Raw genomic sequence first — 57671 nt, forward strand, 5'->3', positions numbered from 1 at the left:
ATATAGCATTGACGAATTTTTTCAAAACAAAAAATGATTTATATCAATACGCCAATGACCATAATGTTTAAATGGTTATTGTCAACTTTACCCATGCAGATAATCCTTTTAAAATAATTAAGGATATTATCAATATCAAAAAAGCCATTCCAACAGTTAAAGTATTTGTGTACACCGGAGAGAAAAACTCAATATTAATCAAGCTATTATTTGATATAGGTGTCAATGCAATAGTTTCACGCAATGAGTCAGCGTCTCAGCTAGCTGATTTTGTTCATGACGCGATGCAAGGTGAATTTGTCTACAGTCATCTTTACATTGTTAGTCTCATTAGGGATAACTTAAAGATGCTGACAGATCGTGAGTTAGATGTTTTGATAGAACTCTATAATGGATTAAGTTTGACCTTAATATCTAAAATGTTCCATAAAAGTATCAAAACAATCAGTAATAACAAACGCAGTGCAATGAAAAAATTAGGGGTAAGTGGTGCACTTGAGTTGGCATTCATATAATAATTATTAGCATCGACAAACTAAATAAAGTTAAATTTCTAAAATTTTTTTTAATTAATCTTCGACATAAAGTCTATTCTTATACTGTGGTAATACGAATTGCTCATGTATTTATTTTAAATTTTTAGCGATAAATCTGAATTATTACTTCGGAATAATCTGAAATGGCTAACCGTCATTAACCATTTTAGAGGGCGGGTTGCAAATAATCAGGCGAGGTAATTTTACGCAGAGGGAAACACCCAATTTTGCTGCGGCTTTGGTAAAACTACGTTCTCTGGCAACCATTAGAAATGAAAATAAATCGTTAAAATTCTCTTTTAGCATCTTGGTTCCCGCAGGTTAGCACTCAAGTTTTCAAGTTTAGCTCAATTTATGAATTGAATTCATATACTCATGCACATTTCCCCCTCTAATACTCTGTATAAGCATTTGCTACCTTTTCTGTAATCGGCATTCACATTGCTGAATGTCTTGTGGTGGTAAACAACGGCGGACAGGAGCAAAGACAATGCAAAAGCGCACACTCGGTCGCAGTAACCTTGAAGTGTCAGCAATGGGCTTAGGTTGCATGGGAATGAGCTTCGGTTATGGCCCGGCAACCGATAAACAGGAAATGATTTCATTACTGCGCAAAGCCGTGGATCTTGGCGTGACATTCTTCGATACCGCAGAAGTCTATGGGCCATACACCAATGAAGAATTGTTGGGTGAGGCGCTGGGCCCTTTGCGCGATAAAGTGGTGATTGCCACCAAATTTGGTTTTCAGGCCGATCCTAATGGTGGGCCAAGATGGGTGGGTTTAAACAGCCGACCTGAACATATCAAAAAGGTCGCGGAGGCCTCTCTCAAGCGCCTGAAAACAGATGTTATCGATCTGTTTTATCAACATCGTGTCGATCCCAATGTGCCCATCGAAGATGTGGCTGGCGCAGTACAAGATTTAATTAAAGAAGGGAAAGTTAAGCACTTTGGTTTGTCTGAGGCGGGAGCGGCAACCATTCGTCGAGCCCATGCAGTTCAGCCAGTCACCGCGCTACAGAGTGAATATTCTTTGTGGTGGCGGAAACCGGAGCAGGAAATTATCCCTACACTAGAGGAGCTGGGGATTGGTTTGGTGCCCTATAGCCCGCTGGGTAAAGGTTATCTGACGGGTAAAATGACGGAATCAACCGAGTTTGCCAGTGATGATTTTCGTCGCACTTTGCCGCGTTTCACACCGGAGGCATTAAAGGCCAATCAGGGGCTGATTACGTTGATTCAGGATGTGGCACAGCAAAAAGGCGCGACACCGGCACAAATCGCGCTGGCCTGGTTATTGGCGAAAAAACCGTGGATTGTGCCGATCCCAGGGACACGTAAGTTAAATCGGCTGGAAGAGAATATTGGCGCTGCCAACCTGGAGTTGACTGCCGCGGATCTTCAGCAAATTGACAGTGCTGCTGCGAAAGTCACATTGGTCGGCGAGCGCTATCCTGAGGCGCTGGAAAAACTCACCGGACTTTGATCTGTCACCTGAACACTATCAGGAATAACGGTGAAATTGCTCGTAGCGTCTACAGTTATGTAGTCCATGTTAAGTCCGGCAGCTTTCGCCGGCGTGGATGGAAAAAGTCAGCGACGAGCAATATCAGAAATAACTTCGGAGGAAATATGGCTCAAGGTATTGAAAATAAAGTTGTGGTTATCGCTGGGGCCAGCAGCGGCCTGGGCGAGGCTTTGGCTCGTCGCCTGACAAAAGATGGCGCAAAAGTGGTGCTGGGTGCGCGCCGCATTGAGCGGCTGGAAAAATTGGCCGACGATCTATCATTGAATAAAGCTGCCGTAGTCAAAACGGATGTGACGCATCCGGATCAAGTTCAGGCGCTGGTGGACACTGCGGTCAGGCTTTATGGCCGCATAGATGTGATGGTGAATAATGCCGGGCTAATGCCACATTCACTGTTGGAACGGCGCAAGATTGATGATTGGAATGCAATGATTGATGTGAATCTGAAAGGGGTTCTTTACGGCATCGCAGCAGTGCTTCCTTATATGAAAGAGCAGAAAAGTGGGCATATCATCAATACTTCCTCAGTGGCGGGCCATAAAGTGAGGCCGGGCAGTGCTGTGTATGCGGCGACCAAAACCGCTGTTCGCGTGATTTCCGAAGGGCTACGTCAGGAAGTGAAGCCGTACAATATTCGGACGACCATTATTTCTCCCGGTGCGGTGAGTAGTGAGTTGGTGGACAGCATCACTGAAGCTGATGTCGCGGCAGGTATTAAGCAATTTTATGACGAAGTTGCTATCTCCGCTGATGCATTCGCCAGTGTTGTGGCCTTTGCTATCGGCCAGCCGGAGGATGTGGATATTAACGAAGTGTTATTCCGCCCGACGAAACAAGAGCTTTGATAAATACTTCGCATCTCTTTTCAACGCTCATAATCCCGGAGATACACCATGACAATGAAAGTACTCGGTTATGCTGCTACATCAGCAAAAGTTCCGCTGGCCCCCTTTGAGTTTACCCGTCGCGCTCCTCGCCCAGATGATGTGGTGATGGAGGTGCTCTATTGCGGTGTTTGTCATTCTGACCTGCATCAGGCGCGTAATGACTGGGGATTCAGCACCTATCCTATTGTGCCCGGTCATGAAGTGGTGGGGCGCGTTACGGCGGTCGGCAAGGATGTCACGAAGTTTAAAGTGGGCGATTTTGCCGGTATTGGTTGCATGGTGGATTCCTGTCGCCACTGCAACCCGTGTCAGCAGGGATTAGAGCAATATTGTGAAGAAGGAAATGTGCAAACCTACAATGGTATTGACCGTCATGATCATCAGCCAACCTACGGCGGTTACTCGCAAGCTATTGTCGCATCACAAGATTTTGTATTGAAAATGCCCGCCGGTCTGGACTTGAAAGCTGCTGCGCCGCTGCTGTGTGCGGGTATTACCACCTGGTCACCACTGCGCCATTGGAAAGTCGGAAAGGGTAGCAAAGTGGCTGTTGTGGGGCTGGGTGGATTGGGCCATATGGCACTGAAATTGGCTAATGCGCTCGGCGCTGAAGTGACACTCTTTACCCGCTCCCCCAATAAAGAGGCGGATGCCCGCCGCTTAGGTGCGCATCACATTGTTTTATCTACCGATGATGCACAAATGGCCGCGGCCAAAGGGCAGTTTGATTTGATCATTGATACTGTGCCTTATGTGCATGATATCAATGCATACATGCCGACGCTGAATGTCGATGGTACATTAGTGTTTGTCGGTTTCCTCGGGGATATCAGCCCGATGGTGAGCACCTTACCGATGATTTTGGGGCGGCGTTCGGTAGCGGGTTCCTGCATCGGCGGTATTGCGGAAACCCAGGAAATGTTGGATTTCTGTGCTAAACACGGTATTGCTTCAGATATAGAAATGATTAATATTCAGGATATTAACCACGCCTACGAGCGTATGCTGAAAAGTGATGTGAAATACCGCTTTGTGATTGATATGGCGTCATTGAAGCCGTAAGAAGCTAAAATTGACCGGGTGAATACCCGGTCATTCAGGTAAATCAATCAGCAATGCCCGCAGGACGGTTTCTGCTTTAATCACTAAATGCTGTTCTTCTTGTACAAAAGCCCCGTCACCGCAGGTCAAGCGCTGAGCTTCGCTCACTTGTGGGCCTTTCACTTCGACCGTCCCGTGAATAGATTGCAGATATGCCCTCGGACCGTGCAAATCAATTGTATATTGCTCACCGGCTGCTAAATCTAAATGATGAATCCACACTTGCTGGCGCAGCTTCAGGCTACCTTGCTCCCCATCGGGAGAGGCCAATAACCGCAATGACTGAGAGCATAAAGACATGCCCTGAGCGGGGTGGCTTTCTTGTTCCGGGCAAGCATTGAGCCATAACTGAATGCGGGTTAATGGCTTGTCTACACTCAAGTTATGCTCGCTATAGCTAACACCCGGTTGGGTAGAAAATAGCAAAACATCGCCGGTTTTGCCGCGCACATGGTTGCCCAGACTATCGCGATATTCGGCTTCACCTTGTAAAATCAGGTTGAGAATATCAACTCGTGGATAGGTTCGCGGCTGGAATGATGCCCCCGGCGCTAACACTTCCTGATTCAACACCCGCAGTGAAGCATAGCCGAGTAATTTCGGGTCAAAATAGTGGCCGAATGAAAAGGTATAGCGCGCTTGAAGCCAACCAAAGTCAGCTTGCCCGCACTGTTTTGCTGTTCTGCATGTGATCATGATTGCTCCCATACCCGTCATCTTTCAAGTTGCAGATGTGTTGGCTGCATTCGCTTACCCGAATCACTTACAGGAGTAAGCTCATCGGGGTTATCTCGCTTGCCGCCTTCCTGCACCTGGAAATCTATAGGGTATAATTTTTCGACATTAATCTGTAAACAAATGGTAAGCGTCTGGACGGCAGATTGTTAGCCAGTTAATCTGGTCGCTATATTCAAATTTCCTGATTGAGAAAATGATGGCCAAAGATCGGGCGCTAACGTTAGAAGCATTGAGAGTGATGGATGCCATTGATCGCCGTGGTAGTTTTGCCGCCGCAGCCGATGAATTGGGGCGAGTACCCTCTGCGCTGAGCTACACCATGCAGAAGCTTGAAGAAGAGCTTGATGTGGTGCTGTTCGACCGTTCAGGGCACCGCACCAAGTTTACCAATGTCGGGCGCATGCTACTGGATCGCGGGCGAGTATTGCTGGAAGCGGCAGATAAGCTGACGACCGATGCCGAAGCATTGGCACGCGGCTGGGAAACCCATATCACCATCGTCAGCGAGGCATTGTCTCCGGCGTGGAAACTGTTCCCGCTTATCGACAAACTGGCACTCAAAGCCAACACTCAGGTTTCTATTTTTACCGAGGTATTAGCCGGAGCATGGGAACGGCTGGAGCAGGGGCGGGCTGATATTGTTATCGCGCCGGATATGCATTTTCGCGCATCCTCGGAGATTAACAGCCGCAAGCTGTACAAAGTGACCAGCGTTTATGTGGCCAGCCCGGATCACCCTATTCATTTGGAACCGGAGCCGCTCTCAGAGCTAACTCGGGTGAAATATCGTGCCGTTGCCGTGGCAGATACCGCCCGCGAGCGGCCGGTTATCACTGTGCAATTGTTGGATAAACAGCAACGGCTGACGGTCAGCACCATTGAAGATAAACGGCGGGCACTATTAGCTGGCTTAGGGGTGGCGACCATGCCTTATGATATGGTGGAAAAAGATATCGAAGCCGGGCGCTTGCGGGTTGTCGGGCCGGAATACAGCCGTGAGGCGGATATCATTATGGCATGGCGGCGCGACAGTATGGGCGAGGCTAAGTCGTGGTGTTTGCGCGAGATCCCTAGGCTGTTTGCTAATAAATAAACGGCTACTGCGCGTGTGTATTTTGGGCTTGGGCTGTGCTCGCCATCCTCACGTACTCGGTTTTATAAAGTCAAGTGTACGTTCCGGTGGTTGTGCGCAGGCCGCACCCAAACTACTTTCGCTCGCAACGCTTTCGCAAAGTTAACAGCTACCGCGTGTTAACCTGTTAACTAAGCGAAACGCGTATCTCGTCCATGTGGCTCCAGCAGGTTTTGCTGTGGGCCGATGGAGATAATTCCGTAAGGATTTATGGTGCCGTGGCTGCGGTAATAGTGATGGCGGATATGGTCAAAATCCACTGTTTCGGCAATACCCGGCATCTGATAAATATCGCGTAAAAAGCCGTATAAGTTGAGATAATCGCTAATACGGCGCTTATCGCACTTGAAATGCGTGACATACACCGGGTCAAAACGTACCAATGTGGTCCATAAGCGTAAATCTGCTTCCGTCAGCTGGTTACCGGTCAAATAGCGGTGTTTCCCCAGAATGTGTTCCAGCTTATCCAATGCATCAAACAAGGTGCTGACGGCTTCATCATAGGCTTGTTGTGTGGTGGCAAAGCCCGCTTTATACACGCCATTATTGACCTGATCGTAAATCCACTCATTGATATCGTCAATCTTGCCGTGTAATGCGGGAGGGTAATAATCGCCCGCTTTCGCGCCAACCCCATCAAAAGCACTATTGAACATATGAATGATATCGGCTGACTCATTGCTAACAACAGTTTGTTGCTGCTTATCCCATAACACCGGGACGGTCACGCGCCCGCTATAATGGGGATCGGCACGGAGATAGAGTTGATAAAGATAATCGAGATGATAAAGCTTATCGCCAGTGGTGGCAGGGAAATCATGACCGAACGTCCAGCCGTTTTCCAGCATCAGCGGATGCACCACAGAAACTGAAATCACTGATTCCAGACCTTTCAAGGTGCGCATCAGCAAGGTACGGTGCGCCCACGGGCAGGCGAGAGAAACATACAAATGGTAACGATGTGCTTCGGCTTTAAAGCCAGCCTTACCCTGCGGGCCAGCTTGACCATCAGTCGTCACCCAATTGCGGAACTGTGAGTTACTGCGTTTGAAATGGCCCCCGCTAGATTTGGTGTCATACCAAACGTCTTGCCAGATACCCTCTACAAGCTGTCCCATTTTATGTTCCTCTATAAAAAATACGCCCTATCTAATGATAGGGCGTTATTCATTAAAATCGCATATTCATTTCCGCGACTGCGCTTACCACTTCTTACCCAACAGGCGGTCGATACTGAAACCACCTGGGCCAGCTACAGCCAGTACGATGAAACCGCCAGCGATGGTCAGGTTTTTCATAAACATCAGTTGGTTAACGCCTTCCGCAAAGTTAGTGTGGAAGATCAATGCAGTCAAAATAGTGAAACCGGCAGTAAACAGTGCAGTGGTGCGGGTCAGGAAACCAAACAGAATGGCCAGACCACCACCAAACTCCAACAGAATCGTCAGTGGCAGGAAGAAACCAGGGACGCCCATTGCTTGCATATATTGCTGAGTACCGGCATAGGCATCACCCATTTTGCCGTAACCGGCCACAATAAACAGAATTGGCATCAGAATGCGTGCTACCAACAGGCCAGTATTTTGTAATTTGTTCATCGACGACTTCTCCAAAAGTGTTTTGTATTAATGCCTGGCATCTGCTGGCGTTAATTTTTATACCCGTCATACTTCAAGCTGCATGTGTGTTGGCTGCTTTCGTTCACCCGAATCACTTACCTGAGTAAGCTCATCGGGATTCACTCAGTTGCCGCCTTCCTACAACTTGAATTATTTAGGGTATATATGATTGTTTGCCGGTGTATTTATGCAAACGCCCTGAGTTGATGAGAGAATGTTAGTGGAGAAGTTGATAAGTTGTTAGCAAGTAAAACTGTCGGTTTTTATCAAAAAAACTGAAGAGGTAGAAAATAAAAGCCGAAAAATAACCGACTTAGAGGCAGTGATCGGGGAAAGTAAGTAACAACTGATGAGAGGATAGAGAATGCCGCAAAGAGAGTTTGCGGCGGGTTAGCGTAAGAAAAAAGTATTGCGGAACAATTGGACAGTACCCCATGCACTGACAGCTCTGCGCGACCAGCGGATAAATTTGCTGGGGTGGCGGATACCGTAAAGTGCGACCAGACTTGACCCCACCATCAGATATTTCCGCATACTGACGATTTTTACCCAGCCCCGGTCATAAGGTGCAGTGACTTCAATCCAATGCGCAGCGCTGTTAGCGAGATCCAGACGTTGCTGCTGGATCTCCCGTAACAATGCGGCCTTTTCCTGTGCTAATTGACGTCGGCTCAACGCTCTTTCTCCAATAATTCGCGGTCCGTTTCCAGTTGCTTACGGGTTGAACCCAGCAGTGTGGAGCGGCGCGCTTTGGTGAGTGTCCAGATAACACCGATGATTGCCAGCGCTAATAGCACGGCGGTTGTCGACCCCAGCGCAACTAAACGATAAGCAGGATCAATCGCCCATATCACTAACACCAGCAGACTCATCAAACCGAAAGCGGTCAATAGCAGAGTAATCCCCGCCATCATCAACAACTGAATCAGTGTTGCCTTTTCTTCTTCCAGTTCAATCGCCGCTAGCCGGACACGGGTTTCAACCATACCTACCACAATAGTGGCGATGCGGTGGACAGTATCGAGGACCCCTTTTCCGGGGCCCTGAGTTTTAGGGAGTTCAGCCATAATCAGCGGCGAGACAACAGCACGCCTAACACCACGCCGACAGCAGCACCGATGCCTACGCCAGCCCAAGGGTTGTCATGGACATAGTTATCAGCTTTATCAGCAATTTCTTTGGTTTGGGCTGCAATTTTATCGCCAGTTTCGCTTAGGCGCTCACGTGTATCTTTCAACGCGCTTTCCGCTTTAGCCCGCAGCTTATCTAACTCAGCTTTTGGCTTATCGGTCGAAGATTGCAGCACTTCTTCCAAAGTATCTGCAAGTGACTTAAGTTCAGCGCGCAAATGTTCAGAGGTTTTATCTTGTGGCATGTAATAGCTCCTTAACATAACTGAGGTGAATATCTAATCTAGTGAATTTGTTGGAAAGTTGATAGGTTAATAATCCTAATAATTCACTGTGTTTGTATTTAAACCCGGAGTCGCTATTTCTGTGCCTGAGCGTGCTTTAACTCAGCTTGCGCCTCCGCTAACTTCTTCTGTTTATTGGCAATTTTCCCAGCATCACCTTTTTGCTGAGCCTCTTTGAGTTCTTGCTTACGTTCAGCGACTTTGTGCTGCTTTTCTTTAATTTTTTTCTGCCGTTCAGCTTTTAGACTCTCAACAGTACAATTATTTTTAACTTCTTTCAGCGCTGTTTCAAGACCTGCGGCGCGGCGAGTATTGCCATGCTGTTTGGCATAATCAATCTGCTGTTGGATCTCTTTGGCTTTGGTGTCGCATTCATTAGTTTGGGCGACGCTGTGAAATGCAATCATCGGTAATACCAACAAGAGAAAAACCCGTAGTGAAAAAACGGGACCTAACAGCACAGTACGTAACAACATGGTATTGCTTCCTTTTACAGCAAGAATCGGGGGTAAAATAGGTTGCCGTGAATGACTAAGCATAGCGCTGAATGATGCGATACCCAAGTTTACTACGGAATTTTTATAGATTAATCATGAATCAGCGGAATAAATAGGGAATAACGATGAGCTGGTGACGGGGAGATAACTCCCCGTAGTGCAGATTACCCTACGTTTTGTAGGTTATTTCTGAAGGCAGGCAATAAACGCTGACGTTTCTTTGATTCACTGGTCACAATGACATAACCGCTGGGCAGGATATCCTGCAAAACTTCGATAGCTTCTTGTTGCTGTTCTGGCGACTCAAGGCTCACCACCAGGCTGTCATTCTCCGGAGTGATGCTTTTAATGCGAATCCCCCGCTGATCTAAGTGTTGATACAGATAAAAGCCATCGGGTAACGACAGCCCTTGCTGGTTAGGCCGAATTTTCAAGGCACTTTCTGTGCGCAAAATCATGGGCGTAAACAACAATGCTGCTAATAATAACACTGCCACGGGCAGGACAAGATAGAGCCAAACCGGGCGGCTAAAACGGCCCCTAAGGGTAATCACTCTGGCTTACCTTTGTCATTGCTATTATTGGCGGGAGGAGCACTTTTCTTGCGCCAAAGCACATATAAAGAACCAAATAAGCCAATCACCAAGAGTGCCAGAGGCAACAACATCAGGAAGAACATGACTTCATCTTCGTATTTCAGGAATACCGGTGTTTTGCCAAAAGCAAAGCCCATGGTGGTTAGGATAAGCACCCACAGCAACCCACTCATCCAGTTAAAGAATTGAAAGCGGGTATTGCTCAGGCCGGAAAGGCCCGCAATTGTTGGCAATAAGGTGCGCACGAATGCCAGGAAACGCCCGACCAATAGTGCGGATAAGCCATGGCGGTGGAACAGGTTATGTGCGCGCTGATGGTAATGGGCGGGTAGGTGGGATAGCCACCCTTGCACCACTTTTGTATTCCCCAGCCATCGGCCCTGAATATAACTGACCCAGCAACCCAAGCTGGCTGCGGTGGTCAATACCACAATGGTCACCGGGAAACTCATGGCCCCTTTTGCAATCAAGACGCCCACCAGAATCAGCAAGCTATCGCCCGGTAAAAAGGCGGCTGGAAGTAAGCCATTTTCCAGAAAAAGTATCACAAATAGCAGGATGTAGATGGCCCAGACCAAAGATGGGTTCGCCAATGTCTCGTAGTCTTGTGCCCATAAAGCATGTAAAAGTTCTTTAATGATATCCATCTGGTATTCCTAAAACGTCATTGTTTGTTGTATGCATCGTTATGGATATAAACACGATCATAAAAATATCTGATGGCTTTTCGTGTTTTAGCGATGGTTTTGATAAATGAACCAGAGCAAACCAATTCGCTGATATCTAAAGATAAATTGACTTCTTATTTTGATGCCCACGTATTACGACAACAGAGAAAGCATCACGCCATAAGGTGGTAGGTAAGCATCCCGCTATATTGAATATTACTCTCTTTCCAGCCACCCACACGATTTTGCTGTGTCGATGCATAGAATATCCAATTGGAATAGTTCAGTAGGGGCAGTGATTGCCGCAGTTGTTTATAGATATCATCCGCCCGGCTAGTGCGAGATATAGCCAGATGTGTGCCATGCAAAATGTTATTGGCGAATGAAGGATTAACAGAGCCGGTAAGTTTAGCCGCACCCAACCGATTTTTTATGGCGGTTTTTTTAGCGGGCATACCCATCAGACGCAATTGAGAGTAAAAGGCTTTCTTTTGCAGGTGCAGGTATGACGAAAATACATTTACGGATGAGGAGGTGCCGCTGACGGAGGGACAGTCAAGCGCGGGTAACACTATACCTGGTGAGGGATGCGTGGACGATAGCAGGCTGCCGGAAGCCGAACCGACCCAGCCAGCCACTGCAATAAACAGAGCAAACAACCAGCGCATATATTTGCGTTTCGCTCCCCAAGCATCCGAATAAAAAAGTGCTGTCACTTTAGCAAAATAGCGGGATATGAAACAGGGAAATATGGATGCTAATTGAGTGCGATTTAAGCAATAGTTAAAAAACAGGCCTAATACTGACATTTGCTGACAGAACTCGACATTTACTGACTACAATGCAGCAAGAAGAGTGCCCCTCGTACTTGAAGTTGGCAGTATCTGTTCGTCGGCCCATCCTTGGGCATTGCCGCTATCAGCCATGGTCAAATCGACTTTTGGCGAACTTATCACTCTAATAACTTATTTAAGTGATTCGCTTGCTTGCGGCTTATCTGTAACGCTCAAACCAAGCTCTTTGGGGATATCGAGATGAACAACCGGGTTTTCGGTGAATAAGTAGCGGTCTACATTAAACTCGAAATCATCCGTCGTGGCCCGGAACAGCATTTGTTTGGTATTTTCCAAATGTTGCCACATGGCGAGCTTACTGGCGTAAGGATCTTTGCGCATCAGGGCCTCGAGGATCCGGTCGTGATCTTCGCACCAACTCTCGATCGACTTATCATCAATATGCTCGTGCAGTTTGATCCAGTAAGGGTTATGTACCCGTTGGCTCCACATTTTTTCGACAATGGTTGCCATAGCGGTGTTCTGCGTCGCCAGCGCCACTTGCACATGGAATTTCAAATCCCATTGCGAGTCACGAAAACGATCTTCTTGCCGCGCATGTTTTTGGATCTCGATTAATTGCACGATATCCTGACGAGTCACTTGTGTGGCCGCAAATTCAGCAATGTTACTTTCGATCAATTGACGCGCCTGTAACAGCTCAAAAGGGCCTGCGGTGGCAAATTCAATACCCTGGTTCGGCATGACCAAGTGCTTTTGCTGATTCGACATCACATGGATGCCGGAGCCTTTGCGCACTTCTACATAGCCCTCCACTTCCAACATGATAATCGCTTCACGGACCACAGTTCGGCTGACATTCATTTCTTCGGAAATGTAGCGTTCTGCGGGCAATTTATCGCCCACCTGATAAACACCGGCTTCGATGCGCTGCTTTAACTCTGCGGCTAACTGCTGGTACAACCGTCTGGTTTCTGTGAATTCCATGATTAAGGCTCTTGGGATCTAGGATCAATTGAGGCAGCAAATTTTGCGGCTCATTTTGTCTGGAAGGCATGATATCCCGTAGGAGATACAATTGGACTTGTTATACCACTTATCCCTATTGGGTTCTAGTTATTGCTATCACAGTTATGATGGAAAATGTGCAGAAAAGGAGGGCGGGTCGGGGAGAAAAAGCCCGGCAAATATCGCCGGGCTGGTGGTGTCTGGAGCTTAAAATCTTGGATTAGTTCTGTCCGGCTGGCGTTTGTTGTACCGGATCGATAGCGGGTTCGACAGCCGAGCGGTTTTGCAGCACCGTCCAGATAACCACGACTGCCAACACGTCAAATACGGCGAGTGCGGCAAACAGTGGGCTGAAGCCCATAGTATCAGCCAAAGCACCCACCACCAGGGCAAACATGGTACTGGCAGTCCAGGCTGCCATCCCCGTCAAGCCGTTGGCGGTGGCCACTTCGTTACGCCCGAAGACATCCGAAGATAGCGTAATCAGCGCGCCAGACAGTGATTGGTGAGCAAATCCCCCGACACACAGCAGGGCGATAGCCGCGTAAGGGCTGGTGAACAGGCCAATCATCCCCGGCCCAATCATTAACAAACCGCCCATTGTGACCACTAACTTACGGGAAACAATCAGGTTAACTTTGAGGTATTTCTGGAACAATGGGGGCAGATAGCCCCCCAGAATGCAGCCCAGGTCGGCAAACAGCATTGGCATCCAGGCAAACATGGCGATTTCTTTCAAGTTAAAGCCGTAAGCTTTAAACATGAACAGTGGGATCCACGCGTTGAATGTGCCCCAAGCGGGTTCTGCCAAGAAACGTGGGATTGCAATCCCCCAGAACTGGCGATTACGGATAATCTGCATTGCAGACATCTTTTTGGAGTTAGCAGTAGAGTGCTGCGCTTCTTGGCCACTCAAGATGTACTCACGCTCTTCATCAGACAGTTTTTTCTGATCTTTCGGGTGTTTGTACAGGATTAACCAAGCAATGGCCCAAATCAGGCTAAGCACACCGGTAATGATAAATGCCATCTGCCAGCTGTGCATCACGATAGCCCACACCACTAATGGTGGTGCAATCATGCCGCCGATAGAAGAACCTACGTTGAAGTAACCCACGGCAATGGAACGTTCTTTTGCGGGGAACCACTCACTGGTTGCTTTCAAACCCGCAGGGATCATCGCGGCTTCTGCTGCACCCACAGCACCACGAGCGATCGCTAAACCACCCCAGCTGCTGGCTAATGCGGTACTCATACAGAATATGGCCCACATGACGGCAAACATGGCATAACCGACTTTCGTCCCCATCACATCCAGAATATAACCGGCAACCGGCTGCATCAGGGTGTAAGCGGCTGAATAAGCGGCGATAATATAAGAATATTGCTGTGTCGTGATATGTAACTGCTCTTGCAACGTTGGTGCGGCAACGGCAATAGCGTTACGTGTTAGGTAACCTAATATAGTGCCAACGGTAACCAAAGCGATCATGTACCAGCGTAAGCCTTTAATTTTACGCATCATTTGTAACTTTCTCCCAGTATTAGATTACTGCCATGAAACGCCGCCTGTCGTGACGTTTCATGGCGCAATGTGGCCCAATCCGACATTGCAGTGCATGCGGTGGTGCCTGGTCTTTCTTATTCATGAGTTGAGGCTGGCGTGCTGGCGGTCGCTTCAACTATTTTAGGTTTCCCTTCCTATTCGAGGCCGCAGTGCTGGTACGGCGCTCATTTTTTGTATACCTATACCCATTTGAGTCAAATCAATGCATTTACTTGAACATGGCTAATGAGATGACTGATGGCGACGCAACAATAACTTGTCATACAGATTTAAAAGTTGAGTGATATCACAAAAACCACTTTTCAATTAGGGAATAATAGAACCCAGCAGACTTAGTGCCGAAAGGGACTAAATAGACTATAAATGTTGAGTATTTGTTCTTTTTGTTAGGTTTTTGCGATCTTTATCTATAAAAAATGCTGGACGATAGATGAAATTGGTGTGATAACTTCGCGATAACAGAAAGCAGAACTCTAAGATGTTTCAAGTGAGGAACCTAATATGTCGCAGTTTTTGACCGAAGACTTTTTGCTCGACACTGAATTTGCCCGCCGTCTGTATCATGACTACGCAAAAGATCAGCCGATATATGATTATCACTGTCATTTACCCCCAGAACAGATCGCAGAAAACACCCGCTTTAAGAATATGTATGACATCTGGTTGAAAGGTGACCACTACAAATGGCGAGCTATGCGCACTAATGGTGTCGCGGAGCGTTTCTGTACCGGTGATGCCAGCGACCGTGAGAAGTTTGATGCTTGGGCTGCAACGGTTCCTCATACTATTGGTAACCCTTTGTATCACTGGACGCATCTTGAATTACGCCGTCCATTTGGTATTACAGGTAAGTTATTGTCCCCTGCTACATCAGACGAAATCTGGCAGCGCGGTAACGAATTACTGGCTCAGGACAGCTTCTCTGCACGCGGTATCATGCAACAGATGAATGTTAAAATGGTCGGTACTACTGATGACCCGATTGATGACTTGCGCCACCATAAAGCTATTGCGGCTGACGGCAGCTTCAATATCAAAGTGTTACCAAGCTGGCGTCCAGACAAAGCTTTCAATATTGAAGCCGCAGGTTTCAACGATTATATGCAACGCCTGGAAGCTGTCGCTGACACTTCGATTAACCGCTTTGCCGATTTGTGTTCCGCGCTGAACAAACGTATGGATCATTTTGCCGCCCACGGTTGTAAAGTTTCTGACCACGCGCTGGATGTGGTGGTTTACGGTGAAGCCGATGAAGCGACTTTAGACGGCATTCTCGCCCGTCGTTTGGCCGGTAATCAGCCAGGCACCGAAGAAATTGCTCAGTTTAAAACCGCGGTCTTATTATTCCTGTCTGGCGAGTATCATCGTCGTGAATGGGTGCAGCAGTATCACATCGGCGCATTGCGTAATAACAACAGCCGCATGTTCAATCTGGTCGGGCCGGATATCGGCTTTGACTCCATCAATGACCAACCCTTAGCGCAGCCTTTATCTCGCTTATTGGATGCACAGGGCCTGCGTAATACGCTGCCAAAAACCATCCTTTACTGCTTGAATCCACGGGATAACGAAGTGATCGGCACCATGGTAGGCAACTTCCAGGGCGAGGGTACTGCCGGGAAAATGCAGTTTGGTTCTGGCTGGTGGTTCAATGACCAAAAAGATGGCATGCAACGCCAAATGACCCAATTGGCCCAGCTTGGTTTGTTAAGCCGCTTTGTTGGGATGCTAACTGATAGCCGCAGCTTCCTGTCTTATACCCGCCATGAATACTTCCGTCGCATTCTGTGCCAGATGATTGGGCGCTGGGTCGAAGAGGGTGAGGCTCCGGCAGATATTGAGCTGCTGGGTTCCATGGTGAAAAACATCTGCTTTGATAACGCCAGGCAATATTTCGCCATCGAGCTGTAATCACCAAACTGTTTTAGTGATGAATATCCGATAACAATCACGGGGCTGAATGCCTGCCCCGTTGTATGCCCTATGAGGTGAATCCTGATGCAAACTTTGAACCGTCGTGACTTTCCTGGCCGTAGCCACCCTGACAAAATCATTCAATTCGGTGAAGGTAACTTCCTGCGAGCCTTTGTTGACTGGCAGATTGATTTACTGAATGAGCACACCGATCTGAATGCCGGGATCGTGGTGATCCGCCCGATCGACACCGATTTTCCTCCTTCACTCAGCACGCAGGATGGTTTGTACACTGCGGTGATCCGCGGTCTGAACGAGCAAGGCGAAACGGTGCGTGAATCCCGTCTGATCCGCTCGGTTAACCGCGAAATCAATATTTATCGTCAGTTTGATGAATATCTGGCGCTAGCCCGTGACCCTAATATCCGCTTTATGTTTTCGAATACCACTGAAGCCGGCATTGCCTGGAACGAAGCGGATCAATTCAGCGATGCGCCGCCAAGCTCTTTCCCCGCGAAATTGACGCGTTTGTTATTCGAACGTTTTGAGCATTTTGCGGGTGCAGCGGATAAAGGCTGGGTGCTACTGCCTTGCGAACTGATTGATTATAATGGTGAAGCTCTACGTGAGTTGGTGCTGCGCTATGCCAGCCATTGGCAATTACCAGCAGCATTTACTCAATGGTTGACGGAAAACAACACTTTCTGCTCAACATTGGTTGACCGCATTGTGACCGGTTATCCGCGCGATGAAGTGGCTGCACTGCAAGCAGAACTGAACTATCAGGACAGCTTCCTGGACACGGCTGAATACTTCTATCTGTTTGTTATCCAAGGGCCAAAAGAACTGGCGCAGGAACTTCGCCTTGATAAATTAGATCTGAATGTTCTTATCGTTGATGACATCAAGCCCTATAAAGAACGCAAAGTGGCGATTCTGAACGGCGCGCACACTGCACTGGTGCCGGTCGCTTATCTGTCTGGGTTGGATACTGTCGGCCAAACCATGGATGACGCGCAAATCAGCCATTTTGTCGAAAAAACGATGACTGAAGAGATTGTTCCAGTACTGGATTTACCGAAAGATGAGTTGCTGTCATTCTCTCAGGCGGTACTGAGCCGCTTCCGCAACCCGTTCATTCAGCATCAATTATTGTCTATTGCCTTGAATGGCATGACAAAATTCCGTACCCGTATTTTGCCTCAATTGCTGACTTATCAACAACAGCAAGGCAAATTGCCGCCGCGCCTGACCTTTGCTCTGGCCGCTTTGATCGCCTTTTACCGTGGTGAACGCGATGGTCAAACTTATCCACTACAGGATGATGCTCACTGGCTGGAACGTTATTCCACCCTGTGGAATGGGGTCAAAAACGGCGATATCGCGCTGGCAGAGTTAGTTAACGGCGTGTTGTCTGATGCTACCCACTGGGGTCAGGATCTGACGGCTGTCCCACAGCTGGCAAAGCAGGTGACAGAACAACTGCAAACCATTATTGACAGTGGTATGAGAGTTGCTGTCACGGCTTATATCTAAGGGTCTAATTATGCAAAGTATTATAAAAATTCACCCGCTAGATAATGTCGCCGTCGCACTGCAAGATTTAGCCACTGATGAGGTTCTCGAAATCGGAGAATTCAGTGTTAAGTTGGCTCAACCAGTCGCTCGTGGGCATAAATTTGCCCTGACAGCCATCGAGCCGGGACAAATGATCGTTAAGTATGGTTTGCCGATCGGCCATGCATTAATGCTGATCCAACCGGGCGAACATATTCATTCGCAAAATGCCAAAACCAACCTCAGTGATCTGGACGAGTATCAATATCAGCCAGAATTCAGTGAGTTACCACCACAAATGGCGGATCGCGAAGTACAAATCTATCGCCGGGATAATGGCGATGTGGGTGTGCGTAACGAACTGTGGATCATCCCAACTGTGGGTTGCGTGAATGGGATTGCCCGCCAGATCCAGCAACGCTTCTTGAAAGAAACACAAGATGCGGAAGGTATTGATGGCGTCTATCTGTTCAGCCACCCATTTGGCTGTTCACAGCTGGGTCAGGATCACGAAAACACCCGCACTATGCTGCAAAATATGGTGCGCCACCCCAATGCTGGCGCAGTGCTGGTGATTGGTTTGGGCTGTGAAAACAATCAGGTAGACGTTTTCCAGACCACGCTGGGGCCGGTTGATGAAGAACGCGTGCGCTTTATGGTTTGTCAGCAGCAGGATGATGAAGTTGAAGCCGGTCTGGAGCATTTGCATGCTTTGTATCAGGTGATGCGCCATGACCAACGGGTGCCGGGTCAGTTGAGTGAGCTGAAATTTGGTCTGGAATGTGGCGGTTCTGATGGCTTATCAGGCATTACCGCTAACCCATTACTGGGCCGCTTTTCTGACTATGTGATTGCCAATGGCGGGACATCCGTCCTGACAGAAGTGCCGGAAATGTTTGGGGCAGAGCGGATTTTGATGAGCCGTTGCCGTGATGAAGCAACATTTGAAAAGACCGTTAGCATGGTCAATGACTTCAAACAGTACTTTATCGCGCATAACCAGCCGATTTATGAAAACCCATCCCCGGGCAATAAAGCGGGCGGCATCACCACGCTGGAAGAGAAATCACTGGGTTGCACCCAAAAAGCCGGCCAGAGCAAAGTGGTCGATGTGCTGAAATATGGTGAGCGCCTACAGCGCCCAGGGCTGAATTTACTCAGCGCCCCGGGTAATGATGCCGTCGCCACCAGTGCATTAGCGGGCGCAGGTTGCCATATGGTGTTATTCAGTACCGGCCGTGGCACACCTTACGGCGGTTTTGTGCCGACAGTTAAGCTGGCAACTAACAGTGAACTGGCCGCCAAAAAGCCCCATTGGATTGATTTCGATGCCGGTAAACTGATTCACGGCACGCCAATGGATACATTATTGACAGAGTTTATTGATTTGATAGTCGCCATTGCCAATGGTCAACCAGCACGCAATGAAGTCAATGATTTCCGCGAACTGGCAATCTTTAAAAGTGGCGTCACCTTGTAAAAGCTATATATTTTGATTAATATGAAACGGTGTTTTATTATTTTTAATGAAATGCCGTTTGCTTATTAATTGGTACGGTCACCGTACACCAGGACACTCCCCCATGACTTTCTATTGGTTTGCTCAAGCCGTTGGCGTGCTGGCATTTTTTGTCGGTATCACCATGTTCTTCAATCGTGATGAACGGCGTTTTAGACTGCAACTTTCCGCCTACAGTGCCATTATTGGCTGCCATTTCTTCCTGATGGGGGCCAGTGCTGCCGGCAGTAGCGCCATGCTGAATGCGCTGCGAAATCTGGTCGCGGCTAAAACCCGCAGCAATATTGCCATGTTAGTGTTTATCAGTCTGACATTAGCTTTTGGTATCTGGCGTATGCAGCATGCGGTCGAGATATTGCCGATTTTCGGCACCGTTATCAGCACTTGGGCGATATTTCGCACTACTGGCCTGACAACTCGCTGTGTGATGTGGGTATCCACCGTATGCTGGGTTATCCACAATGTTTGGTTGGGATCTATTGGCGGTTCATTGATTGAAGGCAGTTTCTTGCTACTTAACGGCTTTAATATCATTCGTTTCTATCGTCTGCAACAGCAAGGGATAGACCCTTTTCTGGTAGAGAAGAAAGTGGCAAAAGAAGAAACGGGAGCCAGATAGCTCCCGCTATTTTATCAGGTTACAATTTAAACGCTTTTACGGTTTGCCAGCGGATCAGGATCCGCCAGTCTGGCATCGTCGGCTTGACATGCTGCGGCGGTAAACAGGACGTCAGTTGAGGAGTTCAGCGCGGTTTCAGCTGAATCCTGCAATACGCCAATGATGAAACCAACCGCGACCACTTGCATGGCGATTTCATTTGGAATGCCAAACATGCCGCATGCCAGCGGGATCAACAGCAGCGAGCCGCCCGCCACACCCGATGCGCCACAGGCACAGACCGCAGCAACCACACTTAACAGCAGAGCAGTGGGTAAATCAACGGGAATACCTAAGGTATGAACTGCCGCCAATGTCAGCACGGTGATGGTGATCGCCGCACCTGCCATATTGATGGTAGCGCCCAATGGAATGGATACCGAATAGGTATCTTCATTCAAATTCATCTTTTTGCACATTTCCATATTCACGGGAATGTTCGCGGCTGAACTGCGGGTAAAGAAAGCGGTAACGCCACTTTCGCGCAAGCAGGCAAACACCAATGGATAAGGATTGCGGCGGATTTTCCAGTAAACAATCAGTGGGTTGACCACCAATGCGACCAGTAACATACAGCCAATCAACACCACCAACAGTTGTGCGTAGCCCAGTAACACGCCAAAGCCGGTTTCTGCCATGGTGGAGGAAACCAGACCAAAGATACCCAGCGGTGCAAAGCGAATAACCACCCGTACCACTTTGGTTACCGCGTCAGACATATCATTAATCAATGCTTTGGTGGTATCAGCGGCATGACGCAAAGCAATACCTAAGCCCACAGCCCAAGCCAGAATGCCGATATAATTGGCATTAAGCAGCGCATGGATTGGGTTAGCAATGATGCTGCTCAACAAGCCTTTCAACACTTCGGTAATCCCACTCGGTGGGGTGATATCCGCAGTATGAGTGGCCAGGATCAGGGTTGAGGGGAAAATAAAACTCACCACCACGGCAATCAGTGCGGCAGAGAATGTACCCAATAGATACAAAAACAGAATAGGGCGGATACTGGTTTTTTGGCCTTGCTTATGATTAGCAATTGAGGCCATGACCAGCATCAAAACCAGAACTGGGGCGACCGCTTTTAATGCACCCACAAACAAAGTCCCCAGCAAACCCACAGCCAGTGCGGCTTGAGTGGAGACTAGCGCTAAAATAATCCCGGCAATCAAGCCGACCAAAATCTGTTTAACCAAACTGCCGCGGATAATAAATCCGATAAAGCCAGACTGTGTCTTTTCCATAGTTTCCAGTGATACCTCTTCCCAAGTTAAACTTGTTTTATTTTTTTGCCTATTTAACACTCAGCCGGAACGGGGCTTAGTGTTAAGTTTGCACACCTGTAACTTAGTATTATTTGTAACTGGGTGTGTTTGCTTTGACAGTATAAGGGAATCTATTGAGCAGGAAAGAAACAATCAGCAAAATCCAATGTGGATCAAATTTGCATAACATTTTGTTTACATTTGTGTGATGGCAATAACATTTGGCTGTTGACGAAATAAGCGAGATAAATACGGGGCCATGACTGCCCCGTATAATATATTGTATCGCGATATTGACTATTTATGAGCAGTCTTATCTGCTGCTAAACGCTTATCTGCACGATGATTTGCCCACGCATTAATTAACAATGTTAGGGCCAAAATGCTGGCTACCACACCTAATGAAATGCCAATAGGGATATGGAACAGATCGATAATCATCATTTTGACGCCGATAAAGACCAAAATTACCGATAAGCCGTATTTCAACATTGAGAATCGCTCAGCCACGCTTGCTAACAAGAAATACATGGCGCGCAGGCCTAGAATAGCAAATAGGTTAGAGGTCAAAACAATAAAAGGATCTGTGGTGACGGCGAAGATAGCCGGGATACTATCAACGGCAAAAATTACATCGCTCAGTTCAACCAGAATCAATACCAGCACCAGCGGCGTAGCGTAAAGCAGGCCGTTTTTGCGCACGGTAAAGCGGTCGCCATGTAATTCGTCAGTCATGCGCAGATGATTGCGAATCCACCGCACCAGTGGCTTTTCGCCGATCGGCGTATTGTCTTCTTTCGCCAATGCCATTTTGATGCCGGTAAACAAGAGGAAAGCACCAAACAGGTACAAAACCCAACTGAATTGCGACACCAACCAACTTCCGGCGAAGATCATGATAGTACGCAGCACGATCGCACCTAATACACCGTAAATCAGCACGCGGCGCTGCAAATTGGCAGGAACAGCAAAATAGCTAAACAGCATCAGCCAGACGAAGACGTTATCGACGGCGAGTGCTTTTTCAATCAGATAGCCGGTCAGGAAAGCCAGCGCTTGCTTGTCGGCGATTTCACGGCCCATGGTCTCGGTCAGATACCACCAGAAACCGGCATTAAACAGCAAAGACAAACCTACCCACACCAGCGACCAACAGGCGGCCTGACGTAGAGTCATGGTTTGTGAGCCACGACGCCCCTGCAACAATAAGTCGATGGCGAGCATAATTGTCACAACAACGGCAAAACAACCCCACAGTAAGGGAGTACCCACGGTATTCATCATTAAGGAACCTCATAAAACAAAAACGGCCAACGTCGGAAGACGCCAGCCGCTATGTCTGAGCTGCAAGCAAACCTCGCCTTCCGGCAAGGTCTCACTTACAACTCAACTAATGTATACCCGTCATCCTTCAACTCGAATTATTTCGGGTATGGAAGCATCTAAACAGATGCTCGAACATTAATGAGGTGCCCGGTAACCGGGTGCTTTCGCACCGTAATGACGGCAGACCGGCAATGAAGTTACTCCCCTTTGCCGCGCAAAAATAATTCAAAATAGCCCGCAGGTCAATCATTGAAACAAAAAATCATTTCACCGCGGGTGGTTGGGAGTCCGCCGGGAAGATAACGCCGGTTTGGCGGCGGATCTCCGTCTGGATTCGTGACGTCAGCAATGACAACTGTAAACCATCGTGCTCTACCTGATGAGTTTCAATCAGATTGGCAAAAACCTCGGCTTCATACAGCATAGTATTAATATGCTGAGGCTGCGTCAGGTCTTGTGAGTGACTACCTCGAGGAGTAAAGGCTACGGACAGACATTCAGAAATGCTTTCGATAACCAATGAGCCATCTTCGCCCTGAATTTCACTGGGAATATCCGATTGGCTCACTTTTGAGTGAATAATAACCACATCGAAATCACCATAATTTAGACAAACAGTGCCGTGGGCATCAACACCACTCGGTAATAAGCTTGCGCTCGCGAGCACGGATTTAGGCGCTCCCCATAAAGCCAAAGCACTTGCCAGGCAGTAGTAACCGATATCCATAATCGAACCATTCGAAAATGCAGGATTAAAGGTATTCGGGTTTTCACCATTCAGATAGCGCTGATAACGTGATGAATATTGGCAGTAATTGATAAAGGCTTTACGCAACTTCCCCACTCGCGGTAGAGATTGTTTTAATTGAGCAAAATTAGGTAGGTAGGCCGTTTTAAAGGCCTCGAATAGCACCACTTTATGTTCGCGGGCACAGGCAACTAAAGCTTCAACTTCTGCAAAATTAGAAGCCAATGATTTTTCACAAATGACGTGTTTTTTATGACTGAGGAACAGTTTAGCTTGAGGGTAATGCAAAGAATTTGGGCTGGCGATATACACAGCATCAATCTGATCACTTGTTGCCATTGCTTCAAGATCATCAAAGCATTCAGTAGCGTTATAATCATCGCCAAACTTTTTGGCTTGCTCCCATTTACGGGAGTAAACAGCAACCAGTTTCATTTTGCCACTTTCGTGTGCGGCATCAACAAAACGCGCGGTGATCCAATTGGTGCCAATAACAGCGAAACGAATCATAGTGAACTCCATTCCTACAGAAGAAAAACACATTGAACCGCCCCGCTATTAACGGATTGGTTTTTATAGCGAAATAGGCAAATTAAAGTCTAGTAAATTGTGCCAAACAGATCCAAATGTGTCAGATAGAGGCGTGTATCAAACTCTAACTGATGATATTGCGGCTCCATATGGCAGCATAAACTGTAGAACGCTTTGTTGTGATCTTTCTCTTTCAAATGTGCTAATTCATGAACCACAATCATTTTCAGAAAGGCTTCAGGGGCATTTTTAAACACCGTCGCCACTCTGATTTCCGCTTTGGCCTTTAATTTGCCGCCTTGCACTCTGGAGATAGCGGTGTGCAGGCCTAGTGCATGTTTCATGACTTGAATTTTACTGTCATAAGCCACTTTGCTTAACGGCTGAGCATTGCGTAGATATTGGTTTTTTAAATCAATCGTATATTGATACAGCATTTTGTCTGTATTGTAATCATGAGGTTGGGGGTAACGCTGGCGCAATACATTGCCCAACCGCTGTTCATTAATGAGTTGGTGTACCTGAGACTGTAAATGTTCGGGGTAACCGTGCAGATAGGTGAGTTCCTGCATATGTATTTGCTCTGGTTGCCAATGGCTCTGTGTATATTGACGCTGATAATAGCGTTTTTCAGAGGGTTAGACAAAAGGCGATTATTTGAACAAAAATAATTAGCTTAAATAGAAATTGGCGGCTTATATAAAATCCCGCAGTCTAAACGGAAAGTTACCCATATCGGCATCACTGTGACTACATTTTGCCGATATGGATATTTTCAATTTAATAGGGAAAACGAGTTAAATATTGCCAGCTTAGAAACGATAATTCATCCCCACAGTGGCTTGAGTATCGCTATAGTTGTGCCCGCCGAATTGATGGCCTAAATAAGTCCACAACCGTAGGTTACGGTCAATGTTAGCTTCAATACCTAGCTTAAGGTCAGCAATATTATTATTTCCTTGCGGAGAAACATTGACACTCGCTAACTCTATTTCGTCCTGTACCCGCCGCGGGTTGGTATAGGCTCGCGATAATTGAACCCCTTGATTGACACGGCTATGGATCCAATGAGCTTCAAAGGAGGGGCTAATTTGCAGATTTTTGACCGATGATAAGGTATCAATATCGAACTCAAGTACCGTGCGCATCCCTAATTTAGTGGTCACCGCATTGTCTTCTTCGACGTTAATGAGTATTGCATTAGGCTCTTTATGCAGTAACCCACTAGTACGTTGCCACATGACTTTTGCTCTAGGCTGTATCGAAAGCTTGGTATCGGCTGTTTCGAGCAGTTGAATTTTGTAGCCGGTTTCCAGTGCGCTAGTAAACAGGTAAGATTTGTAATTCGCAGCAGTCGTGACATTTGGCGCTTTAACTTGATTATTAAACCAACCGTATTGCGTCAGGAGGTCAATGTAAGGCCCAAGCCGGGTCTGGTTATCAGCGTACCAGATACTGTATAAACCGAGATTATAACCATCAACAGAACCCTGAGCCTGGTGGTGAGAGGATGTAGAATGGCTGTGGTTGGTTGATTTACCAAAACCTGCGGTTATCCCTAAAATCCCTTGGTCATCTCCACCGCTGCTCCATTTGTTTACGGTTCCCCCAAGTTGGATAGCGTAGCGGTTACTTTTCGTCCGTAATTGGTCATTGCCAGAGTTAAAGCGGTTTTTGGCGCCTGAAGTGTTGAGCCACAGACTACTGACTTTTTCCTCGCCTGTTACTGGGTCAATGTATCGAGTTTCTCCCTGACGATATTGTAAGTCATCGGTAATAAACATCTGTTGAGCCGCTATTTGGTTAGCAATATAGCTACCGACTTGCGGATTGTGACCAATGATGGGCGCGGGTTTAGGGACAACTGGTTTCACTGCCGCTGCTTTTGCTGCTGCTTTTGCTGCTGCTTTTGCTGCTGCTTTTGCTGCTGCTTTTTCTGCCGCTGCTTTTGCTGCTGCTTTTTCTGCCGCTACTTTTGCTTCTGCTGCCTTGATTGTTGCGTTACCAAATACGGATTCTATTTCCTGATAGACGTCGTTCACCACAGCAGTGGGCAAGATATTATTTAATGGTTCAGTTATTTTCCGTACTAGTGTTTTTTCCTTTTCTATCTCTCCGTCATGGAATTTATCTAGCACTTGCATAATTATTCTGTTTTTGTGTGCGGTCAGTCCTATTTCTTTGTTCTGCCGCGCCAGTGCTTTTCTTATCTCTCCATACGCCTGTTTTACTTCTTGGTCCCAAGATAGTGGGTTTTTGCCTGTTTCCAGTTGTTCCCATTCATTTCTCTTTCTCAGTTTTTTTATCTCTTTCCGTGTTGTTATTATCAGAGGTTTATTGCCTGATGCGCGTGCCTGCTGTAATTCTTGTAACAGTGTTGCAAGTTTCGAAAGCTTTGGTTGTTTTGGTGGCTCCAGTTTAACTAATCCTATCAGCCTTAGTTCGTTGGCTAATGAGTCTGAAAGTAATTGGGTAATTGTTGAGTGTTGAGCAGCTGATGCAATTATTTTGGAAGGTAAGCGTGTTTCAGCATATCTTCCATTCTCTATTATTGCCCTTGCTAGTTCTCGATTGGCGGCGATTTCGTCCTTGTTAAAGTTAAATTCACTAATAGCTTCTGGTAGGGCGGTACCCGCTTCTAACATATTATTTATGTAACTAATAAATATAGGAATATTTGTGTGTGGATTGTGGTTATCAGGGCGGTGTGGCTCATCACCCCAAATGAGTATATCTGAGGATCTTTCTCGTTGCTGAGGAATACCCTGGCCAGGAATTAAAGGGGGCGGTGGTGTAAAAGTCATGGCTGTATCTAAAATAGGGGCTTTATCATTCGCCCATGCCACCGTGCTACTGAATACTAACAACAGGACACCGATGGCTTTGGCACATGGAGATAAACGATATTTGGCATGATTTGAAGATATATTCTGGGTACGGCCATTTGGCTGAATAATATTTGATATATACATTGTCTACTTACCTTCCTGGTAATTAATGTTCAAAATTTATGAATGACATAAATATGATTTCTGGCTGTATATTCAGGCCAGATATAAGATGAGATTTTTTATGATTTTAACCTTTTAAAATAAGATAAATAAAAACAAAATAAGAAAAAATTCTTATTTTATTCGTTTTGTGAATGCATGCTAATAAATATAACGCCATATTTTGATGGGGTATTTTATGTTGAACCCATCCAAATGGAGTTAATTGCTAATGAGTTGGCATAAAACTAAGATTTGGTAATGATTAGCGTTGGGGTAAAATACACGCTTCATTAAGCGCTTTTGAGGCGTTTGTTAGCCTGCTTTCCCGGCCAGAGCCAGGAATTTTTTCCTTTTTGTCGGTCTTGGTTTCGATAAAACGGCATTTAAGCAAAAAAACATTTTACTGAGCGCCCGTTTTAGGGGATAAACAGCCCAAATTTATTATTTATCATAGTAGCCAGGAGCGGTGATGAGCCAACTCTTACTGGGGACAGAAAGCCTTGAGCTTGAACGTTTTCCCCCACAAGAAAATTCCAACACCTTACAGGCGTGGGAAGCGGCAGATGAATATCTGCTACAAAACATTGATTTAAGCCAAATTGATGGCCGTCCGGTGCTGGTGTTTAACGACCAGTTTGGTACGCTGGCCTGTGCCTTACATGCCCATCGTCCATTCAGTGTCAGTGACTCTTATATGAGCCAACTGGCGACGGCGCATAATTTGCGTTTAAATCATTTAGATGAAGATGCTGTCACCTTGTTGAGCAGTATGGATGCTTTGCCTGCGGTCCCTAAGCTGGTGGTGATTAAGATCCCTAAAGCATTAGCGCTGCTGGAGCATCAATTGCACGCTTTACGCCGTGTCGTTGAGCCGGACACGGTGATTATTGCCGGGGCGAAATCCCGCGATGTGCATAATTCTACCCTGCAATTGTTTGAAAAAATTCTGGGGCCGACCAAAACGACTCTGGCATGGAAAAAAGCACGGCTGATTCACTGTGAAGTGGCCGATATTCCACCGTCAGAAGCGCCGGAAACCACGGATTGGCCATTGGCAAACACTGAATATGTTATCCATAACCATGCGAACGTTTTTTCGCGCAATAATTTGGATATCGGTGCGCGCTTCTTCATGGAAATCTTACCTTATGATGTCGAAGGTAAAATAGCCGATCTGGGCTGCGGTAATGGGGTGGTTGGTTTAATCGCGCTGGAGCAAAACCCGTTGGCAGAAATGTTATTCGTCGATGAATCCTACATGGCGGTGGCGTCCAGCGAGCTGAATATCACCTATAACCGCCCGCAAGACTTATCGCGCTGTGAATTTATGGTGAGCCATGGTTTGGCTGGTGTGGAGCGCGAGAGCTTACAGCTGGTGCTCTGTAACCCGCCATTCCATCAACAACACGCAGTCAGTGACCACGTGGCCTGGCAGATGTTTTGTGATGCCAAACGTTGCTTGAAAGTGGGCGGCGAGCTGATGATCGTCGGGAACCGCCATCTGGATTATTTCCACAAACTAAAACGTTTGTTTGGCAACTGCGAGACACTGGATTCCAACCAGAAGTTTATGGTGCTTAAAGCGGTGAAAACGGCCTCATCACGCTCTGAGGGCGGGGGTAGCGGCAGTCTCGACATGTCATATAGCGATTTCTAATTATCCTTTGTCCTGGAAGCCACTGGGTTGTTAGCGGCGCGCACTCACCCAAATCACTGACTTGAGTCAGCTCATCGGGATTAATGAGCCTCGTCCCTGAGGCTCACCCTTCGGGCAGCATAAATGCAGTTCAAATCTGTTCCCGACCGATTTGTTGTTTACTTGCTGCCTACCTGTGGCTCCAATGACTTTGGATATATCTTTTGGGCCTGAAGCTGCGGGGTATGGTATTTGCCACACTCCGCTGCTGTGATCCCTATATAGTCAGTGCCAAACGTGTTCCTTGGTCAATCGCTCGGCGGGCATCCAGCTCGACGGCGACGTCAGCCCCGCCAATCAAATGCACGGTTTTGCCCATATCCAGTAGGGGCTGATGCAATTCTCGACGTGGCTCCTGACCCGCACAAATAATAATGGTATCGACAGGCAGGCAACTGGCTTGTTCCGCCCGAATGATATGCAAGCCCTCATCATCAATACTTTCGTAGCTGACACTGTTGAGCATCTTCACGCCACGCATCGCCAAACTGGTGCGGTGAATCCAGCCGGTCGTTTTCCCCAACCCCTCACCGACTTTGCTGGTTTTTCGTTGCAATAGAAATATTTCTCGCGGTGATGGATGGACTTTGCCTCCCTCTGGGGATAACCCGCCGCGATGCGCTAAATCTTGATCAATGCCCCATTCGTGGCTGAATGCGCGGCTATTCAGACTGCTGGAATCGCCAGATTGGCTGAGATATTCGGCGGTATCAAAGCCAATTCCGCCTGCACCAATAATGGCCACCCGCTCGCCGACCGGTTTTTTATCACGTAATACATCCAGATAGGTCAGCACTTTCGGATGTTCAACACCCTTGATAGCGGGCAAGCGCGGCTGAATGCCACAGGCGAGAATGATTTCATCAAAATCAGCCAGTTGCCCGGCCTGTACCGGGGTATTCAATTGCTGGATAACACCATGGAGCACTAATTGGCGGCGGAAATAACGCAGTGTTTCGTAGAACTCCTCTTTACCGGGAATTTGCTTGGCAATATTGAACTGCCCGCCAATATCTGTCGCCGCATCAAAGAGTGTGACCTGATGACCGCGGCTGGCCGCGGTGACAGCAAAAGCTAATCCGGCAGGGCCAGAGCCGACCACCGCGAGCCGCTTCGGCGCTTCTGTCGGTAATATGGGCATTTCAGTTTCACGGCAGGCGCGAGGATTCACCAGACACGAAGTCAGTTTGCCGTCGAAAATTTGATCCAGACAGGCCTGATTGCAGCCGATGCAGGTGTTAATTTCATCCGCCCGATCCTGAGCCGCTTTTTGCACAAAAGCGGCATCGGCGAGGAAGGGACGGGCCATTGACACCATATCTGCACAGCCGTCAGTCAGCACTTGCTCCGCCACTGCGGGGTCATTAATCCGGTTGGTGGTGATCAGCGGAATGTTCACTTTCCCCATCAACTTACGGGTCACCCAACTGAATCCGGCGCGTGGCACCATGGTGGCGATAGTGGGGATTCTGGCCTCATGCCAGCCAATGCCGGTGTTAATCAGGGTGGCACCGGCTTGTTCGACCGCCAGCGCCAACTGTTCAATTTCATCCCAACTGGAGCCGTCCTCGACTAAATCCAGCATCGAAAGGCGGTAAATTAAGATAAAATCAGGGCCGGTCGCCTCTCGAACTGCCCGCACGATCTCAACGGCAAAACGCATTCGACGCGTAAAGTCACCGCCCCATTCATCATTGCGATGATTAGTTCTGGCGGTAAGAAATTGATTAATCAAATACCCCTCAGAACCCATGACCTCGACGCCGTCATAACCCGCCTGTTTGGCTAATCGCGCGCAGTTGGCGAAGTCAGCAATGGTTTGCAGCACTTCGTCGTGACTTAATGCTTGCGGCGCAAAAGGATTAATTGGAGCTTGTAATGCTGAAGGGGCAACTGGCTGTTTTTGATAGCTATAACGGCCAGCATGTAGAATTTGTAGCGCGATTTTACCGCCGGCAAGATGCACCGCATCCGTCACGATTTGATGGTGTGGCACTTGTGTGGCGTCATTTAGCACCGATGCGCCCTGATACACCACGCCCTTTTTATTGGGAGCAATGCCGCCAGTGACAATCAAACCGACCCCTCCCGCTGCCCGCTCAGCATAGAACGCGGCCAGGCGCTGTGGGCCATCGGGCAATTCTTCCAGTCCGGTATGCATCGACCCCATTAATACGCGATTTTTCAAGGTGGTAAAGCCAAGATTTAGGGGGGCGAGCAGGTGAGGGTAAGCTAACATTGCAGTCTCCATTATTGTTATTTCTCTCCGCCACGGTTGAGTTCAGTAAGTGGTCGGATGAGATTTTTTATTCAAATTTAGACGGTGCAGTGCAGCTTGGGAAATCACAATGTGCTGATTGTGATAGCCGTCATGAATATGACCGCGTTTTATTCAGTGGTTACAAACCTGGATAGCCACTGAAACGGGGTATTGGATGGTAATAAACTCCAGACCTACCAGGCAAATAACGTATTTGGGTAACCTGCCTGTATTTATTGGGGGTAATTAATTCGAGTATCAATAAGATTTCGAGAACATGAAAATATTTTCTGGTCAGCGGTATCGCCGTCCGCAATACCGCTTAGGGATAAATGTGAATATTAGCGTTTATATAAACTCGCGATCATAAAGCAGCCAAGTGAGCTGAATAACATCTCAATCCCGACCAAAGTGGTGACCATGGTTATCGATATCAACGGCCCGGCACTGACCAGTAGATAGGTAATGATTAGGTCCAATATACCCAGTAGAATTTGCAGCCATGCACCCGGTAACCCCCATGTTCTATAGCCGGTTATCAGCCGCATGATGCCACCAAAAGCAAACAGCACCGCTAATACTATCGCCAGACTAATCATCCCCACTGTAGGATTGGTAATGAATACATAACCCATCACTATGTATGCCACACCCAGCAATATACCAGTGACCATCGGCCAAAGGTTATGAGTGCGGTTGGCTATCATCCCAACTATCATCGCAATCCCGCTAAGCAGCAGTAGAATACCGATGATAGTGCTCAGAACGGCCCCGGAAGCTAATGGATTCATTAGGCAAAAAATCCCGCCGAGTAGCAGCAATACAGCAATAATTCGCATAATAAGCTGCTGTTTTTTTAACGTTTTTTCATCAACGCTTATAAGGTATTTCCGATCTATATTCAGCATAACAATAACTCCTGTAAGGTCTGAACTCATTTATCGATAACTATCATGAGTATAGGTCGAACAAAAGATACATAAATAAAATTTATGATATTCAATTGATTATACTGTGGAATCTTTCCTGTACGTCAGATGTAAAAACAGTATTGCCACGGCACTTATTATCGCACCAAGAAGACAGACACCTGACCATCCAGCATGTGAATATACCCATGTTGTGCTTATAGCCCCGATGGCACTGCCGATTGAGTAGAACAGCATATAACCCGCGACCAAACGGCTTTGGGCATCAGGCCGTAGCGCCAATATGATGCTCTGATTGGTGACATGTACTGCTTGCACCGAAAAATCCAATATCACCACGCCGATAACCAACCACCAGAGTGAGTGGGGCAAAAATGCAATTGGTAGCCAGGAAAACAGCAGCGCCAAAGCAATTTGTGTTGTTTTCCGCCCCAGCCCCCGATCCGCCAACTGCCCGGCGCGGCTTGCGGCTAATGCCCCCGCGATACCTGCCAGCCCAAATAACCCTACCTGGCTATGTGATAGAGCATAGGGCGGGCTGCTCAGCGGCAACACCATTGCCGTCCATAACACACTAAAAGCCATAAATATCAGCAATGCCAGAGTGGCCCGTATGCGCAGTTCGCGTTCACTGATAAATAACTCGCACAGTGAAAACAGCAGTTGCCGATAGGATGATGGCGCTGATTTAGCTGCGTGCGGCATGACGCGATAAAACATAACCGCCATCAATAACATCACTGCCGCAGAACAAAAATAGACAGAACGCCAACCCGCAAAATCGGCCATGGTACCTGAGATAAAGCGCGCCAGTAGGATCCCCAGAACAATACCGCTGGTGACCTGACCCACGACTTTGCCTCTTTGCTGCTCGGGTGCCAGTGCAGCCGCAAAAGCCACGAACACCTGCACCACCACGGCCATCAAGCCGATAATCAGCAGTGCCATCAATAACAGTGAAAAAGTGGGGGCAAGGCTAACTAAAATCAATGCCATAGCAGACAGCAATAACTGCCCGATAATCAATTTCCGGCGATCCCAAAGATCACCCAACGGCACAATAAATATCAGCCCCAGGGCATAACCGGCCTGTGTCAGAGTCACCACCAAACCAATCGCCGACGGGCTAGCGTTGAGATCTGCCGCCATGATATCCAGCAGAGGTTGAGCAAAATAGACATTAGCAACAGCCAAGGCCGATGCCATAGCAAAAAGCAGCACCATGATTGAGGTGAGGCGCGGTGCAAACTCGGTTGTTGGCAAGTGCCGGATACTGCTTTTTTCTGCTTCTTTGGTGATGGACATAAAGCTGCCTGATGGTTTATCTGGTTTCAAATTGAAACCACTTAATTGATTTTTAACAGAGGTGGTTTTAATATGCAACTAGTTTTTCCCACGATGATTCGGAGTCAGAAAATGTCCAAAATGCGTGAAGCTCGGGTAGCAGCAGAAGAATGTCCTGTTGCCAGAACACTTGAGATCTTGGGAGATCGCTGGTCGTTAATGATCATTCGTGATGCTTTTGATGGAATTCGCCGTTTTGGTGAGTTTCGCAACAATCTTGGGTTGGCGAAAAATATCTTGGCGGGCCGTCTGCGTGATTTAGTAGAACACGGAATTTTGAGGGTGGCTCCCGCCTCTGATGGCAGCGCTTACCATGAATATGTGCTGACAGATAAGGGGCGTCAATTATTTCCGATTATTGTCAGCTTGCGGCAATGGGGTGAGGAGCATCTATTTTCTGCGGGCGAAAAACATTCTATTTTAGTTGATAATTTGAGCGGGAAACCTATCAGTAAACTGGCGGTATCTTCACAGCAAGGTGAGATCTTGGATGCCAATGATTGTCATCGAGAAAAAGTGATTAAGCACTAAAATAAGGATGATGGAATTACCCTCTAATAGTGTCTGAGAAATAGGGCATAATTTATAGATTGTCAAATTTTCATAAATTTTCTAAAAAATAGAAAATAGGCTACAAATAATAATGTAAGTATCCTTTTTCTAAAAAACATATTTAAATTTATAGTGGCGCATTTTTTTTCCAGTGCTAACGTTTTATAAGCATGTGAAATCATAATAGTGCTCGGACGATGTATTGTTTCGCCACCAAATATATATCAATAATAATCTTAATTTCTATAGTTATTTGATTTCACTGACTTTTAATTGATCGTTTGTCTCAATTAGGATAGGGGTAGGAAATGACTAGAAAATCTCTGGATGATTATCGCTCTACGTTATTAGATTCTCGCTTTGGCTCTCAAGCAATTCGTAATATTTCAGAAAATAAAAAGTTTCCTAAAGAGGAAATGCGCGAGGATATTGCTTTTCAAATCATAAATGACGAGCTATTTCTTGATGGTAATGCGCGACAGAATCTCGCAACATTTTGCCAGACGTGGGACGACGATAATGTTCACAAGCTGATGGACCTGTCGATAAATAAAAACTGGATTGATAAAGAGGAATATCCACAATCGGCGGCAATAGACATGCGTTGTGTCAACATGATGGCCGATTTGTGGAATGCACCTACGCCAAAAGGCGAACAAGGAGTAGGGACGAATACCATTGGTTCTTCAGAAGCTTGCATGCTGGGTGGCATGGCGATGAAGTGGCGCTGGCGCAAAAAAAGGGAAGCGGCAGGTAAACCCACTAATAAACCTAATTTTGTCTGTGGGCCGGTACAAGTTTGTTGGCATAAATTTGCTCGTTATTGGGAGGTCGAAATACGCGAAATTCCTATGATCCCAGGGAAATTATTTATGGACCCACAGCGGATGATAGAGGCATGCGACGAAAATACTATTGGTGTTGTGCCGACTTTCGGTGTGACTTACACCGGCAATTATGAATTCCCCAAACCGCTACATGACGCACTGGATAAGCTGCAAAAAGATACCGGCCTTGATATTGATATGCATATCGATGCGGCGAGTGGCGGCTTTTTAGCGCCCTTTGTTGCGCCGGATATTGAGTGGGATTTTCGCTTGCCGCGGGTGAAATCAATCAGCACTTCCGGGCATAAATTCGGATTGGCGCCTTTGGGATGCGGTTGGGTTATTTGGCGTGATGCGGCAGCCTTACCTGAAGAGCTTATATTTAATGTCGATTATCTTGGCGGTCAGGTCGGCACTTTTGCTATCAATTTCTCGCGCCCCGCAGGGCAAGTTATTTCCCAATATTATGAATTCATACGCTTAGGGCGTGAAGGTTATACCAAGGTACAAAGCGCCTGTTATCAGGTGGCAGAATTCCTAGCCAAAGAAATTGCACCACTTGGGCCTTATGAATTCTATTGCAGTGGTGGCCCGGATGAGGGCATTCCTGCCATCTGTTTCCGCATCAAAGAGGGGGCAAAAACGGGATATACCTTATATGACCTTTCCGAGCGTTTGAGGCTACGTGGCTGGCAAGTCCCAGCATTTACCTTGAGTGGGAAGATGTCGGATATCGTGGTCATGCGTATTATGTGCCGCCGTGGATTCGAGATGGATTTCGCTGGGCTGTTATTAGACGATTTTAAATCTTCACTGAAATACCTAAGTGAACATCCATCCCTTGGGGGCGAGGCAAGTCAGAATAGTTTTAATCATACATAAACCGGATGGCGGTTTTATTCTGATTTTTAACCTCTAGATCAAGGCGGCGTTATGCCGGTGAATAAGGTGGATAAATTATGTCGAATAATACTTCCGGTACAGGTAAATCCCCTGTCCCAGTCAAAAAGCTGAGTATTGCTACACTGGCAATTATGAATATTGTCGCCGTCGTCAGCCTCCGGGGATTGCCCGCTGAAGCTGAATATGGCCTGAGTTCAATTTTCTATTATCTCTTTGCCGCAGTATTTTTCTTAATTCCTGTCTCACTGGTGGCGGCGGAATTAGCCACAGGTTGGCCGGAGAAAGGGGGGGTATTTCGCTGGGTTGGCGAAGCATTTGGTCCCCGGTTAGCCTTTCTCGCCATGTTTATGTTGTGGATTGAGGTAACAGTCTGGTTCCCTACCGCACTGACCTTTGCCGCAGTATCACTGGCCTTTATCGGCCCTGAACAACGATGGGACGAGGCCCTGTCTGCCAATAAATTCTTTGTCTTGGGAATAGTGCTATTTATTTATTGGCTCGCGACCTTTATTGCTTTTAAAGGTGTAGATACCTTCGCGAAAGTTTCAAAATGGGGCGGTGTTATTGGGACTATTATTCCTGCGATTATTTTGATTGTGTTGGGTTTCTCTTACCTCATTGGCGGCGGAGCTCCACAAATAGATTTAGCCTGGGATAAAGTAGTTCCTGACTTTTCCAACTTTGATAATGTGGTGCTGGCAGCCAGTATTTTCTTGTTCTACGCCGGTATGGAGATGAATGCCATTCATGTTAAAGATGTTGATAACCCTAATAGAAATTACCCCATAGCCATTATGTTGTCAGCTGTGGGCACGGTGCTTATTTTCGTATTAGGAACTTTAGCAATTGCCTTTATTATTCCACAATCTGAAATTAGCCTGACGCAAAGTCTGTTGGTGGCCTACGACGATATGTTCAAGTGGGCGCATTTGGAATGGTTGGGGCCAGTGGTGGCTTTTGCGTTGGCTATTGGGGTCTTGGCAGGAGTCGTGACTTGGGTTGCCGGCCCGTCCTCGGGTTTATTGGTGGTGGCGAAAGCGGGTTATTTGCCGCGCTGGTGGCAGCATACCAATAAGAATGGCATGGCGACCCATATTCTACTGTTACAAGCGCTGCTTGTTTCTTTGTTGGCGATACTGTTTGTGGTATTACCTTCGGTGCAGGCGGCATATCAGATAATGAGCCAGATGACGGTTATTTTGTACCTTATTATGTATATGCTGATGTTCAGTTCGGCTATTTATCTGCGCTACAGTCAGCCGAATCGCCCTCGGCCATATCATATTCCCGGTGGGGGGATGGGTATGTGGATCATTGGCGGCGCGGGGCTTATTGGCTCAATTCTAGCATTCGTATTTAGCTTTATTCCCCCTAGCCAAATCTCCGTGGGCAGCCCAACAGAATATGTCGGCATCCTGATCGCCTCTACATTGTTCTTTGTCGCATTGCCATTCTTGATTTATATCGTCCGCAAGCCTCATTGGCGTGATGCAAATAGTGATTTTGCACCATTTACCTGGCAAGCAGAAAATAGTCACCCGGGGATCCCGAGTACTTCGGCGATACATACTAATGATGTCACGGCGGCGGCAATTAAAACTCCTGTGACGGGCACGCCGAGAAGTTAATGTCCTTCCTCTCTGTATGCAGGGTGGCTGTGGCCCCCTGCTCAATAATATAAAGTGTTGGAGTCAATGCTATGACTATTAACCTGGCTCGCCTGAATCAAGTTATTAAAGATGCCCATTCGCAATATTCCGTACTCGCTGGTGGGGAGAATGCCAGCTATATTCCCTATCTGGCCAGTGTTCCCAGTCAGCTTGCCGGGCTAGCTATTGTCACTGTTGATGGCGATATTATTTCACAAGGCGATGCTGATTTTCGCTTTGCTTTAGAGTCTATTTCGAAAGTCTGTTCTCTTGCTTTGGCGCTAGAAGATATTGGCCCACAAGCCGTACAGGACAAAATAGGCGCAGATCCTACCGGTTTACCTTTTAACTCGGTGATTGCGTTGGAACTGCATAATGGTAAGCCATTGTCACCGCTGGTTAATGCGGGGGCGATGTCCACAGTGAGTGTCATTAAGGCCAGCAGTCGAGAAGATCGCTGGGCGCGTATTTTGGATATTCAACAGCAACTGGCGGGTGCGCCAATTGCACTTTCGGATGAAGTTAACCATTCAGAACAAACCACCAATTTTCACAATCGGGCTATTGCCTGGCTACTTTATTCAGCCGAGGCCATGTATTGCGACCCGATGGAAGCTTGTGACGTCTATACCCGCCAGTGTTCTACCTTATTTAGTACCATTGAACTGGCAACTATGGGAGCCACTTTCGCGGCGGGCGGCAGAAATCCTGTGACCCAAAAACAGGTGCTGACGGCCTCAAATATGCCCTTTATTTTGGCTGAAATGACCATGGAAGGGATGTATGGCAGCTCGGGTGATTGGGCTTATACCGTGGGGTTACCGGGGAAAAGTGGTGTTGGCGGCGGAATCTTGGCGGTCGTGCCGGGTGTCATGGGGATTGCCGCATTTTCGCCGCCCCTAGACCCGGTAGGGAATAGCGTCCGCGGCCAAAAAATGGTGGCGTCGGTAGCTCAACAGTTGGGATATAACTTATATAAAGGCTCGCTTTTGTAACGGCTCGCTTTTATAACGGATAGAGACCCTGCGGTGTGCAGGGCCAAATCAATCATCGCAATTAGCTTAAATCAATATTTTTATGACCGAAAAACCATGTCAGAATAAAGCCAGCAATATATGAGATCAGTAGACCGGCCACATAAACCAGCATCCCGGCAAAAATCCCTTGGGCTGAAGTCATCAGCGGAATAGAGACTAATCCTGATGGGCCAAATACAGTATTCAAGCCAACCGGCAGCCCCAACCAGGCAACCAAACCAATAAAGAAACCGCCGACCGCGCCGCCGACACAAGCAGTAATAAAAGGCTTCAGGCGCGGTAATGTCACACCATAAATAAGCGGCTCACCAATTCCCAATAACCCCGGGAAAATGGCCCCTTTAATTTGTGTACGCAGCACCGAACCTTTTGGCGAGCGGGCATAAAGTGCCAGCGCCGCGCCCACTTGGCCCGCACCGGCCATGGCCAGAATCGGGAATAATGAGTTAAATCCTTGCGCATCCATTAAGGCGAAATAAACCGGAACAAACCCTTGGTGGATACCAAACACCACTGCAATCAGGAATAACCCTGCCAGAATTGCGGTGCCGAACGGGTTACCATTCAAATGCATAAATAACCAGGACATGCCCTTAAACAGCTCGCCACCCAGCGGCATAATGACCACAAAAGTGATGGCACCGGTAATCAGCAAGGTTATTGATGATGTCAGGATCATATCCAGATTATCAGGGATGAAGCGGCGCACTTGCCGCTCAATCCATGCACCCAACATACAGGCCAGCAGGACACCGATGATATTGCCGCGAGGGTCAATCGCCAGACCAAAGAAGTTGTCCATGCCGCCGTAGTAGCCGACAGTGCCCTCCGGCACATAGCGCAAAATAAAGAGTGAAGCGATAATTGCGCCGTTGACCCCAGTCCCGCCAAAGGCTTTCTGTGTATTAAAGCCAATCAGAATGCTCAGGAAAGTAAACAAACCGATGCTGAATACTTTCATGTAGGCAATCAGTGCTGCCAACCACGGAGATTGAATCACGCCATCCAATGCCAGTGTTTGCTGGAGCAAGGTCGCTATTCCCAGCAATAATCCCGCTGCAATAAACCCCGGAATGAGTGGGGTAAAGATGGTGGCGAATTTGGTCAGAAAATTATGAACCGCGCTTTGTTGTTTCGCTTTCATTTGTTGCTTTTTCTGGCCGGCGAGCACCTGCAAATCAACATCATTATTATTTTCAGTAGGTTGCTGCGGTTCAGAACTCAGTATCTTGTTCATCATTTCGCTGGCTGTTTGGGCTTTGCCCGGCCCAAGAATGATCTGTAATTGGTCATCGCCATTCACCACCCCCATGACGCCGGGGATTTTTTTTAAGCTTTCATGTTGTATCAGTTGACGGTCTTTTAAAGTGAGACGGAGCCTCGTCATACAGTTTCCGCAGACGATGATATTCTGACGCCCACCAATGAAGAGTAAAATTTGATCTATCGTGGTGCCCGTTATTTTCGCCATGGTTATGCTTTAATCTCCTGTAGCGCTTTGCGAATAAATCCCTTATTTTTGTTGAGGATACCGGCTGCTTCCTCCGCAGACATACCACTCAGGATCATCATAATGGCTGTTTTACAATGGCGGTTACATTCATTGAGCGCCTCTTGTGCATCCTCGGGGGAGCATTCCGTCGCCTGAACAACAATATCGACCTGGCGCTGCACCAGTTTGGCATTTGTCGCCTCAACATCCACCATCAGGTTGCTATAAACTTTCCCACTACGGATCATCGCGCCGGTCGTCAGCATATTCAGAATTAACTTTTGTGCAGTTCCGGCTTTCATTCGTGATGACCCGGTGACAACTTCCGGGCCAACCAAAGGCTCAATGGCGATATCTGCTGCGTTCCCCATTTCGCTGTTTTGATTACAGGAAATGGCCACTACACTAGCCCCTACACGCCGCGCATAGGCCATGGCCCCCAGCACATAAGGTGTGCGGCCACTGGCTGCAATTCCCACTAACACATCGCGGGCATTAAAATTGAGATTACGCAAGTCTTGCTCACCCATTTCACGGCTATCTTCTGCATTTTCAACCGCTTGTAGAATGGCCGTGTTTCCGCCAGCAATCAGGCCAACCACCATTTCTCGTGGTGTCCCGTAAGTTGGCGGGCACTCACTAGCATCCAAAATCCCCAATCGCCCAGAAGTCCCCGCCCCACAATAAATCAATCTGCCGCCATGCACGAAAGCCTCTGCGATAAGAGAGACCGCTTGGGCGATTTCGGGCAGTTTTTCCTCCACGGCGAAGGGCACTTTTTTATCCTCATGATTGATAACCTTGAGTATCTCCAGTGTTGATAGCGTATCAATTTGAGAACTGGCGGGGTTTCGGCTTTCCGTAACCATTGAGCTTAGATTAATCTTCATGGGGACTTCCTTTTATTTAAATTATCGGCGATGTTAAGGAATTATTTATTTATTAAACGTGATGATTATCACGGTAAAATCTATTCTAATTACTGGGGTTATGAGGAATAAGTACAGATAAAATAGAACAAATAACTAAATTATCTTCATTACTTTTATGCAGTTACACCTGAGTCATAAAAGGTGCTTGCGCTGGAATAATCTATCGTCTTTAACGGGAACCTTTGATGTCGATTTTAAATGAAATAACTTGGTTACTACCTGAATTGGCTGAAAATCAGCAAAAAATAGCGAAATATATTCTTGATAACCCGGAATCCATACTGAGTATATCCTCCTCCCAATTCGCAGAAAATGCAGGTGTCAGCCAATCAGCCATTGTGAAATTTAGTCAGAAAATTGGCATGAAAGGCTTTCCAGCACTAAAAATCGCCATCAGTGAAGAATTAAGCAAGAATAATTTATTTAAATCTTACCCACATAAAGCTCTGCACAACTCTATTTCGTCAGAAGACTCACTGATGGTGATGGCGCAAAAGCTGGCACATGAGAAGACGGCATCGATTATGGAAACAACACGGAAAATTAATTTCTCCGTTTTTCAGCAAGTAGTCTCGCTCATTAATGCAGCTCAGCGAGTACAGATAGTGGGTATTTGGGGATCTGGGCTGACAGCAAAAGATCTGAGCTATAAATTGCAGAAAATAGGCATAATGACCCTGGTTGAAGCCGACCTCCATGTACAGATTGCCGCCGCACTCACTCTCACACCTAAAGATGTGCAAATTGTTCTTTCTTTTACTGGCAGAAGAAAAGACATGAAAATCGCAGCAACAGTCGCCAAAGCTCAGGGGGCAACTGTCATTGCCATTACTGGTAGTAAAGTATCTCCGTTGGCTAAAATTGCAGATTATGTCCTTGAAAGTATTTCAGATGAAAATGAATGGCGCAGCTCTTCAATTTCTTCCCGAACGGCCCAAAATACACTGACAGACCTCATCTTCCTGGCATTGATGCAGCAACGAAAAGAAATGGCCAAACCCTTGATTCTGAATGCGAGCATGACAATAAATAATCTGGATGATTAATGTACCAGTCTCTCAATTCATAAAACGTAAGGAGAGAACTAAAGTAATATATTTTAATTCTCTCCTTATCCAGTGTTATGGTTATTTTCCTATCTCGTCAGAAATATCCTACGTACCCAATTGGCCATTTTATTATTATAAATAGAGTAATTTTGTAATAAATATTCCTGATGGTGAAAAATTATTCCTGACTTTATCGCCTTATATAGTGGTATTTCTGAAATGAACTGTAGGAAAATAAATGCTATTATTCTACTTGAGGTAAAAAGTCGAATCAATCAACTGTGATAATTGTCACTTTATTATGTGCGCTAAAAAGTAAAATCGCTCGGCAAACATAACTAATGGAGGAGTTAATGAAAAAAACAATATGTGCGATTCTCTTATTTAGCACCTGTACCTATGCAGCGGTTATTCCAGACTCACAACTCAAAGAAATGTGGTTATCTCCTAAATTATCCACTGAAAAAATCATTGCTAAAATGAGCTTTGAAGAGAAATTAGGGCAAATATTGATGGTTGATATTCGTTCTTGGAGTCATACTGATAACAGTGATAAAACTGCATTTATTGAAATTAATGATACTGTCAGTAATATGATTCGCGATTATCATTTAGGTTCTATTATTCTTTTTCGTGAAAATTTGATTGATACGCCACAAACAGTAAAATTAATTAATAATCTTCAGAAAGCACGCAGTAATCTCCCTCTATTTATTAGCACCGATCAAGAAGGGGGTTATGTCACCCGTCTACAAGTCGGTACTGAAATGCCGGGTAATATGGCATTAGGCGCGACGGGATCATCCAAGTTTGCTCAGCAGGCTGGAAGTATACATGGTTATGAATTATCCAGCCTGGGTTTTAACTTTAACTTTGGTCCAGTAGTTGATGTTAATAATAACCAGAATAACCCTGTTATTGGCGTACGTTCTTATTCAGATGACCCGGTTCTGGTGGGAGAATTAGCTCGTAGTTATATCAGTGGTATCCACAAATACAATGTACTCACCTCACTCAAACATTTCCCAGGCCATGGCAATGTCACTTCGGATACGCATTTTGCCTTGCCGACTGTCAATATTGATAAAGCCGCCTGGCAGCAGGTCGAACTGAAACCCTTTGTCGAAGTCATGCCAGTGGCTGATGCCATTATGACTGCCCATGTCGTCGTGCCAGCCCTGGATAATTCAATGCTGACAAATATCAAGGGGGAAAAAGTGGGCACTCCAGCGACATTATCAAAGCCAATTCTAACTGATATATTACGCAATCAGCTCAAGTTTGGTGGCTTGATCCTAACAGATGCTATGGATATGGGCGCGATTACCAGTAATTTTGACAGTCATTGGTCTATCAAGCAGGCCATTATGGCTGGCAATGATATTATCTTAATGCCAATGGAAATTAAGAGCAGCGCCAGTATTGAGAAACTCAATGCACTTTATGATTATTTAAAAACCGAAGCTGCAAAAGATCCTGAGCTTAATCAACGTATTGAGAATGCAGCACTGCGGGTAATTTACACCAAACTGAATAAGCGTATTTCTTCGGAACCTCATGATGTTGCTATAGCAGAAAAGGTCGTCTCATCCAAAACTCATAAGGACATTGAGAATTTTATTTCTGAGCAGGCTATTACACTGATTAAGAATGATAATGTTCTGCCTTATCAGGTTAAGCCACAAAATAAGATAATGGTATTCTCTGACGAGAAACCACGCAATAAACTCATTACTAAGCATCTTGATGATATTGCTAATGAATTTCAGGTTAATTTTTCCGTTAACAGTAAAGTCATTAAGTTGGATAAAAACGATGTAACTGCTGAAGAAATAGCAAAGAAAATAAAAGATCAAAACTTTATTATTCTTGCGACTTACAATCTTAAACTTGATCCCATTAATGCGCAGCGGGTTATAGATGAAGCGAATAAAGCTAACATTCCTTTGGTCGTGATATCCAGCCGTAATCCTTACGATATTGCCTATTTGTCCAGAGTAAAGGCCAATATTGCTATTTATGGTATCACTGGGTTCGATGTGACCAATAATGTACGAAACAGTTTGGAAACTAATATTCGCAGTGGACTAAGAACATTGTTTCAGGGACCAAAAGGGAAATTAGATGTACTGGCCGAACCTCATGGTAAATTACCAGTAGATATCAAAACACCTGATAATAGCCAGATACTCTATCCACGTGGTTATGGACTAACGACGTTATAAAAATAGCGGAAGGTATAAATGAATATCTTAAAAGGATTTGTGGTTTTCAGCGCCCTAACACTGTGTATACCTGCATTAGCCGATGAATTTGAAACTGACTATGACCAAGAGATTCATAAATTAAATAAGCGAATACAACAAATAGAACTGGAAAAAAGAGAGGCCCAGGATAAATTAAAACAAAAAGCTTGGAACTTCGAAACTTATATAGGTGCAGAGCAAGAAATAGACAGTGATAAAAGTTGGAAATTTATTAAAGGTAGTATGGCAACCTCGCCTTATGTCGGAGCCTATATTTATCAAAATGACTCATTGTGGTTATATGATGTGCAGTTTTTAAAAACATATCTAGATAATAATCCCGAGTATGATCGTACACGTTGGCAGGCAGGAGTAACCAGAACTTTTCCTTTCACCTATGATGGTAAGAGCGGTAATACAAAATTGCGTTTAGGTTATCGTAATGATAATTGGCATTATCCTTCAATAAATAATCCGGCATTAGCTGACCTTGAATACAAAGGGGATGTTCGTAAAGGTGAAGAGCGGCATGAAATTTGGATCCGTCCGCAGGCGTATTATAAATATTCTGAGAATCTAAGTTTTAATGCCAGCTTCTCATTCCGCCTGATTGACCGTAAATTGGACTATGCTCGTGCCAAAGGAAAATATGGGGTATACAAACGAGATTGGAGCCAAATAAATGAGCATTTTGTCGGCGCAAATATCACCTTTAATCAGAAAAACTCACTCTGGTTAAACTATTTGTACATTGATGAGCAATTGGTCAATACGCTTTATAACAAAGAGCATTTCTTATGGGGCATTTATCGTCATAAGTTTGATAATGGTCTTCTGTTTATGCCTTATACGCGTCTGGCTCTGGTTAAAGGTACACAGAGTTTCCGTGATTCGAATAATCATGAAACGGTGTATAAAGAAAAGAATCGTAGCCGCTATGGTTTACAGGTGCTTTATCCAGTGACGAAGCAAACATCAATATTTGCCGATACCTATTATCGTCCAGAGAAAACCTGGACGAATAGCAACAAAACCAGTAACAATTTTTGGTTTTGGGCTGTGGAGCTAAGACATAATTTCTGATATTGATAATATATATCAGAACATTAATTTATTCATTGTGAGAGACAAAGGATGAGGTATTTCCTGAAAATATTACTATGTCTATGTTCATTATTTATTATCAGCACTGGCTATGCTAGCGCTACCCAAGAAATTATTTTAGGTGTTGATCGGGAAAATATTTATGGGCCACTGTTAAAAAATAAACGAGTGGGTTTAATGGTCAATCAAAGCTCGATTAACAAGGAAGGGCGTCATACCATCGACAAATTGTTATCTGAGCAAGATAAATTCCATTTTACCGTAAAAAAGTTATTCTCCGTTGAGCACGGTATTCGTGGGAATGCAGATGCCGGATTAGGGGATGATAATCACATTGATAAACAGAGCGGCCTTCCCATTATTTCTCTATATGGGAGGGATAAAGACGGGCGCGTGCGAGCACATCCTACTGAAGCGCAATTATCTGATGTTGATATCGTTATTTATGATTTACAGGATGTAGGTATCCGCTATTTTACCTATACCATTTCTATGCATCATATGTTGGAAAGTCTGCAAAAGTATCATAAACAATTTATGGTATTTGACCGGCCGAACCCGCTCGGAAATCATGTCTATGGGCCTATTCTTGAAGAAGAGAATATTTCTGGTATTGGCATGCATCCTATCCCGATGGTGCACGGGCTGACGTCTGGGGAGTTTGCCAGCATGATAATCAATGAGGGCTGGTTAACGCATTTCAATGATTCTAGTTGGCAGGCATTTGGTATTAAAGCTTATCAGTTTCCACCTGAGAATTTGACTGTTATCACCATGGGAAATTATACACATGATTCACCATATTCATTGCCAGTAAGGCCCTCACCAAATTTACGCAGTGATCTGGCGATTCAGCTTTATCCCTCTTTGGGATTATTTGAAGCAACCAGTGTCAATATGGGACGCGGTTCCGCCCATCCCTTTGAGCAATTAGGTTTCCCATCCCGGCGGTTTTATATTAACACCTGTTATCACGTCGATATTAACCAGCAGAAAACCGGGTGGCCGCAAGCGGGTAAAGAAGTGTGCGGCGAAAAATTTGCTGCCGCCAATATAGCCGACTTTAAGCCGACAATACGTTACTTTGTTGAATGGTGGTTCAAATTTAAAGAAGCGGGTTATTCGATGGTTATTTCTCCACAGATGGAGGCTAATTACCTGGATTATCAGGATGATTATTTTTTAATTCGCCCTCTTTGGCTAGCAAAATTAACGGGCACACGTCATCTGGTTAAGTTAATGGAAGAAGCCGGTGAGAAGAAATTGACTGTCGATGAGACTGTGAATTATCTGGAATCTCACTGGCAGCCCGACCTAGATAATTATCTGAAGTTACGCGAGAAATATAAAATATATCCTTAAATCCTATCATTCTTCTTTGACGTTTGAGGTGCCAGTGAAAGCGGCGCCTCTTTTTTGTGACTATTATCTTGGGTAGCGTAATCGCTCATTCAAATTTGGTGGCCCTGAGTGACACAGTTTAAACGAAGCCTGCGAAAGCAGTTTTTTCACCTCGATTAACCGATCACTAGAATACCCAGCGACATTTTAACTAGTAAAAAGGCCAGCTCGAGAGTTGGCTTAATATTCGTAGTACAGACTTTATACAGTAAAAATGATATAAATAGACCAACAGACAAAGGGAATATAAGCAGTAAAGAGACTATTTTCATATCAGTCTATTTTTGATAGAACTGCTTATAATAAAGGGAAGAGGGATATGTATAACTCAATAATCATTAGTAAAATGCAAGCCGACAATATTTTTGCTCTACGGCTTGAGCAGGCATTGCAAGGAGTTAAAAAACAGGTTTTGGAGCAGGCGAAACTTTTAGATATGGGGATAACCCGACTGAGCTTTTACGCATCGTGTTTTACCTCAAATTATCAAGATGTATGCGCCAGTCAGAAGCAAGAAGACATTCGTTTCATGGAAGCTCTGGTCCAGTTGTTAAAGCATAATGATATCATTCGTGAAATGGTCGCTATCTATATAGACCAGTTTTTAAAAGGTGTTAAAGAAGAGCGCATTCCCAAAATCCAAAGATTGCTCAGTAAAATGGGGGCTGATATTGCTTCCACATCAATGAGTAATCAGGCATTCAGCAGCGCTATAACTTCATCAGTCTATTACAGCGTGAGTATGAAGATATCAATAGACAACAAGCTGAATAAGATTTCTGCCATTGCAGTAACTGCTACGGGATTGTATGGGCATGTACAACAAGCTGCCAGTGCCGCCCAACGACTGAAAATGCGAAACATGCCTTATTATTTTGCGTTATATAGTCTGAAACTGGAAATGTTATATTTTCTTATAGAGCCTGTCATAAGCAGAAATGACCATGTTATTAGACCATTAATGGCAACGGATAGCGAAGTAGCCTTAGCAATCATGAGAATGATTCGTTAATGAAAAAGTTCTTCAAAGATTGGTTAGGAAGGCAGCTCCGATATTTTTTTACTGCCTATGTGCCAGTTATTTTTATCATTATTTTTGGCATGCTGGCAGTGTCATACTGGCCCGATTATGCTTGGGGTTCTACAGTTATCTTCGCTATTGCCGTTCTGGCTGTGACGTTCTGGCTTGTATAGTCAATAAATCATGTCAGGCAGGCCAGCGATACTCCAATGCCCCTTAGCATGATTATCCTGCTTTAGTCGCGTCAAAGCCCTCCTGTAGGTTTTAGCCTTGTGTATATTGATAACTTTCTAAATTCACCACGATTTCCGATTCTTCAACTTTTCACTTTAAAGCGTTCGACCATTGGCTACCTGCATCGCCATTCTATCGCCATTGCCATTTCAATCAACAAAAAAGCCAACTCGAAAGTTGGCTTAATGTGCTGATTTTAAAGCTAGAATTTGGTGGCCCCTACTGGACTTGAACCAGTGACCAAGCGATTATGAGTCGCGTGCTCTAACCAACTGAGCTAAGGGGCCAGACTTGGGCGCTGATTATACGGTAGTTTTTATCCTGCGGTCTAGAGCTGAAGAGTTAGATGGGTGTTTTCTGCGCAAATTTAAGGTTTTTTACGGACAGAGCAGAGAATGGTGCGCCGAAATGAGCTTGATAGTCTGAATTTTAAACTAAAAAAACCCCGGCATGCCGGGGTTTTTTGTGTGCTTGTCACTGCAACCGACGATTAATCGTCCAGGAAGCTGCGCAGCACTTCAGAGCGGCTTGGGTGACGCAGTTTACGCAGCGCCTTAGCTTCGATCTGACGGATACGTTCACGGGTGACGTCGAACTGTTTACCCACTTCTTCCAGAGTGTGGTCAGTGTTCATATCGATACCGAAACGCATACGCAGAACTTTCGCTTCACGCGCGGTCAGGCCCGCTAACACGTCGTGAGTGGCAGAGCGGAGACTCTCAGAGGTTGCAGAGTCCAGCGGCAGCTCCAGAGTGGTATCTTCAATGAAATCACCCAGATGTGAATCTTCATCATCACCGATTGGAGTTTCCATTGAGATTGGCTCTTTCGCAATCTTCAACACTTTGCGGATCTTGTCTTCCGGCATCAGCATGCGTTCAGCCAGCTCTTCCGGTGTTGGCTCTCGGCCCATCTCTTGCAGCATCTGGCGCGAAATACGGTTGAGTTTGTTAATAGTCTCAATCATATGCACCGGAATACGGATGGTACGCGCCTGGTCCGCGATAGAGCGGGTGATCGCCTGACGAATCCACCAAGTCGCATAAGTTGAGAACTTATAACCACGACGGTATTCGAATTTATCTACTGCTTTCATCAAACCGATGTTACCTTCCTGAATTAAATCAAGGAATTGCAGGCCACGGTTGGTGTATTTTTTCGCAATAGAGATAACCAGACGCAGGTTAGCCTCGACCATTTCTTTCTTGGCGCGACGTGCTTTCGCTTCACCGATAGACATACGGCGGTTGATATCTTTCACTTGCTCAATAGTCAGGCCGGTCTCTTCTTCGATCTGACGTAATTTCTGCAAGCTACGTTGGACATCGTCCGAAACATCTTTCAGTTTTTCAGACCATGGTTTGCCCATAGCCACTGCTGCTGCAAACCAGGTATCACTGGTTTCATTGCTGGCAAACAGGGTAACGAAGTTTTTCTTCGGCATTTTGCACTGTTCAACACACAGTTTCATGATGATACGTTCTTGAGTACGAACGCGGTCCATCATGGCACGCATGTTGTTGACCAGGTAGTCGAATTGCTTCGGTACCAGGCGGAACTGTTTGAACACTTCAGAAAGATTCAGAATCTCGGCAGCAGCACTGGCGTGGCTACGGCCATTTTTCTTGATTGCCATGCGTGTGTTTTCATACTGTTCACGCAATTCGCTGAATTTCTGGCGTGCCAGCTCTGGATCGATGCTGTTGTCGTCTTCTTCTTCTTCGTCTTCATCTTCTTTGTCGTCGTCGTCATCCCTCTCTTCAGTGGATAATTCAGAACCAACGTGAGTCGCCGTCGGCGCAATATCTTCTTCAGCATTGGGATCGACAAAACCGTTGATTAGGTCGGATAAACGGGCTTCACCCGCTTCGACGCGATCATATTGTTCCAACAGGTAAGTAATCGCTTCAGGGTATTCAGCAACAGAACACTGCACCTGATTGATACCGTCTTCAATACGTTTGGCGATATCAATCTCGCCTTCACGCGTCAATAGTTCAACGGTACCCATTTCGCGCATGTACATACGCACCGGGTCGGTAGTACGCCCGATTTCGGATTCAACACTGGACAACACCTGTGCAGCAGCTTCAGCCGCGTCATCGTCGGTATCAGTGGTGTTCTCGGCCAGCATTAAATCATCGGCATCAGGGGCTTCTTCCAGCACCTGTATGCCCATGTCATTAATCATCTGGATGATGTCTTCGATCTGATCGGAATCGACGATATCTTCCGGCAGATGGTCATTGACCTCAGCATAGGTCAGATAGCCTTGCTCCTTACCACGGGTGACAAGTAGCTTCAGCTGTGACTGCGGGTTTTGCTCCATAAGACGGTATCCACACTTCAGAGTATTTGGGTTGGTGTCGGTCGGCGAAACCGCCAACAATAGCATTTGGGGCTTTTTTTTGTCGCCGTGGCCCGCTATGACGGCATATTGTGGGGATTTTCCCCCACATTTATCGGCAATTAAGCCGTTAGGTGATTCATTTTTTTCTGGCTAACGCCAGATTCAAAGACCAAAGTTCTTTACGTTCTTCGGCGTTTAATCCATGTGTACGATCACGCGCTATGAGTGTTTCCTGACGTTGCTCCAATATGGAGTCATACAGGCTGGTTAGCGTGTCGACAAAAGTCTGTTCAACCATATCCTCAACAATCATGTGGTTCCATGTTGCGAGAGTTTCAAGCTGTTGGCTGAATTTATTATCACGATACAGTTCTAATAACTGCCCGGTTGTCAGCCCTGGTTGAGCCAAACAGGTTTCAACCAATTCTATAAATAACGGCAAACCCGCTAACTTAGCTTGCACTACGCCCTGTAATGATGGGATGAGTGTTGCGAGTTGCGGATTTTGAACCAGTAGCCCTATAAGTATACGCATGGTTGTGCGTTTTAGCTGGGGCGGCTGATAGCTATTTGTATTTCTGGCCTGACGAGGCATTAGCTTATCTAAGTTACCTTCGTCGATAATGCCTATTTTTTGACCCAGCTGATCACGCAGATAAAGCCATAGTGCTTCGCCAGGTACTTGACGAATTAAAGGAAGCGCTAGAGTGCTTAATTTGGCTCGCCCGTCTGGGCTGCTCAAATCCACTTGTGGCATCAATGTTTCAAACAAGAAAGTTGAGAGTGGCTGCGCCTCCTCCATCCGCTGTTCGAATGCATCTTTCCCTTCTTTTCGCACCAGAGTATCTGGGTCCTCACCATCAGGCAAAAACATAAAGCGTAGCTGACGCCCATCATTTAGATAGGGCAGCGCTGTTTCTAATGCACGCCAGGCCGCATCTCTACCTGCACGATCGCCGTCATAACAACAAATTACGTTATCTGTAGCGCGGAATAATAATTGAATATGTTCCGCGGTAGTCGCTGTGCCCAGTGAGGCAACGGCATAATCAATACCAAATTGCGCCAGCGCCACCACATCCATATAACCCTCAACCACGAGTAACCGTGTTGGGTTAGGATGGTTCACCTGCGCTTCATACAAGCCGTATAACTGGCGGCCCTTATGAAAAATTTCTGTTTCCGGGGAGTTGAGGTATTTCGGCACTCCATCACCCAGAATTCGCCCACCAAAGGCGATTACCCGCCCGCGTTTATCGCGGATAGGGAACATGACGCGCTCACGAAAACGATCGTAAGTCCGCCCTGTATCATTAGTCACCAGCATTCCGGCATCGTTCAGCGCGGTACGGCTTTCACCATCGCGGCCAAAACGTTTTAAAGCATTGTCCCAACCAGGGGGAGCAAAACCGATAGCGAAATGTTGGATAATTTCTTCACTCAAACCGCGACGTTTAAGGTATTCGCGTGCCTGATTGGCGGTTTGGCCCTTGAGTGACTGTTGATAGAAGGCGCTCAGGCTTTCCATCAGTTGATAAAGACTTTGTCGTTGATGACGTTCAATCTGGGTGGTGCCAGTTCCTGCCTCGTAAGGCACTTCCAGCCCATACATAGTGGCTAATTCTTCGATACTTTCGACAAACTCCAGTCTGTCGTAATTCATCAAGAAATCAACAGCATTACCATGCGCACCACAGCCGAAACAGTGATAAAACTGCTTTTCGCCGTTAACGGTGAATGAGGGTGTTTTCTCATGATGGAACGGACAGCACGCATGATAATTTTTGCCTTGTTTCTTCAACTTTACCCGAGCATCGATAAGATCGACGATGTCGGTGCGAGCCAGCAAGTCATTGATAAATACACGTGGAATTCGTCCGGCCATAAGCCCCTATTCGGTCAGTCCATAAACGAGAACAAGCCGCGCATTCCTTTCGGAAGGCACGGCCTTCGTATGCAACTACTCGATCTGCGCGTTCTTAGAACATAAAAAAACTACGCGATGGGGTTACCCCCGAAGAATTAATACAGACGAGTGCGGCGTGCGTTTTCGCGAGCCAATTTCTTCGCGTGACGTTTTACAGCAGAAGCTTTAGCGCGTTTACGTTCGGTAGTCGGTTTTTCATAGAATTCACGACGACGAACTTCAGCTAAAACACCCGCTTTTTCACAAGAGCGTTTGAAACGACGAAGAGCTACGTCGAATGGCTCGTTTTCACGTACTTTAATTACCGGCATGTGCCTCTCACCTCAATAGAAATCGGTTTGCTGCTGGCCAATCGCCAGCCTTCTCAAAATGGTGCGGAATTTTACTTCAATGGATGCTGCTTTGTAAAGCACCACAGCAAATTGAAACAGGCACGCCCCTGTGATGTCGCCCCCGTTCTTTACAAGAAAGTTGGTGCCAAGGGTGCGACGGCCGCTGATTATATACTAAACAGGGCCATTTATCGAATTTATCAACATTATTTTCAAATGTGACAACTATCAACAACATTCATGATATCAACGCGCCAAAATGCCGTTTTTCCGTTCAATTTAGGATCAGAAATCATGACGGGCGACAGGGTTATGCTAAACTATCGGCCGCACGTGAATGATGGGAAATGTAATGCGAGTTTTGGGTATAGAAACTTCCTGCGATGAAACCGGAATTGCAGTGTATGACGAAGAAACCGGTCTGTTAGCTAACCAATTGTACAGTCAGGTTAAATTGCATGCTGATTATGGCGGCGTTGTCCCTGAGTTGGCTTCCCGTGATCATGTGCGCAAAACAGTGCCATTGATTCAGGCCGCATTGAAAGAAGCCAATTTGAGCGCCCAAGACATTGACGGCGTGGCGTATACGGCAGGCCCAGGGTTGGTCGGTGCATTGTTGGTCGGTGCCACTATAGGCCGGGCATTAGCTTTTGCCTGGGGCGTTCCCGCCGTGCCTGTTCATCATATGGAAGGCCACTTATTAGCACCGATGCTCGAAGATAATGCACCGGAATTCCCATTTGTCGCGTTACTTGTCTCCGGAGGTCACACGCAATTAATCAGTGTGACCGGCATTGGTGAATATCTGTTGTTGGGCGAATCTGTCGATGATGCGGCAGGCGAAGCCTTTGATAAAACAGCTAAATTACTAGGTCTGGATTATCCCGGCGGGCCAATGTTGTCGCGTATGGCCCAGCTTGGCACTGCGGGGCGCTTCACTTTCCCGCGGCCAATGACTGACCGCCCTGGACTGGATTTTAGTTTTTCCGGCCTGAAAACTTTTGCTGCGAACACCATTCGTTCTAATGGCGATGATGACCAAACTCGTGCCGATATTGCGCGAGCTTTTGAAGATGCCGTGGTTGATACACTGGCTATCAAATCCAAACGCGCTCTGGATCAAACGGGTTTTAAACGCTTAGTGATTGCTGGCGGAGTGAGTGCTAACCGCACTTTACGCAGTAAATTGGCTGAAATGATGCAAAAGCGTGGCGGTGAAGTGTTTTACGCCCGGCCAGAGTTTTGCACCGATAATGGCGCGATGATCGCCTATGCTGGGTTGATTAGGCTGAAAAGCGGTGTGAATAGTGAGTTGAGTGTGTCGGTCAGGCCGCGCTGGCCTCTTTCTGAATTACCGAAAGTCTGAGTGGGGCTGCGGCTGTGTTGCCGCGTCATTCTGAGTGCTAGATATCGAATGGCTGTTCGGGGCTGCGGCTGTGTTGCCGCAGTCATTCAAAATACTCATGGACGAGAGTCCACTCCGTTTTTTCATTCCTTTGCGCCTTGCCTCGCTCCCGCTCAGTCATTCTGGGTTCGGTGGGATGGCGAGGTAATTGGGTAAAACTAATCTTCTTTCTCTTCTTTCTCTTCTAATTCTGCGGCTTCTTCGGCGGGCGTTTTCTGCTTTTTCTTTCTGAGCTTATCCCAAACTTTACTTTCTTTGCCGCGCCATAAACGCTGAATATTATCGTGGTGGCGCATCAGAATCAGGCACGAAAGCATGGCGACAGGAAAGGTGAATTGTGGTTTGAACCACCAGACGTAAAAGGGGGCAATCAGGGCGCTGATAATCGCGCCTAAAGATGAATAGCCGCTCAGTAAAACCGTCAGCAGCCAAGTGCCGGCCATCAAGCCAGTCAAATCCCAGCCAATGGGGGCGATGGCACCAAATGCAGTGGCGACGCCTTTGCCACCTTTAAAGTGGAAAAATACCGGATAAATGTGGCCAAGACAGGCTGCAATAGCGGTAAGACCCAGATACAGTGGCGAAACGTGCAGCAGATAAGCTATCCAAACTGGCAACATGCCTTTCAGCACATCGAAAATCAATACTGTGGCGGCGGCGGTGCGGCCACCGATGCGCAGCACGTTAGTGGCACCGGGATTGCCGGAACCATGCTCACGCGGATCTGGTAGCTTGGCAACCCGGCACACCAGAACAGCGCTGGAAATAGAGCCACACAAATACGCGAAGATAATCATGCCAAGCGCGATAGCACTCATAACACCGCCCTGTTGAATAATGGTCGTTTTAATCGCAACATCAGTGGATAATACGCATATTCGGCTGGAAGTGGTATCCGGCGGGCATAAAAACAGAGAATGACGTGATGGACATCGTATTTATTGAGGAACTCAGTGTCATAACCACCATCGGTGTTTATGACTGGGAGCAGACAATTCAGCAGAAGCTGGTGTTCGATATCGAAATGGGCTGGGATAATCGTAAAGCCGCCGCTAGCGATGATGTAAATGATTGCCTGAGCTATGCAGATATTAGTGATGCCGTTATCAAACACGTAGAATCTCAGCGTTTTGCGCTGGTCGAGCGGGTCGCTGAAGAGATTGCCGAGCTATTGTTACAGCAGTTTAAGTCACCTTGGGTGCGGATTAAGGTGAGTAAACCGGGGGCGGTCGCTCAAGCGCGCAATGTCGGCGTGGTGATTGAGCGCGCTCAGCGGCCTCACTGATTTTTATTACACCACGACATAAAAATGTAACGCAGTATAGATAATGTGGCCTGAATTATTGATTAACGTGATATTTTTACATGCTGAAATTGAACGGCATGATTTTGTTAACGGCCAATATAATTTTTCACATTGCCGTTTTTTTGTGGATTTCTATAGCCTAAATAATTCAAGTGCGGGAAGTCGGCAACTGACTGGAGTGACAAATCTGCCGGGAGCAGATTTGAACGCTGCTGGCAGCGGCCTCGCAGAGGCGAGGCCCATGGACGGGCCGAGTAGCGAGGGCAGCCAACGCACATGCAGCTTGAAGTATGACGGGTATATTACAGGGCATTGGGTATCGTAGATGACGGATATGTATTCGCTGTTTGTAGCTTTTGTTTTGGGCGTGGTTGAAGGGCTGACTGAGTTCCTGCCGGTTTCATCTACTGGGCATATGATTATTGTCGGTGAGCTATTGGGCTTTACCGGCGACAAAGCAAAAACCTTTGAAGTCATTATTCAGTTAGGGTCGATTTTGGCTGTGGTGGTGGTGTTCTGGCGGCGCTTATTCGGGCTTATTGGTATCCATTTTGGCAAAGTGCCTCATGAGGGTAAAACCAGCGGGCACCTGACATTGGGCCATATTTTACTGGCAATGATCCCTGCGGTCGGTTTGGGGTTGGCTTTCCACGACGTCATTAAATCGTTATTTAATCCGCAAAGTGTCATGTACGCCTTGGTCGCTGGCGGCTTGCTCTTACTGGCAGCAGAGTGGTTTAAACCTAAAAATCCTAAGGCCATTGGGCTGGATGATATTACCTATCGCCAAGCCTTTGCGATTGGTTGCTGCCAGTGTTTGGCATTATGGCCGGGTTTCTCGCGATCCGGTGCAACAATTTCAGGTGGGATGTTGGTCGGTGTGAACCGCTATGCGGCCTCTGAATTTTCCTTTATTTTGGCCGTCCCAATGATGCTTGGGGCCAGCGCTTTAGATTTGTATAAAAGTCTACATTTCCTGAGCTGGGGCGATTTGCCGATGTTTGCCGTCGGGTTTATTACTGCATTTATCGTCGCACTGATTGCTATCAAAACCTTCCTGTCACTGATTAAGCGTATCTCTTTCGTGCCTTTTGCGATTTATCGCTTTATTGTCGCGGGAGCGGTGTACTGGGTCTTTATGTAACGGTATTGTGGTTGCGGAATATAAAACGCCCTGAATAATCAGGGCTTTTTGTTTTTATAGCGAGGTAATGATTTAGGGTGAAATCACTTCTTGAGTTTGTTTCCATTGGGCTAAGGCTTGTTGGCGACGGCGTTTCAGTTCATCTCGAATAGCCAAACCTTGCAGCCCACTGGCGACCACTTCTTGCACCGACACTCCGTTGGCAATATGGTATGCCGCGCGTAAGTAATCGCCCTGCGGATAAGGGTTTTCTTCAAATCCGGTGCGACCCCGGGCATCGGCCTCGCTGGTCATTATCATCTGCTCAAGGCGCTCTGGTTTGCGCCAGACATCAATAGCATCGAACAGTTTAAGCAGAGTTTCAGGGCGGAGCTTATTCACTGTATGAATGAGATCATGGTATTCCGCCACTAGTTTGGCTAAATCACGTACTGGATTCGGTACCCGTAAACGCTGGCATAGCTGCTCGACTAATTTGACTCCCGCAGGGCCATGTCCATGATGATGGGGCCAAAACTCTTTCGGTGTCAGTCCTTTACCTAAATCATGGCAAAGTGCAGCAAAGCGCACGTCAACTTCAGGGCTGAGTTGAGCGGCAATAGCTAGCGTCATCAGAGTGTGGATGCCGGTATCAATTTCCGGATGCCATTTTTCTGGTGCAGGCACACCAAATAGGCGCTCAATTTCGGGGAACAGCACAGCCAGTGCACCGCAATCGCGTAATACCTGAAAATAGATCTGCGGGCTTTGAGTTTTCAGTGCTTTTTCAGTCTCTTTCCACACTCGTTCGGGTGTTAGAGCCGAAAGTTCGCCACTTTTGGCCATTGAGGCCATCAAGAATTGAGTCTCTGGCGCTACAGTAAAGCCCAAGTGGGCAAAACGAGCGGCGAAACGGGCGACACGCAAAACACGCAATGGATCTTCACCAAAAGCATCAGAGACATGGCGTAACACGCGGTTCTCTAAATCTTGTCGGCCATTGTAGGGATCAAATAATTCCCCCTCATTACTGCGGGCAATGGCGTTGATGGTCAAATCGCGGCGCAGTAAATCTTCTTCCAGTGTGACATCGGGGGCGGCGTAGCAAGTGAAGCCGGTATAGCCCTGGCCTGATTTACGTTCGGTGCGGGCCAATGCATATTCTTCATGGCTGACGGGGTGAAGAAATACCGGGAAATCTTTACCGACCTGCTGGTAGCCCTGCGCCAGCAGCTGTTCTGGCGTAGCGCCCACCACCACCCAATCCTGCTCGGTGACCGGTAGATTTAATAGGCTGTCGCGTACGGCACCGCCGACCAGATAGATCTTCATATTAACCCTTTGTTCTTGACGTTGTAGCGTTGTTGGCCACTCTCTTTTACCCGAATCACTTACTTGTGTAAGCTCATCGGGATTCATTCGTTTGCCGCCTAGCTACAATGCCAATGACTGTGGGTTACCCTTTGTTCTTGACGTTGTAGCGCAGGTGCAAAAGACGATTTTATATCTGGTCGCTAAAATGACCAGTCGTCAGTTCAGTATAGTTGGGAGATTTAAACCAATTAAACAGGCTACCCTGACAGATAGCCTAATTGTTCATTCTGGACGCCGGTAAGGCTATCAGTTCATCCAGCGATTGTTCTTTTTACGGCTGGGTATCAGATGTGGCAGCACTAAACCAATCAGCAGGCCAATACCGGCAACACCGCCGCCGTACATAAACCATTGCAGAATAATGGTGCGCTGCTTGTCATCCAATTGCAGATTCACGGCGCTGACTTTCTTCTGAGCAACGATTAACTGGTTTTTCAATGACTCATTTTCTTTTTGTAGTTCGGAAATCACACTGTCGCTGGCAGCCACTTTTTGTTGCATTTCTGCGGTGCGCTGATTCCAGCTATTATCAATATTAGCCAGTTTATCTGTCAGTGTTTTGACCTGTTGTTCAAGGTCAGG

The 57671-nt window shown here is 46.6% G+C and carries 50 protein-coding genes, 1 tRNA gene and 2 pseudogenes (1 of these 53 running past the window's edge); 23 read left to right on the forward strand and 30 right to left on the reverse strand.

Annotation, left to right across the window (positions count from 1 at the left end; translation table 11 throughout):
- Positions 1-71: 71 nt before the first annotated feature.
- On the forward strand, positions 72-515 hold the full coding sequence (locus FTA91_RS17595) for a helix-turn-helix transcriptional regulator (protein ID WP_050112221.1): 444 nt from the start codon (positions 72-74) through the stop codon (positions 513-515).
- A 234-nt stretch (positions 516-749) separates the two neighbouring features.
- On the opposite strand, the pseudogene FTA91_RS17600 reads toward FTA91_RS17595, so the two are convergent.
- Positions 750-842 (reverse strand): annotated as a pseudogene (locus FTA91_RS17600) (LysR family transcriptional regulator); the annotation flags it as partial.
- A 184-nt stretch (positions 843-1026) separates the two neighbouring features.
- Between FTA91_RS17600 and FTA91_RS17605 the strand changes: the two are divergent.
- From FTA91_RS17605 to FTA91_RS17615, 3 genes are all read left to right on the forward strand, one after another.
- A complete protein-coding gene (locus FTA91_RS17605; protein WP_050112222.1) occupies positions 1027-2022 on the forward strand; it encodes an aldo/keto reductase in 996 nt (331 codons plus the stop codon).
- A gap of 146 nt (positions 2023-2168) precedes the next feature.
- A complete protein-coding gene (locus FTA91_RS17610; protein WP_145583696.1) occupies positions 2169-2909 on the forward strand; it encodes an SDR family oxidoreductase in 741 nt (246 codons plus the stop codon).
- A gap of 48 nt (positions 2910-2957) precedes the next feature.
- Complete coding sequence (locus FTA91_RS17615) at positions 2958-4013, forward strand: NAD(P)-dependent alcohol dehydrogenase (RefSeq protein ID WP_038638837.1); 1056 nt, start codon at positions 2958-2960, stop codon at positions 4011-4013.
- A gap of 30 nt (positions 4014-4043) precedes the next feature.
- Here the strand turns inward: FTA91_RS17615 and FTA91_RS17620 are convergent, their stop codons facing one another.
- Positions 4044-4748, reverse strand: coding sequence for a pirin family protein (locus FTA91_RS17620; protein WP_050112225.1), 705 nt, complete (start codon positions 4746-4748; stop codon positions 4044-4046).
- 238 nt (positions 4749-4986) lie between these two features.
- On the opposite strand from FTA91_RS17620, the gene FTA91_RS17625 reads away from it, so the two are divergent.
- Entirely contained in the window at positions 4987-5883 is an 897-nt protein-coding gene (locus tag FTA91_RS17625) for a LysR family transcriptional regulator (RefSeq protein ID WP_038638842.1), read from the forward strand.
- Between the two features lie 170 nt (positions 5884-6053).
- On the opposite strand, the gene FTA91_RS17630 is transcribed toward FTA91_RS17625, so the two are convergent.
- The 11 genes from FTA91_RS17630 to FTA91_RS17680 all read right to left on the reverse strand — a co-directional run bounded on the left by FTA91_RS17630 (position 6054) and on the right by FTA91_RS17680 (position 14043).
- Positions 6054-7040, reverse strand: a complete 987-nt coding sequence (locus tag FTA91_RS17630; RefSeq protein WP_145583698.1) for a glutathione S-transferase family protein — start codon at positions 7038-7040, stop codon at positions 6054-6056.
- Positions 7041-7124: 84 nt separating this feature from the next.
- Positions 7125-7520: a DoxX family protein gene (locus tag FTA91_RS17635; protein WP_050112227.1), complete on the reverse strand. Its 396-nt coding sequence runs from the start codon at positions 7518-7520 to the stop codon at positions 7125-7127.
- Between the two features lie 411 nt (positions 7521-7931).
- Positions 7932-8216: a YqjK-like family protein gene (locus tag FTA91_RS17640; RefSeq protein ID WP_050112228.1), complete on the reverse strand. Its 285-nt coding sequence runs from the start codon at positions 8214-8216 to the stop codon at positions 7932-7934.
- A complete protein-coding gene (locus tag FTA91_RS17645) occupies positions 8213-8608 on the reverse strand; it encodes a phage holin family protein (protein WP_050112229.1) in 396 nt (131 codons plus the stop codon). Before FTA91_RS17645 ends, FTA91_RS17640 begins: the two co-directional genes overlap by 4 nt.
- A gap of 2 nt (positions 8609-8610) precedes the next feature.
- Positions 8611-8916: an ElaB/YgaM/YqjD family protein gene (locus FTA91_RS17650; protein ID WP_004391984.1), complete on the reverse strand. Its 306-nt coding sequence runs from the start codon at positions 8914-8916 to the stop codon at positions 8611-8613.
- Between the two features lie 113 nt (positions 8917-9029).
- The gene (locus FTA91_RS17655) at positions 9030-9431 is read right to left on the reverse strand and encodes a DUF1090 domain-containing protein (RefSeq protein WP_145534026.1); all 402 of its coding nucleotides are present in this window, start codon (positions 9429-9431) and stop codon (positions 9030-9032) included.
- Positions 9432-9616: 185 nt separating this feature from the next.
- On the reverse strand, positions 9617-10006 hold the full coding sequence (gene mzrA, locus FTA91_RS17660) for an EnvZ/OmpR regulon moderator MzrA (RefSeq protein ID WP_050112231.1): 390 nt from the start codon (positions 10004-10006) through the stop codon (positions 9617-9619).
- Positions 10003-10695, reverse strand: coding sequence for a DedA family protein (locus FTA91_RS17665; RefSeq protein ID WP_004391980.1), 693 nt, complete (start codon positions 10693-10695; stop codon positions 10003-10005). Before FTA91_RS17665 ends, mzrA begins: the two co-directional genes overlap by 4 nt.
- Positions 10696-10889: 194 nt before the next feature.
- A complete protein-coding gene (locus FTA91_RS17670) occupies positions 10890-11384 on the reverse strand; it encodes a hypothetical protein (RefSeq protein WP_050112232.1) in 495 nt (164 codons plus the stop codon).
- Positions 11385-11681: 297 nt separating this feature from the next.
- Positions 11682-12497 carry a transcriptional regulator ExuR gene (gene exuR / locus FTA91_RS17675; protein ID WP_038638851.1) on the reverse strand — a complete coding sequence of 272 codons (816 nt, stop codon included), beginning with the start codon at positions 12495-12497 and terminating at the stop codon, positions 11682-11684.
- Positions 12498-12738: 241 nt separating this feature from the next.
- A complete protein-coding gene (locus FTA91_RS17680; protein ID WP_072082394.1) occupies positions 12739-14043 on the reverse strand; it encodes an MFS transporter in 1305 nt (434 codons plus the stop codon).
- Between the two features lie 543 nt (positions 14044-14586).
- On the opposite strand from FTA91_RS17680, the gene uxaC reads away from it, so the two are divergent.
- The 4 genes from uxaC (at position 14587) to FTA91_RS17700 (ending at position 19694) form a co-directional block, all read left to right on the forward strand.
- Complete coding sequence (uxaC, locus tag FTA91_RS17685; protein ID WP_145583700.1) at positions 14587-15996, forward strand: glucuronate isomerase; 1410 nt, start codon at positions 14587-14589, stop codon at positions 15994-15996.
- A gap of 87 nt (positions 15997-16083) precedes the next feature.
- On the forward strand, positions 16084-17535 hold the full coding sequence (locus FTA91_RS17690) for a tagaturonate reductase (protein ID WP_145583702.1): 1452 nt from the start codon (positions 16084-16086) through the stop codon (positions 17533-17535).
- A gap of 10 nt (positions 17536-17545) precedes the next feature.
- Positions 17546-19036 carry a UxaA family hydrolase gene (locus tag FTA91_RS17695; RefSeq protein WP_145534034.1) on the forward strand — a complete coding sequence of 497 codons (1491 nt, stop codon included), beginning with the start codon at positions 17546-17548 and terminating at the stop codon, positions 19034-19036.
- A gap of 103 nt (positions 19037-19139) precedes the next feature.
- On the forward strand, positions 19140-19694 hold the full coding sequence (locus tag FTA91_RS17700) for a YgjV family protein (protein ID WP_050112236.1): 555 nt from the start codon (positions 19140-19142) through the stop codon (positions 19692-19694).
- A 26-nt stretch (positions 19695-19720) separates the two neighbouring features.
- Here the strand turns inward: FTA91_RS17700 and sstT are convergent, their stop codons facing one another.
- The 5 genes and pseudogenes from sstT to FTA91_RS20370 all read right to left on the reverse strand — a co-directional run bounded on the left by sstT (position 19721) and on the right by FTA91_RS20370 (position 26575).
- Complete coding sequence (gene sstT / locus FTA91_RS17705; protein WP_145583704.1) at positions 19721-20977, reverse strand: serine/threonine transporter SstT; 1257 nt, start codon at positions 20975-20977, stop codon at positions 19721-19723.
- Positions 20978-21295: 318 nt separating this feature from the next.
- Positions 21296-22282, reverse strand: coding sequence for a TerC family protein (locus FTA91_RS17710; RefSeq protein WP_050112238.1), 987 nt, complete (start codon positions 22280-22282; stop codon positions 21296-21298).
- A 304-nt stretch (positions 22283-22586) separates the two neighbouring features.
- Positions 22587-23582 (reverse strand): Gfo/Idh/MocA family protein, encoded by a 996-nt coding sequence (locus FTA91_RS17715; RefSeq protein WP_050112239.1) that lies wholly within the window; start codon positions 23580-23582, stop codon positions 22587-22589.
- An 89-nt stretch (positions 23583-23671) separates the two neighbouring features.
- Positions 23672-24193: pseudogene (locus FTA91_RS17720) on the reverse strand (M48 metallopeptidase family protein); the annotation flags it as partial.
- A 222-nt stretch (positions 24194-24415) separates the two neighbouring features.
- Entirely contained in the window at positions 24416-26575 is a 2160-nt protein-coding gene (locus tag FTA91_RS20370) for an autotransporter outer membrane beta-barrel domain-containing protein (protein WP_235896874.1), read from the reverse strand.
- 490 nt (positions 26576-27065) lie between these two features.
- Between FTA91_RS20370 and rlmG the strand changes: the two genes are divergently transcribed.
- Positions 27066-28253, forward strand: a complete 1188-nt coding sequence (rlmG, locus tag FTA91_RS17735; RefSeq protein WP_145534040.1) for a 23S rRNA (guanine(1835)-N(2))-methyltransferase RlmG — start codon at positions 27066-27068, stop codon at positions 28251-28253.
- A 256-nt stretch (positions 28254-28509) separates the two neighbouring features.
- On the opposite strand, the gene FTA91_RS17740 is transcribed toward rlmG, so the two are convergent.
- The 3 genes from FTA91_RS17740 to FTA91_RS17750 all read right to left on the reverse strand — a co-directional run bounded on the left by FTA91_RS17740 (position 28510) and on the right by FTA91_RS17750 (position 32786).
- On the reverse strand, positions 28510-30531 hold the full coding sequence (locus FTA91_RS17740; RefSeq protein ID WP_145583706.1) for an oxidoreductase: 2022 nt from the start codon (positions 30529-30531) through the stop codon (positions 28510-28512).
- A 362-nt stretch (positions 30532-30893) separates the two neighbouring features.
- Positions 30894-31460, reverse strand: coding sequence for an HdeD family acid-resistance protein (locus FTA91_RS17745; protein ID WP_050112243.1), 567 nt, complete (start codon positions 31458-31460; stop codon positions 30894-30896).
- A gap of 99 nt (positions 31461-31559) precedes the next feature.
- Positions 31560-32786, reverse strand: coding sequence for an MFS transporter (locus tag FTA91_RS17750; protein WP_145583708.1), 1227 nt, complete (start codon positions 32784-32786; stop codon positions 31560-31562).
- Positions 32787-32897: 111 nt separating this feature from the next.
- Here FTA91_RS17750 and FTA91_RS17755 point away from each other — a divergent pair, with 111 nt between their 5' ends.
- The 4 genes from FTA91_RS17755 to glsA all read left to right on the forward strand — a co-directional run bounded on the left by FTA91_RS17755 (position 32898) and on the right by glsA (position 37751).
- Entirely contained in the window at positions 32898-33356 is a 459-nt protein-coding gene (locus FTA91_RS17755; protein WP_145583710.1) for a winged helix-turn-helix transcriptional regulator, read from the forward strand.
- Positions 33357-33685: 329 nt separating this feature from the next.
- Positions 33686-35086, forward strand: coding sequence for a glutamate decarboxylase (locus FTA91_RS17760; RefSeq protein ID WP_050112245.1), 1401 nt, complete (start codon positions 33686-33688; stop codon positions 35084-35086).
- 77 nt (positions 35087-35163) lie between these two features.
- On the forward strand, positions 35164-36735 hold the full coding sequence (gene gadC, locus FTA91_RS17765; RefSeq protein ID WP_145583712.1) for a putative glutamine/gamma-aminobutyrate antiporter GadC: 1572 nt from the start codon (positions 35164-35166) through the stop codon (positions 36733-36735).
- 71 nt (positions 36736-36806) lie between these two features.
- On the forward strand, positions 36807-37751 hold the full coding sequence (gene glsA, locus FTA91_RS17770) for a glutaminase A (RefSeq protein ID WP_050112247.1): 945 nt from the start codon (positions 36807-36809) through the stop codon (positions 37749-37751).
- A 61-nt stretch (positions 37752-37812) separates the two neighbouring features.
- Here the strand turns inward: glsA and murP are convergent, their stop codons facing one another.
- Entirely contained in the window at positions 37813-39264 is a 1452-nt protein-coding gene (gene murP, locus FTA91_RS17775; protein WP_050112248.1) for a PTS N-acetylmuramic acid transporter subunit IIBC, read from the reverse strand.
- 2 nt (positions 39265-39266) lie between these two features.
- Entirely contained in the window at positions 39267-40175 is a 909-nt protein-coding gene (gene murQ / locus FTA91_RS17780; protein WP_145534051.1) for an N-acetylmuramic acid 6-phosphate etherase, read from the reverse strand.
- 227 nt (positions 40176-40402) lie between these two features.
- Here murQ and FTA91_RS17785 point away from each other — a divergent pair, with 227 nt between their 5' ends.
- The 6 genes from FTA91_RS17785 (at position 40403) to FTA91_RS17810 (ending at position 47211) form a co-directional block, all read left to right on the forward strand.
- Positions 40403-41263 (forward strand): SIS domain-containing protein, encoded by an 861-nt coding sequence (locus FTA91_RS17785; RefSeq protein WP_050112250.1) that lies wholly within the window; start codon positions 40403-40405, stop codon positions 41261-41263.
- Between the two features lie 356 nt (positions 41264-41619).
- Positions 41620-43491, forward strand: a complete 1872-nt coding sequence (locus FTA91_RS17790) for a glycoside hydrolase family 3 protein (RefSeq protein WP_050112251.1) — start codon at positions 41620-41622, stop codon at positions 43489-43491.
- Between the two features lie 18 nt (positions 43492-43509).
- Complete coding sequence (locus FTA91_RS17795) at positions 43510-44595, forward strand: hypothetical protein (RefSeq protein WP_050112252.1); 1086 nt, start codon at positions 43510-43512, stop codon at positions 44593-44595.
- 51 nt (positions 44596-44646) lie between these two features.
- Positions 44647-45978, forward strand: a complete 1332-nt coding sequence (locus tag FTA91_RS17800; protein ID WP_145583714.1) for an exo-beta-N-acetylmuramidase NamZ family protein — start codon at positions 44647-44649, stop codon at positions 45976-45978.
- Positions 45979-46336: 358 nt separating this feature from the next.
- Positions 46337-47029, forward strand: coding sequence for a hypothetical protein (locus FTA91_RS17805; protein WP_050112254.1), 693 nt, complete (start codon positions 46337-46339; stop codon positions 47027-47029).
- Positions 47029-47211 (forward strand): hypothetical protein, encoded by a 183-nt coding sequence (locus tag FTA91_RS17810; RefSeq protein ID WP_050112255.1) that lies wholly within the window; start codon positions 47029-47031, stop codon positions 47209-47211. The genes FTA91_RS17805 and FTA91_RS17810 overlap by 1 nt, the downstream gene beginning before the upstream one ends.
- A 271-nt stretch (positions 47212-47482) precedes the next feature.
- Here FTA91_RS17810 and FTA91_RS17815 read toward each other — a convergent pair.
- The 4 genes from FTA91_RS17815 to rpsU all read right to left on the reverse strand — a co-directional run bounded on the left by FTA91_RS17815 (position 47483) and on the right by rpsU (position 51860).
- Positions 47483-47559, reverse strand: a tRNA-Ile gene (locus FTA91_RS17815).
- A 203-nt stretch (positions 47560-47762) separates the two neighbouring features.
- Entirely contained in the window at positions 47763-49601 is a 1839-nt protein-coding gene (gene rpoD / locus FTA91_RS17820; protein ID WP_050112256.1) for an RNA polymerase sigma factor RpoD, read from the reverse strand.
- Between the two features lie 157 nt (positions 49602-49758).
- Entirely contained in the window at positions 49759-51507 is a 1749-nt protein-coding gene (gene dnaG, locus FTA91_RS17825; RefSeq protein ID WP_145583716.1) for a DNA primase, read from the reverse strand.
- A 137-nt stretch (positions 51508-51644) separates the two neighbouring features.
- Positions 51645-51860 (reverse strand): 30S ribosomal protein S21, encoded by a 216-nt coding sequence (gene rpsU, locus FTA91_RS17830; protein WP_001144069.1) that lies wholly within the window; start codon positions 51858-51860, stop codon positions 51645-51647.
- 373 nt (positions 51861-52233) lie between these two features.
- Here rpsU and tsaD point away from each other — a divergent pair, with 373 nt between their 5' ends.
- The gene (gene tsaD, locus FTA91_RS17835) at positions 52234-53247 is read left to right on the forward strand and encodes a tRNA (adenosine(37)-N6)-threonylcarbamoyltransferase complex transferase subunit TsaD (protein ID WP_145583718.1); all 1014 of its coding nucleotides are present in this window, start codon (positions 52234-52236) and stop codon (positions 53245-53247) included.
- A 197-nt stretch (positions 53248-53444) separates the two neighbouring features.
- Here the strand turns inward: tsaD and plsY are convergent, their stop codons facing one another.
- On the reverse strand, positions 53445-54104 hold the full coding sequence (gene plsY / locus FTA91_RS17840; RefSeq protein WP_145534061.1) for a glycerol-3-phosphate 1-O-acyltransferase PlsY: 660 nt from the start codon (positions 54102-54104) through the stop codon (positions 53445-53447).
- Positions 54105-54211: 107 nt separating this feature from the next.
- Here plsY and folB point away from each other — a divergent pair, with 107 nt between their 5' ends.
- Together folB and bacA are read left to right on the forward strand one after the other, a co-directional pair.
- A complete protein-coding gene (gene folB / locus FTA91_RS17845; protein ID WP_050112260.1) occupies positions 54212-54571 on the forward strand; it encodes a bifunctional dihydroneopterin aldolase/7,8-dihydroneopterin epimerase in 360 nt (119 codons plus the stop codon).
- A 346-nt stretch (positions 54572-54917) separates the two neighbouring features.
- Complete coding sequence (gene bacA, locus FTA91_RS17855; protein WP_145534064.1) at positions 54918-55736, forward strand: undecaprenyl-diphosphate phosphatase; 819 nt, start codon at positions 54918-54920, stop codon at positions 55734-55736.
- Positions 55737-55808: 72 nt separating this feature from the next.
- Here bacA and FTA91_RS17860 read toward each other — a convergent pair whose 3' ends face one another.
- Both FTA91_RS17860 and FTA91_RS17865 read right to left on the reverse strand, forming a co-directional pair.
- The gene (locus FTA91_RS17860) at positions 55809-57047 is read right to left on the reverse strand and encodes a multifunctional CCA addition/repair protein (RefSeq protein WP_050112262.1); all 1239 of its coding nucleotides are present in this window, start codon (positions 57045-57047) and stop codon (positions 55809-55811) included.
- A 288-nt stretch (positions 57048-57335) separates the two neighbouring features.
- Positions 57336-57671: the 3' portion of a TIGR04211 family SH3 domain-containing protein gene (locus FTA91_RS17865; protein WP_050112263.1), read on the reverse strand. 285 nt of this gene lie beyond the right edge of the window; only the last 336 of its 621 coding nucleotides appear in the window; its start codon lies off the right edge, out of view; its stop codon occupies positions 57336-57338.

Source organism: Yersinia thracica (assembly GCF_902170565.1).
Taxonomy (GTDB): domain Bacteria; phylum Pseudomonadota; class Gammaproteobacteria; order Enterobacterales; family Enterobacteriaceae; genus Yersinia; species Yersinia thracica.

Excerpts from the sequence above, each read along its gene's own strand:
- FTA91_RS17595 (WP_050112221.1), top strand. The coding sequence starts at position 72 with ATGGTTATTGTCAACTTTACCCATGCAGATAATCCTTTTAAAATAATT.
- FTA91_RS17605 (WP_050112222.1), top strand. The coding sequence starts at position 1,027 with ATGCAAAAGCGCACACTCGGTCGCAGTAACCTTGAAGTGTCAGCAATG.
- FTA91_RS17610 (WP_145583696.1), top strand. The coding sequence starts at position 2,169 with ATGGCTCAAGGTATTGAAAATAAAGTTGTGGTTATCGCTGGGGCCAGC.
- FTA91_RS17615 (WP_038638837.1), top strand. The coding sequence starts at position 2,958 with ATGACAATGAAAGTACTCGGTTATGCTGCTACATCAGCAAAAGTTCCG.
- FTA91_RS17620 (WP_050112225.1), bottom strand. The coding sequence starts at position 4,748 with ATGATCACATGCAGAACAGCAAAACAGTGCGGGCAAGCTGACTTTGGT.
- FTA91_RS17625 (WP_038638842.1), top strand. The coding sequence starts at position 4,987 with ATGGCCAAAGATCGGGCGCTAACGTTAGAAGCATTGAGAGTGATGGAT.
- FTA91_RS17630 (WP_145583698.1), bottom strand. The coding sequence starts at position 7,040 with ATGGGACAGCTTGTAGAGGGTATCTGGCAAGACGTTTGGTATGACACC.
- FTA91_RS17635 (WP_050112227.1), bottom strand. The coding sequence starts at position 7,520 with ATGAACAAATTACAAAATACTGGCCTGTTGGTAGCACGCATTCTGATG.
- FTA91_RS17645 (WP_050112229.1), bottom strand. The coding sequence starts at position 8,608 with ATGGCTGAACTCCCTAAAACTCAGGGCCCCGGAAAAGGGGTCCTCGAT.
- FTA91_RS17650 (WP_004391984.1), bottom strand. The coding sequence starts at position 8,916 with ATGCCACAAGATAAAACCTCTGAACATTTGCGCGCTGAACTTAAGTCA.
- FTA91_RS17655 (WP_145534026.1), bottom strand. The coding sequence starts at position 9,431 with ATGTTGTTACGTACTGTGCTGTTAGGTCCCGTTTTTTCACTACGGGTT.
- FTA91_RS17665 (WP_004391980.1), bottom strand. The coding sequence starts at position 10,695 with ATGGATATCATTAAAGAACTTTTACATGCTTTATGGGCACAAGACTAC.
- FTA91_RS17670 (WP_050112232.1), bottom strand. The coding sequence starts at position 11,384 with ATGCGCTGGTTGTTTGCTCTGTTTATTGCAGTGGCTGGCTGGGTCGGT.
- exuR (WP_038638851.1), bottom strand. The coding sequence starts at position 12,497 with ATGGAATTCACAGAAACCAGACGGTTGTACCAGCAGTTAGCCGCAGAG.
- FTA91_RS17680 (WP_072082394.1), bottom strand. The coding sequence starts at position 14,043 with ATGATGCGTAAAATTAAAGGCTTACGCTGGTACATGATCGCTTTGGTT.
- uxaC (WP_145583700.1), top strand. The coding sequence starts at position 14,587 with ATGTCGCAGTTTTTGACCGAAGACTTTTTGCTCGACACTGAATTTGCC.
- FTA91_RS17690 (WP_145583702.1), top strand. The coding sequence starts at position 16,084 with ATGCAAACTTTGAACCGTCGTGACTTTCCTGGCCGTAGCCACCCTGAC.
- FTA91_RS17695 (WP_145534034.1), top strand. The coding sequence starts at position 17,546 with ATGCAAAGTATTATAAAAATTCACCCGCTAGATAATGTCGCCGTCGCA.
- FTA91_RS17700 (WP_050112236.1), top strand. The coding sequence starts at position 19,140 with ATGACTTTCTATTGGTTTGCTCAAGCCGTTGGCGTGCTGGCATTTTTT.
- sstT (WP_145583704.1), bottom strand. The coding sequence starts at position 20,977 with ATGGAAAAGACACAGTCTGGCTTTATCGGATTTATTATCCGCGGCAGT.
- FTA91_RS17710 (WP_050112238.1), bottom strand. The coding sequence starts at position 22,282 with ATGATGAATACCGTGGGTACTCCCTTACTGTGGGGTTGTTTTGCCGTT.
- FTA91_RS17715 (WP_050112239.1), bottom strand. The coding sequence starts at position 23,582 with ATGATTCGTTTCGCTGTTATTGGCACCAATTGGATCACCGCGCGTTTT.
- FTA91_RS20370 (WP_235896874.1), bottom strand. The coding sequence starts at position 26,575 with ATGTATATATCAAATATTATTCAGCCAAATGGCCGTACCCAGAATATA.
- rlmG (WP_145534040.1), top strand. The coding sequence starts at position 27,066 with ATGAGCCAACTCTTACTGGGGACAGAAAGCCTTGAGCTTGAACGTTTT.
- FTA91_RS17740 (WP_145583706.1), bottom strand. The coding sequence starts at position 30,531 with ATGTTAGCTTACCCTCACCTGCTCGCCCCCCTAAATCTTGGCTTTACC.
- FTA91_RS17745 (WP_050112243.1), bottom strand. The coding sequence starts at position 31,460 with ATGCTGAATATAGATCGGAAATACCTTATAAGCGTTGATGAAAAAACG.
- FTA91_RS17750 (WP_145583708.1), bottom strand. The coding sequence starts at position 32,786 with ATGTCCATCACCAAAGAAGCAGAAAAAAGCAGTATCCGGCACTTGCCA.
- FTA91_RS17755 (WP_145583710.1), top strand. The coding sequence starts at position 32,898 with ATGTCCAAAATGCGTGAAGCTCGGGTAGCAGCAGAAGAATGTCCTGTT.
- FTA91_RS17760 (WP_050112245.1), top strand. The coding sequence starts at position 33,686 with ATGACTAGAAAATCTCTGGATGATTATCGCTCTACGTTATTAGATTCT.
- gadC (WP_145583712.1), top strand. The coding sequence starts at position 35,164 with ATGTCGAATAATACTTCCGGTACAGGTAAATCCCCTGTCCCAGTCAAA.
- glsA (WP_050112247.1), top strand. The coding sequence starts at position 36,807 with ATGACTATTAACCTGGCTCGCCTGAATCAAGTTATTAAAGATGCCCAT.
- murP (WP_050112248.1), bottom strand. The coding sequence starts at position 39,264 with ATGGCGAAAATAACGGGCACCACGATAGATCAAATTTTACTCTTCATT.
- murQ (WP_145534051.1), bottom strand. The coding sequence starts at position 40,175 with ATGAAGATTAATCTAAGCTCAATGGTTACGGAAAGCCGAAACCCCGCC.
- FTA91_RS17785 (WP_050112250.1), top strand. The coding sequence starts at position 40,403 with ATGTCGATTTTAAATGAAATAACTTGGTTACTACCTGAATTGGCTGAA.
- FTA91_RS17790 (WP_050112251.1), top strand. The coding sequence starts at position 41,620 with ATGAAAAAAACAATATGTGCGATTCTCTTATTTAGCACCTGTACCTAT.
- FTA91_RS17795 (WP_050112252.1), top strand. The coding sequence starts at position 43,510 with ATGAATATCTTAAAAGGATTTGTGGTTTTCAGCGCCCTAACACTGTGT.
- FTA91_RS17800 (WP_145583714.1), top strand. The coding sequence starts at position 44,647 with ATGAGGTATTTCCTGAAAATATTACTATGTCTATGTTCATTATTTATT.
- FTA91_RS17805 (WP_050112254.1), top strand. The coding sequence starts at position 46,337 with ATGTATAACTCAATAATCATTAGTAAAATGCAAGCCGACAATATTTTT.
- FTA91_RS17810 (WP_050112255.1), top strand. The coding sequence starts at position 47,029 with ATGAAAAAGTTCTTCAAAGATTGGTTAGGAAGGCAGCTCCGATATTTT.
- rpoD (WP_050112256.1), bottom strand. The coding sequence starts at position 49,601 with ATGGAGCAAAACCCGCAGTCACAGCTGAAGCTACTTGTCACCCGTGGT.
- dnaG (WP_145583716.1), bottom strand. The coding sequence starts at position 51,507 with ATGGCCGGACGAATTCCACGTGTATTTATCAATGACTTGCTGGCTCGC.
- rpsU (WP_001144069.1), bottom strand. The coding sequence starts at position 51,860 with ATGCCGGTAATTAAAGTACGTGAAAACGAGCCATTCGACGTAGCTCTT.
- tsaD (WP_145583718.1), top strand. The coding sequence starts at position 52,234 with ATGCGAGTTTTGGGTATAGAAACTTCCTGCGATGAAACCGGAATTGCA.
- plsY (WP_145534061.1), bottom strand. The coding sequence starts at position 54,104 with ATGAGTGCTATCGCGCTTGGCATGATTATCTTCGCGTATTTGTGTGGC.
- folB (WP_050112260.1), top strand. The coding sequence starts at position 54,212 with ATGGACATCGTATTTATTGAGGAACTCAGTGTCATAACCACCATCGGT.
- bacA (WP_145534064.1), top strand. The coding sequence starts at position 54,918 with ATGACGGATATGTATTCGCTGTTTGTAGCTTTTGTTTTGGGCGTGGTT.
- FTA91_RS17860 (WP_050112262.1), bottom strand. The coding sequence starts at position 57,047 with ATGAAGATCTATCTGGTCGGCGGTGCCGTACGCGACAGCCTATTAAAT.